Raw genomic sequence first — 57,671 nt, 5'->3', positions numbered from 1 at the left:
TGCAAAGGCAGCGTGAAGGTGACGCAGGCGCCCACCCTGCCCCGTGGATCAGGCTCTGCATCGATCAACTCGACGATTCCGCCATGCTGCTCGATGATGCGGGCGACGATGGCAAGGCCGAGGCCCGTGCCCTTCTCCCGCGTTGTCATATAGGGCTCGAGCAGCCTTTGTCTATTTTCTGCCGGCCACCCCTTGCCGTTGTCGGACACTGAAACACGGGCATGATTGCCCTCCAGATGGGCTTCCACGGTAATGGTGGGCTGCCAATCTCCGGAAAGGGGGATGCCCTCGAAGGCCTCTACGGCATTTTTTATCAGATTGGTCAGAGACTGGCTGACAAGGCGCGTGTCGAACCAAGCCATGATCGTCTCGTCAGGCAGCACCGTATTGATGTTGACCTCGGGCAGGCGCACACTTTCCAGGAACACCGCCTGGCGGATTACATCGCTCAGATCGGCGGTCTCGGGAACCGATTCCGGCATGCGCGCGAAAGCCGAGAATTCATCAACCATCCGGCCGATATCGCCAACCTGGCGCACAATGGTGTTGATGCATTTGTCGAACACATCGCGATCGTCTTCGAGCTTGCTGCCATAGCGTCGGCGCAAACGCTCTGCCGAAAGCTGAATCGGCGTCAGCGGGTTCTTAATCTCATGGGCAATACGGCGCGCGACATCGGCCCAGGCACTGGTCCGCTGCGCCGATTCGAGGTCGGTGATATCGTCAAAGGTCAGCACATAGCCCTTGGATTCGGTGATCGAGCCTTCGCGCGTCAGCTGTACCTGATAGATGCGCCGGTCCGTCTCATTGCCAAGCTGGATCTGGTCCCGCACCTGACCGCGTCGGGCCGACTTCGCCTTGTCCAGCGTTGCCGCGAGTTCGGGCATGATCTTGTCCATTGGTTCGCCCATCAGCTCGATTTCTGTACGGCCGAGCATTTCACAGGCGCGCGCATTGACCAGCGTCACCGCCCCATAGGGATCCAGTCCAATAATGCCGGCGGACACGCCCTCCACCACCGCCTCGGTAAACTGACGGCGTTTCTCATTGACTTCATTGGCCTTGAGCAGGTCCAGCCGTTGCGTCTTGAGCTGCTGCGTCATGCGGTTAAAGCCATTGGACAAATCCCGCAAATCGCCCCTACCCTCCTGTACCGGTACTTGTACATCCAGATCGCCCGAACTCACCCGGCGCGACGCGATCATCAGGTTTCTGATCGGGTCGACGAAGCGATTGGCCAGTGCGATACCGATCCAGAGCGCGGCCAGCAGCAGCACCACAGCCAGCCCCACATACATGATGGTGAAGGTAATCTGGAACACTAACCGGCTGGAGGCGTACTCTCGATATTCCGTGATGTTCTCATCGGTTAAACGCATGTATTCAAGTACTTCTGCATCGACCGGACGCGCCACGAACAGAAAGGTCTCGTCATAGCCACGCAGTTTGACCACTGATCCCACAAACTGGGTCGACCCCGGTGCAATCGGGGTTGGTATTCCCTCGACCACGCCATCAGTTACCCCGGCCGGCAATTTGGGATAGGCCCCGGCGACGTTGATCTGCGCGCGCATCAGCGTCTCGCCGGACCTGTCGATCAGCGCCGTAAACGGCAGCGAACGCGTCACCGCAAGGGCCGTCAGGATCCGTTCGAACCGAACCGGTTCTTCCTCATAAGTCTCGCGCGCCTGCTCCAATTCGGTCGCCACCCAGATAATGTCGTCCCGCAGCACCTGGGCATGTTCGAGCATGTAGGACCGGGCCACTAGTCGCGAACTTTCCACCATCGCCCGCGTCCGCTCGGAGAACCACTGATCCAGCCCCTGGTTGAGTGCAATGGTCGCCACCACGGCGACAAGGGCCGCAGGGACAGCCGCCACAAAGGCGAACATCGCCACCATCCGCACCTGCAGCCCTGCACCGGGCACGCCGCGTAGTCGTGCCTGGAACAGCAGCACGGCTTCGGTCACCACCAGAGCAATCACCAGCAGCACCAGGAGACCGGTGACCACCCAGATGACAGTCCATACCGTTGGCGAGGGTTCGATATTGGTGACGCCGGAGAGAATGAAGAAGGACGCCGACGACATCAGCACCGAGGCAAACACCACGACAAAGCCGAGTACGCGCAGAGAATGGTTCTGCTGAATGCGCAACAGCCCACGCCGCCCGGCCGGCGATTCGCCGGCGGCAGGGGCGCCTTGATGTTCGTTGGCTGAGACCAAGTCGGCCATAGGCTGCGTAGTTTCCTCCGCTTCGACGATAATGGTTGTCACCTACGGGGCTCGTCGAGAGCCTTCATGTAGGAGCAGAACCATGGGGAAAGCGAAGCCTGACCCAATTCCCCCGACCCTTCAAGACAAATGTTGCCAAAATGTGACACTCAGTCCCGGCCCGCTTCGCGGATAAAATCGCTCCGGTGGAGCGATTTTAGGGACTGAGGCCATGAGAGCTACGCTCGAATGGCACGAATACTCGGGACCGTTTTCCGCGATGGGGGCCTTGAGAGCTATTCCCGAAAAGCCGCTCGAATGGCTAGACCGGATACTCCTGTAGAGCGTTTTTAGGGGTCGAGCTCCGGAGGCATCGAGGTGTGCCTGATAGGACGAGCTACGCCATTGGCGCCGCGAAAACGAGAAGACCGCAAAACAGAGCTTGCGCGGCCCCTACCCCCGACGGCTGCTGTGCTTGACGATCTCGATACTGTGCGTACGGATCTTCTTGCGTAGCGTGTTGCGGTTGAGCCCCAGCAGGTCTGCTGCCTTAATCTGATTGCCGCCACAGGCATTGAGCGCCATGGCGATCAGCGGTGCCTCAACCCTGTCGATTACCCGCTGATACATCCCCGCCGGCGGCAAATGCGGTTCGTGCTCGCGTAGCAACTGCCCAACATGGGTTTCGACAGCCATGGAAATATCGACAGGCCCCGAGGCAGAGTTGCCGGTGGGCCGATCGACGATATTGAGCTCGTTCTGCACTATCTCTGTGGAAATCTGCTCGTCTACGTAAAGCGCCGACAGACGTCGCACCAGGTTTTCCAGTTCGCGGATATTGCCCGGCCAGTTGTAGTTCTGCATCAGCCGGATGGCTTCGGGAGAAATGGATTTCGGCGGCTCGCCCTCGCGCTGCGCCAGATGCAGGAAATGCTGCACCAGGTCGGTGATATCGTCGATACGCTCACGCAGCGGCGGCAGCCGGATCGGCACAACATTGAGGCGGTAATAGAGATCTTCGCGGAACAGGCCCTGCCGGATCATCTGGCTCAGATCGCGGTGCGTGGCTGCGACGATGCGCACATTAGTCTTGATGGCGCTGCGGCCACCCACCATCGTGTACTCTCCCTCCTGCAGCACACGCAGCAGGCGCGTCTGGGCATCCATGGGCATGTCGCCGATCTCATCGAGGAACAGCGTGCCGCCCTCGGCCTGTTCAAACCGACCGGAAGAACGCGTATTGGCGCCGGTAAAGGCCCCCTTTTCGTGTCCAAATAGCTCCGCTTCGATCAAATCGCGCGGAATGGCAGCCATGTTGATGGCCACGAACGGCCCGTTCCGCCGCTTGCCGAAATCGTGTAGTGCCCGCGCCACCAATTCCTTGCCGGTGCCGCTCTCGCCGGTGACCATAACCGTCAGGTCGGTCTGCATCAGCCGCGCCAGGGCGCGATAAATGTCCTGCATCGCCGTCGAGCGGCCGACCAGCGGCATGGTCTCGCCCGGCTCCTCGGCCTTGCGTTCGGCATTGGTGGGCTTCTTGGCATCGGCCAGGGCCCGCGCCACCACCGAAAGCACTTCTGTAATATCGAAGGGCTTGGGCAGATATTCGTAAGCACCCACTTCCGAAGCCCGGATGGCCGTCATGAACGTGTTTTGCGCGCTCATCACGATCATGGGCAGCTCCGGCCGAAGCTTCTTGATCTTGGGCATCACCTCAAAGGCATTGCCATCGGGCATGGCCACATCGGTGATCAGGATATCCCCTTCCCCGCGGCTCACCCAGTTCCACATGGTAGAAATGTTGCCCGTCGGCCGTACCTCGTAACCGGCCCGAGTCAGCGCCTGGTTAAGCACCATGCGGATTGCGGCATCATCATCGGCAAGCAGAACGACATGGCTCATGCGGGCGAACCCTCTTCGACTTCGGCGGAATTTTGGAAGGCACCGCTGGCCACCGGCAGCAGGATACGGAAGCGGGTACGGCCGGGACGGCTATCACAATCGATCACCCCCCCATGATCCCCCACAATCTTGGCCACCAACGCCAGGCCCAGGCCGGAACCATTGGTCTTGGTGGTCACGAACGGATCGAACAGGAATGGCAGGATATCCGGCGGCACACCCGGTCCGTTGTCCTCAATGACGATTTCGAGCGGCAGGGAAATGCGCTCGGCCACACCAGCCACGCTGATGCGAATGCCGGGGCGAAAAGCCGTCGAAATCTTGATCTCTGGTTTCTGTGTTCTTTCAATAGCTTCCGAAGCATTCTTGATTAGATTAAGGAAAATCTGGATGAGCTGGTCGCGATTGCCGAATACCGGAGGTAGCGATGGATCATACTCTTCGTAGAAGGTAATTCCGCGCGCCACCCCGTTGCGCGCCAACAGCTTCACACGGTCCAGCACTACGTGAATATTGATCGGCTCGCGCTCCATCGGGCGCTCGTCGCCAAACACTTCCACCCGGTCGATCAGCCCGACAATTCGGTCGGTCTCTTCCCGGATCAGGCGCGCCAGTGGCACCTCGTCGCTCGGCACTGATTGCTCGAGCAATTGCGCCGCGCCGCGAATGCCCGAAAGCGGGTTCTTGATTTCATGCGCCAGCATTGACGCCAGCCCCGTCACCGAGCGCGCCGCCCCGCGCGACACCATCTGCCGGTCGATCTGGTCGGCCATGGTGCGCTCCTGAATCAGCACCGCCACCCGCCCGTCCGTATCCGAGATCGGGCTGGCAAAAACATCGGCGATGCGCTCATCGCCAAAGCGCGACGATCCAACCCGAACCCGGTATTCGGTCATCGGCGCTCGCCGCTGCACCACCGTTTCAACCAATGAGATGATAGGCGACCCAAAGGCGATCAGATCGTCCAGGCTTTGCCGGGTCAGTACGCTCAGCGATGCCCCGAAAAACGCCTCGGCGGCATAATTGACGAACTGGATGCGCCGCGCCTCATCGAGCACCATCACCGGCTGCGGCAACGCCTGCAGCACGGCACGCGCCGGCACGGAATCGAGGTCCATTACAACAGCACTGCTCACGCCGCTGCCCTCCGTTCCCCTGAAAACAGGGTATCAATCAGCGACAGCACAGCTTTGGTGTCCTCATTGTCGAGCAATTGTCTCCGCGTCGGCTTGTCCAGCGCCAGTCCGACCGCATCAGCGTACCAGCCCAAATGCTTGCGCGCGGCGCGCAACCCGACCTCGACGCCATAATCAACCAGCATGTCTTCATAGTGCTGCTGGATCAGAGCCACGAGTTTTGCGCCCTCCGGCGCCGCTGCAGCCTCTTGCCCGCCAAGCGCCGCGCCAATCTGGCCAACGCGCCAGGGTTGCCCCTGCGCCCCGCGCCCCAGCATGACTGCCGCGGCCCCGGATTCGGTCAGCGCCTGCCGCGCGCTCGCGATATCGACAATGTCGCCATTGACCAACACCGGCACATCGACAGCCTCGACCACGCTGCGCACCAGTGCCCAGCGCGCCTGGCCCTTGTAGAACTGCTGCCGCGTGCGCCCGTGCACAGTGATCATCTGCGCCCCGGCACTCACCGCCAACCGCGCAATCTGGGCAGCGTTCAGGCTCTCATCGTCCCAGCCTAACCGCATCTTGACCGTCACCGGCCGTGTCGTGGCGCATGCAACCGCCTCGACAATGCTCAGCGCCTGGTTCGGCACCCGCATCAGCGCCGAGCCGGCATAGCCATTGGTCACCCTTTTCGCAGGGCAGCCGAAATTGATGTCGATAATGTCCGCGCCCGCGCCCTCGGCAATGCGCGCGCCCTCGGCCATCCATTGCGCTTCGCAACCAGCCAGTTGCACCACATGCGGCAGAGTACCGGCCCGCGTCAGCTTGCGCGCCATGCCGCCATGGCCCGTGCTCAACGCAGCGCTGGCCACCATTTCGGAAACCACAAGCCCGGCGCCAAATCGTTCAGCAATCTCGCGAAACGGGCGATCTGTTATGCCCGCCATCGGCGCCAGGAAGGCACGATTACGGATGGCGTGCCCACCAATGCTCAAAGCGCAGGCAGTGTTGTTCAAGGAATTGCCCCAGAATTGTTCAATTTGGCAATGGTGCCCGCACAATAATCAATTTCGGACGCCACGCAACCGCTTCCAGCTGTCGCACCGGGGTAAACCAGCCCTGCTCTTGCCGCATGGCAAAGGGGCAGCTAGACCCTTTGGAACAGACGGTTCCATTGTCCAGTGCCTATATCCCCATGCGTCCAAAATCCATAGCCGTCATCATTGTCGCAGCCGGAAAGGGCGAGCGCGCCGGAACCACCGGCAATCCCGACCCCAAGCAATACCGGCTGCTGGCGGGTGAGCCAGTGCTATCCCGCACCATCAAGGCTTTTCTGACCTCCGACGCCATCACGCAAATCGTCGCCGTCATTCACCCGGACCACGCGTCAAGATATGGTCAGTTATTCCTCGATGACGACCGCCTGCTGCCGCCGGTCTATGGCGCCTCCACCCGGCAGGGTTCCGTTCTTGCCGGCTTGAAGGCCCTGGCGCCGCTGCATCCCGATCTGGTGTTGATCCAGGACGCCGCCCGTCCCTTCGTCACCCCTGCCCTCGTTGAGCGCATCATTGCGGCTCTGGGGCAGAATGATGGGGCCCTGCCCACCCTGCCTGTCACCGACACCATCAAGCGTTCACGCGATGGCACCCTTGTCGCCACAACGGAAGACCGCCGCCAGCTCTTTGCCGCCCAGACCCCGCAAGGCTTTCGCTTCGGACAGATCTTTTCCGCCCACATCCGGGCCGAAACCGTCAGCCGCGACTTCACCGACGATGCAGAAATCGCTGAATGGGCCGGCCTCGGTGTAACCATGGTCGAAGGCGAACGCACCAATATCAAGATCACCCATCCCGAAGATTTCTCTCGCGCGGAGCGTATCATCATGGCCGACCACGGCACCGAAACCCGCATCGGAACCGGCTACGATGTCCATCCCTTTGCGCCCGGCGACGCGGTCTGGCTGTGCGGTGTGAAAATACCCCACAAGGCCAAACTCCAAGGCCATTCAGATGCCGATGTGGCGCTCCATGCCCTGACCGACGCCATACTCGGCGCTATTGGCGAAGGCGATATCGGCACACACTTCCCACCCAGCGACGAGCAATGGAAAGGCGCCGCATCCACCCTGTTCCTTGCGCATGCCGGCGAACTGGTGGCCCGCCGCAAGGGCCGCATCGTCAATCTGGACGTGACAATTGTCGCGGAAGCGCCGAGGATTGCCGCTCACGTCCCCGCCATGTGCGCCGTGATCGCCGAAACACTCGGCATTTCGGCGGATCGCGTGGCAGTCAAGGCGACGACCAATGAAAAGCTCGGCTTTATCGGGCGGGAGGAGGGTATCGTGTCCATGGCCAGTGCCAGTATTGAATTGCCCAGGGTGGATTGAATGGCAGCCAAGTCAAAACCCTCTGCGGCCCAGCAGATCATCGACCTCCTTGCCGAGCGCAACCAGACCCTGGTCACCGCCGAGAGCTGTACCGGCGGTCTGATCGCCTCCGCACTCACCGACGTCCCCGGCGCCTCTGCGGCCATCTATGGCGGCTACATCACCTATGCCAATTCGGCCAAGTCCCGCATGATCCAGGTGCAACCGCGCCTCATCGGCGACTATGGCGCCGTCAGCAACCAGGTTGCCCGCGCCATGGCCGATGGCGCCCGCAACACTGCCCGCGTTGACTTCGCCGTCGCCACCACCGGCATTGCCGGCCCAGACGGCGGAACGGATAAGAAGCCGGTTGGTCTGGTTTATGTCGCGGTGTCCTCCGAGCTCGCCACCGTTGTCATCGAACACCGCTTTGGCGACCTCAGCCGTGATGCTATCAGAAAAGCCACAGTCGATGCGGCGCTGGATCTCGTACTACAAGTTCTCACCAGCGACCCTCCCGGCCCCTGAGTACGGCATTGTAGGTTTCGCTTGCGCTCAGGACGGACTAGCTGGCGTACCGAGGGTCGGAAGTGCTAGTGTCGTTTGCAAGCGTGTGGGGAACACGTCGAAAACCCCAATTGGGTTCTGTTGAGGTAGCCTGCGGAATATGTCGATCATCCATCGCAATAATGTAACCGTGAATGGCACGGGCGGCAAAGCTATGGTGTTCGCCCATGGGTTTGGCTGCGACCGCAATATGTGGCGATTTATCGAGCCCAATTTCCGCAATGACTTTCGAACGGTGCTTTTTGATCACGTCGGCGCTGGCCGGTCCGACCTGTCGGCGTACGATCCGGAGAAATATTCCAGCCTTGACGGATACGCGGCTGATATTGTGGAGATCGGCGAAGAACTCGGAATTGAGAAAGCCGTATTTGTCGGCCATTCAGTCAGCGCCATGATTGGCGCACTCGCCTCAATTCGAGCGCCCGGCATGTTCGACAAATTGGTCATGATCGGTCCCTCGCCGCGCTACATTGATGATGGCGAATACTCTGGCGGGTTTAGCGCCGCGCAAATCGAAGAGTTGTTGGCATCGCTTGATGACAATCACATGGGCTGGTCCGCTGCCATGGCCCCTGCGATCATGGGCAATCCCGATCGGCCTGAACTTGGCGAGGAGCTTACCAATAGTTTTTGTCGGACCGATCCCGAGATTGCCAAACAGTTTGCGCGGGTCACCTTCATGTCGGACAACCGGGCCGACCTGTCCAAAGTCGAAGCGCAGACGCTCATATTGCAATGCAGCAACGACATAATTGCAGCCGAACACGTGGGAGAATACGTCCACAACGCCATACCAGGTAGTCAGATGAGGTATCTTGAGGCCAGTGGCCATTGCCCGAATCTGAGTGCGCCTGAAGAAGTCACATTGGCGATGCGCGATTTTGTCTGACGGAGAACATGTCGAGGATTTGGAAGATCTTTTTGAGAACGCGCCATGCGGCTATCTCTCGATGTGGCCAGATGGACGGATTGCCAAGGTCAACGCCACGCTCTGCACCTGGCTCGACAAGTCGCCGGAGGTAATCGTTGGCAAGCGCCTCCGCGAACTTCTCAACGTCGCGGGCAGCATTTTTTATGAAACCCATTTCGCGCCCATGCTGCGTATGCAGGGCTTTTTCCACGAGGTAGCACTGGACATGGTCAGGGCCGATGGCGCCTTGGTGCCAGTTTTGGCCAATGCCGCCGAACGCCGAGACCCCTCCGGCAACCTTCTCTTCACCAGACTCACGGTCTTCAAGGCGACAGAGCGCCGCCAGTATGAGCGCGATCTGGTCGAAGCGCGGGCGGCTGAGCGGGAGGCCCGCCGTCAGCTCGAGAATATGGTGTCATCTCTCCAGGCTGGAATGGCTGAGCAGGTCGCCATGGTCATGGAGGAAAAGCGCAACTCCGAACTGAAGGAACAGTTCGTAGCAGTGCTTGGACACGATCTGCGCAACCCGTTGGCAGCAATCGATGCCGGCGCCAGCAAGATACTCCGTGATCAGGCATGGACTGACAGCACACCCGTCATTCTGCGCCTGATGAAGAACAGCGTCTCGCGCATGAGCGCATTGATTGACAACGTGTTGGATCTGGCGCGCAGCCGGCTTGGCGGAGGGATAGTTCTCAACCTTGACGATGCACGCCCGCTACAACCGACGCTCGAACTGGTGATAGCTGAGATACAAGCGGCCCACCCCGGAAAGACGATCTCGACCAGTTTCGAAATCGCACGAACCATACGGCTCGATCACGACCGCATCGCGCAGATGTTCTCAAATCTCCTCGGCAACGCTGTGACCCACGGAGCGCAGGACAAGGAAATCCGCGTTGATTGCGCTGTCGATGACGCGGGCAATCTCGCGCTCAGTGTCGTCAATGCAGGCGACCCGATTCCGCAAGAGATGGTCCCACTGCTGTTCCAGCCTTTCCATCGCGGCCAGGTACGCAGCAACGCCCATGGCCTCGGTCTCGGCCTCTACATCGCATCAGAGATTGCCCAGGCACACGGTGGCAGGATCGACGTTGAATCCGAACAAAATGAAATCAGGTTCATTTTCCGCTTGCCGGCCCAACAGAGCTGAGTGGACCGTCCTGCCGCGCGTGCGATGTTGAGACGGATGTCAGCAGTAAGCCCAATCGAGGGAAGTTCGCCTAAGCGCCAAACCGCCTGTCGGCCTCTTCACAGAACGCACGCATGATTTCCTCCTGCTTGGCGGCAAAAGCCGGCTCGGCCACAGCCGCAATCAGAGGATTTGAGATCTTGAAGTCGATCTCGAACCGCACCCGCGTCCCCTGCCCTTCGGGCTCAAAGCTCCACACGCTATCGAGATAGGCAAAGGGACCGTCCACAGCCTTGGCACGGATGGTCCGGGCCTTCGCATCCAGTGTAACCCGGCTGGTATAGGCTTGCGTGATCGGCCCAAAAGAGATGGTCATGCGGGCCAGCCGCACATCCTTGTCCCCGGCGGCAGGATCGGGCCGAACCTGCATCGCCTGGCAATTGGGCACGAAGCGCGGATAGTCACTCAGATCAGAAACGATCTGATACATCCGCTCGGGCAGATGCGCCACATGCCGTTCAAAGAAACGCTTCATATCAGTGACCGAGCTTGGCCAGACGGTTCGCCTTAAGGCGCGCAAAATCCTCGCCGGCATGGTGCGACGAGCGCGTCAGCGGACTCGACGAAACCAGCAGGAACCCCTTGGAAGTCGCGACCGTGGCAAAGGATTTGAACTCTTCCGGCGTTACGAAGCGCTGCAACGGATAGTGCTTCTTGGTCGGCTGCAAATATTGCCCGATGGTCAGGAAATCCACGTCGGCCGAGCGCAGATCATCCATGAGCTGCAGAACCTCGTTCCGCTCCTCGCCCAACCCGACCATGATACCGGATTTGGTGAAAATAGTGGGATCGAGTTCCTTGACCTGCTGCAGCAGCCGGATCGAGTGAAAATAGCGTGCGCCGGGCCGCACCTTGAGATATTTCGACGGCACGGTTTCCAGATTGTGGTTGAACACATCCGGCTTGGCCGCCACGACGATCTCGAGAGCCCCGTCCTTCCGCAGGAAGTCCGGTGTCAGGATTTCGATGGTGGTCCTGGGATTGCGGGCGCGGATCGCCAGGATCACATCGGCAAAATGTTGCGCCCCGCCATCGGCGAGATCGTCGCGGTCGACCGAAGTGATGACCACATGCTCGAGCCCGAGCTTTTCGACGGCGATCGCCACATTGTCCGGCTCGTTCGGGTCGAGCGCCGTCGGCAGGCCGGTGCGTACATTGCAAAAAGCGCAGGCCCGCGTGCAGATTTCGCCCATGATCATCATGGTCGCGTGCTTCTTGCTCCAGCACTCCCCTATATTGGGGCAGCCGGCTTCCTCGCAAACCGTGACGAGATTGTTCTCGCGTACGATCTGCTGGGTTTCCTTATAGACCTGCGAGCCCGGCGCCTTGACGCGGATCCAGTCAGGTTTGCGCAGCACCACGCTATCCGGCCGATTGGCCTTTTCCGGGTGGCGCGGCTTTACAGCCGAATTATCGATGAGCGTGACCATGTCAGTCCTGACTGGCTAGAGTGTTTCCAGGCGAAGTGGGCACCGGTTCGCCGTTCGGAAACACGACCACTAGAGTGTTGCCCCTATATCGCTCCCTTGGCGGGCCGGTTCAACCCGGCCCCATGGGTGATTGGCAGCCATGCGTGGGCCCCTAGCCCATGACTTCCTTGATGTCGACCCAATCCCCCCCGCGCGAGGCCGAAAGAATGGTCCCCTGCACTAGCGCCAGCGACCCCAGATTGTCTGCACCCGAGCTGAACCCGCGTGGAATCTCGCCGGTATCGAGCACATTGGCCATCGCATTGAGCGTGCCCATCCGATCGGCGAACTTGACCGGGCTCAGCTTGACCTTCTCCGACTTGCCATCGAGCGGCAACAGGGAGAGTAAGTCCGGGCCCGCCTTGTCGCGGAAATGGTCGCGCGAAGACCAGGCAATCTGCCCTTCTGCACCATCCATCACCCATTCGCCCGCCCAGGGCGTTACCGGCCCCGAATTCATCCAGCTGGCACGGTAGGAAACCACTGTGCCCTTTGAGAATTCGATAGTTGCCACCCCGCTTGGATCAAAGCGGAACGGGCTGCCCGGCGGGTTCCAGGTCCGGCACGAAAGTCGCACCGGTTCGTCGCCGAGCACGAAACGCATCAGGTCAAAATGGTGGATCGACATGTCCGCCAGAAGCGGATCGGGCATATCCCAATAGCGATAGCCCTGGCTGGGGCCATGACGCCGGAAATCGATCGACACCATATTGAGCGCACCGAACTTGCCCTCAGCGATGAGGTCTGCTGCCGCGATTGGAGCTGGCTGGTGGCGATAATTCTGGCTCACCATCAGCACCTTGTCCTGCGCCTTGGCCAGGGCAACCAGTTCCTTGCCCTGAGCAATCGTGGTGGTGAAAGGCTTCTCCACCAGCACGTTATAGCCCAGTTCCAGGCACCGCTTGACAACCGGGTAGTGCGCTTCGGTCCGCAGCGTGCAGAGGGCTAGCGTCGCATCGGTGTGATGCGCGGCGTCTTCCAGGCTGTGGAAGCACAGCTTGGGGTCGATGCCCAATTCGTCCTGCACCCGCTCAGTGGCCTCGGGATTGGTATCCACATAGCCCACCATCTCTACAGTGGGAACATTGGGGATAACGTCTTTCGACCAACTGAAACCCCAATGTCCCAGCCCGATCTGGATGGCCTTGACCATGTGGATAACTCCTCTGGTTTTCCTCTTCGCATCGGCCGCTGGGCCGCGCGCAGCGATCAGATATTCAGCGCGCGATCATAGGCATCGAGCACACTTTCCTTCATCGTCTCGCTCAGAGTCGGATGCGGGAAAATGGTGTGGATCAGCTCTTCCTCAGTGGTTTCGAGGTTCATCGCGACCACAAACCCCTGGATCAACTCGGTGACCTCGGCCCCAACCATGTGGGCGCCCAGAAGTTCTCCGGTCTTGGCGTCGAAAATCGTCTTCACCAGCCCGTCGGGTTCCCCCAGGGCAATCGCCTTGCCGTTGCCCACAAAGGGAAAGCGACCAACCTTGACCTCACGCCCGGCTTCTTTCGCCTTGGCCTCAGTGAGACCGACGCTCGCTACCTGCGGCTCGCAATAGGTGCAGCCCGGCACTTTGGTCTTGTCCAGACCATGCACCTTCATACCGGCGATCTTCTCGACGGTGATAACAGCTTCATGCTCGGCCTTGTGCGCCAGCATCGGCGGTCCGGCGACGTCACCGATAGCCCAGATGCCGTCCACATTGGTCTTGCCATAGCCATCAATGACAATGGCTCCGCGCTCGGTCTTGACGCCAACCGTTTCGAGACCAATTCCCTCGATATTGCACTGTACGCCAACCGCCGAAATCAGTTTATCGCCAGCGACCTGCTGGCTCTTGCCGTCCTTGGTCTCGACATGAGCAACAATGCCGTCCTTGGTCTTTTCAACCTTGGCGACCTTGGCTTCAGTGAGAAACTTGATACCGCGCTTTTCCAGCCGCTTACGGGCAAGGCCGGAAATCTCCGCATCTTCCACCGGCAGGATCTGCGGCAGGAGCTCGATCACGGTCACTTCGGCGCCCAGCGAGCGATAGAAGGATGCAAACTCGATGCCGATGGCCCCCGACCCCATAACCACAAGTGACTTGGGCATTTCGGCGGGCTTGAGCGCCTCGAAATAGGTCCAAATCTTGTCGCCGTCGGGCTCGATGCCTGGCAATACGCGCGGCCGGGCACCAGTAGCGATGATGATGTTCTTTGCCTTGTAGGTCCCCTCACCCAAGGCGTTCTTAGGCACCGGACCTTGCGGCTCAACGACCGGCTTCTTGGATGCCGCGACCTTGATTTCACCGGGCTTGGTAATGGTTGCTTCGCCCCAGATGATGTCGATCTTGTGCTTCTTCATCAGGAACTGCACGCCATTGTTCATCTGCGCCGCAATGGCGCGAGACCGCTTGACGATGCCGTCGAGATCGAAGCCAAACTTCTCGGCGGTAAGGCCATAATCCTTGGCATGACCCATATGGCCGTAGATTTCGGCTGAGCGCAGCAGAGCCTTGGTCGGGATGCAGCCCCAGTTGGAGCAGATGCCAGCCATATGCTCGCGCTCGACGATGGCTACCTTCATGCCCAGCTGCGCGCCGCGAATGGCAGCAACATAACCGCCGGGACCGGCGCCGATGACGAGAAGATCGTATTGGTCAGCCATAAGGGCCTCCAGGATAGTTGGGTCAGAGACCCAGAACGGATTTGACGAGCGGCACAAGGCCCTCGCCGATAGCACGTGTATTTGCCGGATCGAGGTGCACGCCGTCACGCGGATCCGCCTTGGCGACCGCGGCAGCGTCGAAGAAATGCACGCCGGTTTCCTCGGCATGACGACGGTAGTGCCGCGCGAAATCCTGCGATTCACGGATCAGGTGATCCAGACCGCCGAAATTGCTCAGCATGTTCTCATTGGTCGTCTCCACCACATGCGGCGGCGACACCATAATGATCTGCGGCACCGGCTCGCCAACACTGGCGAAATGGCCGCGCGTCACCTCGATCAACCGCCGCGCGCCACGGGCGGCATAGGCCGCCGTACCCGCAACGAACGGCTTTAAGTCGTTGGTGCCAAGAAAGATGATGACCAGATCAAGCGGGGCATGACTGGCGAGCAGTGTCGGCAGTATGCGCGCGCCATTCCGATCTGCCGCCGCCGTCCAGTCGTCATAGGCCGTAGCGCGGCCACCAAGTCCTTCGGCAATCACCCGCGCCTTGCCGCCCAGCCCCTGTTCTAGCGTGGTGGGCCAGCGGTCCTCATAGGCATGACGAGGACCGCCACCGGGATCGGCGCCATATGTCAGGCTGTCGCCGTAGGCGAGGATGGTTTTCATCGCCTTGGTTCCCTAAGCCAGCATCATCACCGGATTTTCGATCAGGCCCTTGAACACGCCAAGCACCTCGGCGCCCAACGCTCCATCAACCGAACGGTGGTCGCAGGAAAGCGTGCAGGTCATGAACTGGCCGATCTTGATCTCGCCCTTGTCGGGATAGACGCGTTCTTCACCCACGCCCACCGCCAGGATCGTGCCATGCGGCGGGTTTATGACGGCGGCAAAATCCTTGATGCCGAACATGCCCAGATTGGACACTGACGAGGCGCCCCCCTGATATTCATGCGGCATCAGCTTCTTGTTGCGCGCCCGGCTTGCAAGGTCCTTCACCGCCTCGGAGATTTCCCGCAAGCTCTTGGTGTCGCAGCTCTTGACCACCGGGGTGAACAAGCCGCCCGGGATGGCCACCGCCACAGCGACATCACTGCGCTTGTGGTAGAGGATCGAATCCCCAGCCCAGGTGGCATTAGCCGACGGCACGCGCTGCAGCGCTATGGCCCAGGCCTTCATCACGAAGTCATTGACGGAAAGCTTGTATTCCGGCTTGCCGTCCTTGTTTTTGGGCGCACTAGCGTTGATCTGCTCGCGCGCGGCCATCAGGGCATCGATACGACAATCAATCGTCAGATAGAAATGCGGTACGGTCTGCTTGGATTCGGTCAGGCGTGCCGCGATGGTCTTGCGCATGCCATCGGCTGGTACCAGCTCATAGGTACCTTCTTCATACATCGCCAGCACCTGGGCCTTGCTGAGCCCGCCAGCCATTGCAGCCCCGCCAGACTGCGCCGCAGCAGAAGCCGCCGCCTTGAGCGGAGTCTTGCCGGATTTGGCCGCTTCCACGTCCGCTTTGATCACACGGCCCTTGGGGCCTGTGCCGGAAATAGCGGCAATTTCAATGCCCGCTTCCTTGGCAAGACGTTTTGCCAATGGCGACGCAAACACGCGCTCGCCCTCTGTCTTAGCGGGTGCCGGCGACGCCTTGGGCTCCTCGGCTTTGGCAGCTGGTGCCGGCGCGGCCGCAGCTTCGGCCTTGGGTGCTTCCGCCTTTGGTGCCTCAGCCTTCGGCGCTTCGGTCTTCGGCGCTTCGGCCTTGGGTGCCGGTGCAGCGTCCCCTATGGTACTGGCGTCTTCGCCTTCCTGCAGCAGCACGGCGATGACGGCATTGACCTTCACATTGTCGGTGCCTTCATCGACAAGAATTTTGCCGATCTTGCCTTCGTCAACGGCCTCGACTTCCATCGTGGCCTTGTCGGTCTCGATCTCGGCGATCACGTCACCAGAGGAAACGCTGTCGCCCTCCTTGACGTGCCACTTGGCAAGCTTGCCCTCTTCCATCGTCGGAGAGAGCGCCGGCATGGTGATATCTATTGGCATCCCGGTTCTCCTTACGAACGATAGGTCACGGCATTCACCGCCGCGATCACTTCATCAACATTGGGCAGCGCCAGCTTTTCGAGGTTTGCGGCATAGGGCATCGGCACGTCCTTGCCGGTGACACGGGTCACAGGCGCATCGAGATAGTCGAACGCTTCTTCCATCACGCGCGCGGCGAGCTCTGCGCCAATGCCGCCCTGCGGCCAGCCTTCTTCCACGGTCACCAGACGCCCGGTCTTCTTGACCGACTCGATGACGGTGTCGCTGTCCAGTGGACGCAAGGTGCGCAGGTCGATCAGTTCGACGTCAACGCCGGCGGCCACCAGCTTTTCGGTGGCCTGGGTTGCGTAGCGCATGCCCATCGAGAACGAGACAACGGTAACGTCGGCGCCCTTGCGGGCAATGCGCGCCTTGCCGATCGGCAGCACGAAATCATCGACCTGCGGAACAAGGCCGGTCGAGCCGTAGAGGACTTCATTCTCAAGGAAGACCACCGGATTGGGCGAACGGATCGCTGCCTTGAGCAGCCCCTTGGCATCGGCAGCGCTATAGGGGGCGATGACGGTAAGACCCGGAACATGACTGTACCACGCCGAATAGTCCTGGCTGTGCTGCGCACCTACCCGAGCGGCTGCGCCATTGGGCCCACGGAACACCATTGGTGCCTTTACCTGCCCCCCGGACATATAGAGCTGCTTGGCGGCCGAGTTGATGATCTGATCGATCGCCTGCATGGCGAAGTTCCAGGTCATGAATTCAACGACCGGCTTCAACCCCGCGAAGGCGGCGCCAACAGCCAGACCGGCAAAACCGTGCTCGGTGATCGGGGTGTCGATCACCCGCTCCTTGCCGAATTCCTGCAACAGCCCCTGGGTGATTTTGTAGGCACCCTGATATTCGGCGACTTCTTCACCCATGATGAAGACGTCCTTGTCGCGGCGCAGCTCTTCGGCCATGGCCTCATTGAGCGCCTGACGAACGGTCATCTCGACCATTTCAACGCCCTCGGGCAGATCGGGATCGGCCTGCGGCTCGAACTTGGGGGCAGCCGGCACGGCAGCGGCAGGCGCTGTGTCCGCTGCTTTCTCAGCAGCAGCTACAGGCGCTTCCGCCGGTTCAGGCGCTGTTTCCGCTACGGGTGCAGCCGCTTCGCTGGCGCTTTCGCCCTCGGCCAACACCACGGCAATCGGGGCGTTGACCTTGACGCCCTCGGTGCCTTCTTCGACGAGTATCTCGGTTACCGTGCCTTCATCGACCGACTCGACTTCCATAGTCGCCTTGTCAGTCTCGATTTCGGCCAGCACATCGCCGGACTTGACCTGATCGCCGACCTTCACGACCCATTTGGCAAGCTTGCCTTCTTCCATGGTCGGCGACAGGGCGGGCATGAGAATTTGGGGCATATCAGCTCTCCACGAGGATCGCGCCGGGCATGGAGGCCAACGGGCGGATAGAGGAATGGGGGTTTACGGTCGCGGTATCGATCCGCCAACCGTTCAATTTCTTTGATGCGGTGTCCGCCGCGCCCGCCGGGCGCTGGTTGACGACCCAACCGCTAAGGATGAGCCCGAGCAGCACAAAGCCAATCGTCGCGATCACGGCGCGCTTGTAAATTCCGGCCTGCGCCTCACCAGCCAGACCCGCGCGACGCTCAACCTCGGCGAAGCGCCACCAGCCAAAAAGCCAGCCACGCCACGCATCGGCCGGCGCCAGCTTGCTGATTGCCAATGCCTGCACGGCGGCCATCGCCGCCGACAGCACCGCAAAGAGCAGAATGACACCAAGCAGTATGGTCATCGTGCCTCAGGCCTTGATGGTGATGTCGGTCCAAAGTTCGGACGCGTCCGGCTCTGGATCATTGGTCGCAAAGTCGGCAGCTTCGGTGACCACAGCGCGAATATCGGTTTCGATCTTCTTGAGTTCTTCCTCGGTGATCGAACCACCTTCGATAAGGCGCGTGCGCACCTGTTCGATAGGATCGCGTTCCTGGCGGTACTTGGTCACCTCATCCTTGGACCGGTACTTGGCCGGGTCGGACATGGAATGACCGCGATAACGATAGGTCAGCATTTCAAGGATGTACGGACCCTTGCCGGACCGGGCATGCTCGATGGCCCGCTGGGCGGCATCGTAAACCATGCGCACATCCATGCCATCGACCTGCTCGCCCGGAATGTTGAACGAGGCACCACGCATGGAAAAGTCAGTCGTCGCCGAGGACCGCTCGGTTGAGGTGCCCATGGCGTATTTATTGTTCTCGATGATGTAGACCACCGGCAGGTTCCAGAGCTTGGCCATATTGAAGCTCTCATAGACCTGGCCTTGATTGGCCGCACCGTCACCGAAATAGGTGATCGAGACCGAACCATCGCCCGTGTACTTGCTGGCAAAGGCCAAGCCTGTGCCCAGAGAAGCCTGCGCACCCACAATGCCATTGCCGCCATAGAAGCGGTGTTCATTGGAGAACATGTGCATCGAGCCGCCCTTGCCTTTCGACAACCCGCCCTGGCGCCCGGTCAACTCAGCCATCACACCCTTGGGGTCCAGCCCCATGACCAGCATGTGACCGTGGTCACGATAGCCGGTGATCTGAGCATCCTTGCCCTTTTCCGAGGCCATGGTAATGCCGGTGACCACCGCTTCCTGACCAATATAGAGGTGACAGAAACCGCCGATCAGGCCCATGCCGTACATCTGGCCGGCCTTTTCCTCGAACCGCCGGATCAGCAGCATCTCGCGGAACGCTTCGAGCTCCTGCTCCTGGGTGAACTGGGGGACATTGGGCTGCGTCTTGGCCTTGGTGGCCGTCGCCTTGCGCGCCATTCTACACTCCGCTTGGGTCGGGGAATTTGCCGCTTTGGCCAATCAGGCCATCTCGCGCATCATACTGCAAGCGCCCAAGCAATAACATTGCCCTCAACGCGTCTCTAAAATTAGCTCAAAGCGTTGAATCTGCTTGAATAATCGAGATTAACTCGTCATCGATTAATTCTACAAATTGACCGGAAATTGGTTTACCAGTCTCCGGATTGACCATCACCAAGATGTCATCTGCGTGGGCCATGTTTAACAGGGCCCGTGCCCGCTCGGTGACAAGATCGGGATCCAGATGGCGCGGATTCATCAGCGAAACCCGGTGCCGATAAGCGTCGATCTCGGCCTGTAGCGCAGCGCTGCGATCCTGCAGAACCTCGATATCGGCCAGAATGTCGTCCCGATTCTCGATACCGAACTGACCCGATATCGCAGAATAGCCCAGATAGCCCTGAAACCCCAGCAGGGTCACGGTCAGAGCCAATGGGCGCCAGAATGCGGGACGTTTGAGACGGGTGGGCATGGATCGACCAATTGAACTTGCCCAACCATGCCAGAAAAGAGATTAATTCCCGGTTTCCTATTCGGCAGCGACACGCTGCGCATGCCCACCCTCGCCGAACAGCGCACTGACCGATTGCCCGTTGTTGATCCGGCGCATTGCCTCGGCCAATGCCGGCGCAACCGACAAAACCGTCAGTTTCTCGTGTGGCTGCAGAAGGGCATTGGGCAGTGTGTTGGTGCACACGATTTCCGCGACAACGGACTCGGCAGCAAGCCGCGCCACCGCGCCGTCAGCAAAGATGCCGTGCGTACAAGCGATGCGAACAGTGCGGGCACCATTGCTGCGCAAATGCTTGAGAAGTTCCAGAATGGAGCCGCCACTGGCAACTTCATCGTCGAGAACAATGACGTCGCGGCCCTGCACATCGCCGATTATCGCTGAAATCCGCACTTGCGTGTCCGAAATGCGTTCCTTCGCCCCGGCGGCCACCGGCCGACCCAGCGACCGGGCGAAGGCCGCAGCGGTCTTGGCATTGCCCAGATCGGGCGACACGACCACGGTATTCGACAGGTCATAGCGTCGAAAGTGGCGTGCCATCTCGTGCAACGCGTGCAAGTGATCAACCGGCACGCTGAAAAGCCATTCACCTGCGGCGAATGCAGTGTCATCGTCAGGACCCGGTCAGCGCCAGCGGTCTTGAGCAGATCGGCAACCAGGCGGCCACCAATCGAGATGCGCGGGGCATCCTTCTTGTCTGAGCGGGCATAGGCATAATGCGGAATAACGGCCGTAATTCTGGCCGCCGATGCGCCGCGCGCGGCATCCAGCATCAGCAGAAGCTCAGTCAAATGGTCCTGGACCGGCGCGCTCAGCATCTGGACCAGAAACACATCCTGCTCGCGGCAATTAGCCTGCAATTGCACTTCTAGGCAATCATTGGAGAAGCGCTTGATCTGTGTGGGATTGAGCGGCACGCCAAGTTCGGCGCAAATCTCATTCGCAAGTTCGGGGTGGGCGCTACCACTGAACACAGCTATCTGGTTCCTGGATTGTCCTCGGCTGCCGACTGCGGATGACCGCACTTAACATTGTCCCAGCTCAGAGTGCAATGTAATCGAGCTCCTGGAAGCGTTCGACCTCCGGTACCCAGCGGTCGCGCACGAATGCCACGTGATCGGGATGCGCGTTATAGGCGTCATAGGCGGCCTGATCCGCAAACTCCATCGAGAAGCCGAAAGTGAAGTCGCTCTTGGCGCTGACCTGCCGGAGACGCTCGAACCGCCCCACGCCCGGAATTGCAGCTAACACCATGGCCGCCTCCAGGAAAGCACGCTCCGCATCGGATCCTGCCGGGTGCTTGAGGGCGAAGCTGACGGTGTGCCGGATCATACTGTTTCTCCAAGGGCTTCATTAGCAGCGATAGCTGCCATGTTGACGATGCCACGGCTTGTAACTGATGGTGCCAGAATATGGGCCGGCGACTGCATGCCCATCAGGATCGGGCCAACCGCCAGGCCATTGTTCATTTCCTTGAGCAGCGTCATTGAGAGATTGGCCGCATCAAGGTCCGGGAACACCAGCAGATTGGCTTCGCCCCTGAGAATAGTGTCGGGGATATAGCGCTCGCGCAGCCCTTCATTCAGCGCCAGATCGCCCTGCATCTCGCCCTCGACGATCAGGTCCGGAGCGATGGCCTTGAGCTTGGCATAGGCCTCGCGCATCTTGTAGGCGCTGTCGCCGTCGCGCGACCCGAAGTTGGAATAGCTCAGCAATGCCGCCTTCGCCTCAATATTGAAGCGCTTGAGATGGTCGCGGGCCTGCAACGTGATAGAGACAATCTCGTCGGCGCTGGGGTTCTGGTTGACATAGGTGTCGGTCAGGAAGAACGCCCCGCGCGGCATGATTAGCATGGAGAGCGCCGAAGCCTCGGTTACCCCTGCCTGCATCCCCAGGACCGACTTGATGTCCCGCACATGCTTGATGAATCGACCCTGCAAGCCGCATAGCATGGCGTCTGCCTCACCACGCTTGAGCGCCAGGGCCCCGATGACGGTGGTATTGGTGCGCACAATGGTGCGGGCCGTATCCGGCGTCACGCCGGTGCGTCCCACCAGCGAATGGAACAGGCTCACATAGTCGCGGTAGCGTGGATCGTCTTCAGGGTTGATGACCTCGAAATCCCTCCCCGGCCGGATGCTGAGACCAAACCGCTCGATACGCGCCTCCAGCACCGCCGGACGCCCAATTAGGATCGGGCGGGCGATACCTTCCTCAAGCAGCACCTGAGCCGCGCGCAACACGCGTTCGTCTTCGCCATCGGCAAAAGCAATGCGCTTGCCCTGCCCCTGCGCTCGGTCGAAGATCGGTTTCATCACCAGGCCAGAGCGGAACACGAACCGATTGAGCCCGTCGTAATAGGCGTCCCAATCCTCGATCGGCTTCTTGGCGACACCCGACTCCATCGCGGCCCGCGCCACCGCCGGAGCTATGCGCAGGATCAGCCGCTGGTCGAAGGGGTTGGGGATGATGTGTTCGGGACCATAAACCGCCGGCGCACCCGAAGGGGAAACTTCCAGTCCCGGCTCGCGGGCCAGCTTGGCAATCGCGCGAACAGCCGCCAGCTTCATCTCTTCGTTGATTGTCGTGGCATGCACATCAAGCGCGCCGCGGAAAATGAAAGGGAAGCACAGGACATTGTTGACCTGGTTAGGGTAGTCAGAGCGCCCCGTACAGACCATGGCGTCGGGCCGGGTTTGCTTGGCCAGTTCGGGCATGATTTCCGGATTGGGATTGGCCAGGGCCAGGATCAGCGGCTTGGGGCCCATCTGGGCAAGCATTTCCGGCTTGAGGGCCCCTGCTGCCGACAGTCCCAGGAACACATCGGCCCCTTCGATCACCTCGGCCAGCGTCGTCGCATCACTGGTGCGCCGAAACTGCCCGCGCCATTTGTCATTGATGTCGTTGCGCTTGTGGGTAACCAGGCCGTCCTTGTCGGCGACCCAGATGTTCTCGTGCTTGGCGCCGAGTGCCACCAATACGTTCAGGCAGGCGATGGCTGCCGCCCCTGCCCCAGACGTGCAGATCTTGACGTCTTCGATCTTCTTTCCAGCGAGTTCCAGACCATTCAGGACCGCGGCGCCGACAATGATTGCGGTACCATGCTGGTCATCATGGAAAACCGGAATCGGCATCCGCTCGCGCAGCGCCTCTTCGATCTCGAAGCAATCCGGTGCGCGGATATCTTCAAGATTGATACCGCCAAAGGTAGGCCAGAGCGGCGCGACGGCATCGGTGAACCTTTTCGGATCCAGTTCGTCGATTTCGAGATCGAACACATCGATCCCTGCGAACTTCTTGAACAGAACCGCCTTGCCTTCCATCACCGGCTTGGAGGCCAGTGCGCCGATATTACCCAACCCCAGCACTGCTGTGCCATTGGAGATGACAGCCACCAGATTCTGCCGCGAAGTGTAGCGCGCAACGGCCTCGGGCGTCTGGGCGATCTCCTCGCAAGGGGCGGCAACGCCGGGCGAATATGCCAGTGCCAGGTCGCGCTGGTTACCGAGCGGCTTGAGCGGCTGAATTTCCAGTTTGCCGGGCTTGGGGAATTCATGGAAATGCAGCGCCGCGTCACGAAGTGCCTTACGTTGCTCATTGATGTCTGTGGTCACGAAACCCTCCCGGCAAGCCCATTGGCCGCGTTGGTGCCATCAATCACGAGGATTGAAAAGGCCGGAAAAGCCCAAGGCGTCGAGTCGGCGGCAAAAATACGGCGAACACAGAAACTGCAACGTTACGCTGACAGAAATGGGACAGTTTGGCGATGTATTGATCCGGGAGAAACGCAGCCCGACGATCAGGCCGCCGCAGACGCCACCACTTCTAGCCTCGGCTGCGGATTGGAGGCCGAATTGAGTGCCAGAGCCAATTCCTTGAACGCGCCAACCTTCAATGCCGGCGCAAAAATATAGCCCTGCGCATGCAGAACCCCGCGTGAACGCAGATAGAGCGCCTGTTCCTCGGTCTCCACGCCCTCGGCCACAATCTCGCAATCAAGATCCTTGGCCATGGCGATTAGACCATCCAGAACCGGCACCTGGGTGGTCCCCGGTTTGATCATGTCCACAAAGATGCGGTCGATCTTGATGACGTCAACGCCCAATGTCGCCAGATAGGCCAGATTGGAGTGCCCGGTGCCCGCATCATCCATTGCCAGCCGCGCGCCGAGGGCATGCAATCCCGAAATCACGCTGGTCGTGGTCATGGAGTTGGTCAATGGGCGCCGCTCGGTGATTTCGAACACCAATTGCCGGAAATTGATCGGTGACTGTCCAAAGATCGCCTGTACATCCTCGACAATGCCGACATCGCGGAAATGGCCCTCGAACAGGTTGATCGAGATCTTCATGTTCGGCAGCGTCCGGGAGAGATCGCCCAGATCGTTCCGCACCTGCTGCATCAGCGAGACGGTCATCGGGATGGCAAGACCCGTCACCTCGGCATAGTCGATGAAGGCGCCGGGCGGTATCACCTGCCCGTTGCGCTTCTCCCAACGGCACAACACCTCGCAACCCACCAATTCGCCGGTGCGCAGATTAATGACTGGTTGATAATAGGGCTTGATCTCGCTGCGCTCGATGGCGCGCTCCAGATCGAATGCCGGCACGCGGGAACGGCGTACATAGCTCAGATTGAGAATCAGGAACACGGCGCTGGCGAGGCAGGCGATGAATGTGAATGCCACATCAAGATCGGCATAGCCCGATCGCGCCATGGCGAAGGGCAGCGCATATTCCACCTTGATCGGGAACTGGCCCGCATAGCCCTGGGCGCTGATATAGTCTGCGCCGGACTGCCGCCGATCAAATCCCGTCGGGTCGCCCAGCGTCACAACGGAAAGACCGTTCGTCAGCGTCACACGCATCATCGCCGCGTCCGGCAGCGTCTTGTTCAATGCGCTTTCCGATTGTCCAAGCAGCGGCACGAAAGTCGAGACGCGCCGGGTTTCGCCAAAAGTCTGAGTGATCTTGAGGGCCGGCATGTCCATGTCACCCAGCTTGACCATCGTCATGGTCTCGGTGAGCCCGGGCACCGGCAAGGGCTGGGACAATGGGGAATAGCTCACCACGCGGCCATAGGCGTCGCAGTACTGGACACCATCGAGGTTCTCGACGAGGAACTGCTTGAGATTTAGGCCACCTTCAATGGCCTCCTGCGCATTGGTCACGAAGGTCGGCGTACATAGCGAAGGACTGGCCGCGATGACCTGGCGGAGTGCCGCCACGCCATCCATGGCGCTTGAATTTATGTGTGAACTGACCGCCTCAACAAACTGTTGAGCCCCCGCCTTTTCCCGATACTGGACATAGGCATCCAGCAGATAGTCCACGGCAATAATGGGCACGAACGCCAGGATGGCGCCCAAAAGCATCAGGACATGGGAAAACTTCGACTTCACACTGCGAATCCGAACCCGGAAAATCTTGCCTACTTAGCTAGCAAGCTAGGATTTAACGGATCATTAATGCTGGTTAATTCGCGCTAACCCTGTTGCAGACAACAAAGGGGCGGCCATCGGCCACCCCTTTCAATCCGTCCGCAGAAACTGCAGGCAATCAGCTCTGCACGTTGAGACGGATGCTCAGCTCGCGTAGTTGCCTGGGCTCAGCGGCACTCGGTGCGCCCATCAGTAGGTCTTCGGCCTGCTGGTTCATCGGGAATGCCGTGATCTCGCGCAGGTTCTGTACGCCGCACAGCAGCATGACAATGCGGTCGATACCGAAGGCCGCCCCGCCATGCGGCGGCGCCCCATACTGGAAGGCGCGGTATAGGCCGCCGAACTGTTCTTCGACCTCGTCACGGGACTTTCCGGTCAACTCGAACGCTTTGACCATTGTCTCCGGCTCCTGGTTACGGATCGACCCGGAGGCAATCTCGAAGCCGTTGCAGACCGCGTCATACTGATAGGCCGTAAGCGACAGCGGGTCTTCGCCATTGAGAGCATCGAGCCCGCCCTGCGGCATCGAGAACGGATTATGCGCGAAGTCTACGCGCTTTTCTTCCTCGTCCCACTCGTAGAACGGGAAATCGACGATCCAGCACAGCGCAAAGCGGTCCTTATCAACAACGTCCAGATCCGTTGCCACTTTAGTGCGCGCCTCACCGGCAAATTTGTAGAACTTCTCCGGGCGACCCGCGACGAAGAACACGGCGTCGCCGTCGTCAAGTTCGAGTTGCGCCTTGAGCGTCGCAGTGCGCTCCTCGCCGATATTCTTGGCGATCGGGCCCGAGCCCTGCCCTTCCTTGAAGAAGATATAGCCAAGGCCCGGCTGGCCCTCGCCCTGCGCCCAGGCGTTCATGCGGTCGCAGAAGGCCCGGCCGATCGGTTCGGCGCCAGCCTTGTTCTTGGCCGGAATCGCCCAGACCTCGACCTTTGGATCTGCTTCGATCTGGTTGGCGAAGACCTTGAACCCGGACCCGGCGAAATGCTCGGTAACCGCTTGGATCTCAATCGGATTGCGCAGGTCCGGCTTGTCCGAGCCATATTTTCGGATGGCCTCGGCATAGGGAATGCGCGGCCAACCCTTGGTCACCGGCTTGCCGTCGGCAAACTTCTCGAACACCTCGGTCATCACTGGCTCGACCGTGTTCCAGATATCTTCCTGGGTCACAAAGCTCATTTCTAGGTCGAGCTGGTAGAACTCGCCCGGCAGGCGATCGGCACGCGGATCTTCGTCACGGAAGCACGGCGCCACCTGGAAATAACGGTCAAAACCGGCCACCATCAGAAGCTGCTTGTACTGTTGCGGCGCCTGCGGCAGGGCGAAGAACTTGCCTGGATGAATGCGGCTGGGCACGAGAAAGTCGCGCGCGCCTTCAGGAGAAGAGGCGGTCAGGATTGGCGTCGAAAACTCGGTGAAGCCCGCCTCGCCCATGCCGGAGCGCATGGCGGAAATGATCTTCGTGCGTTTGACGATATTGGCATGCAAAGTCTCGCGGCGCAGATCAAGGAAACGATACCGCAGGCGGATGTCTTCGGGGTATTCGGCCTCCCCGAAGACCGGCAGCGGCAATTCCTTGGCCGAAGAAAGCACTTCGATCTCACGGATGAACACTTCGATCGAGCCGGTGGGGATGTTGGAGTTGACCGCTGCCGCATCGCGCAGCTTCACCTCGCCGTCAATCCGCAGCACCCATTCGGAACGCACCGTCTCCGCCGTGGCGAATGCAGCCGAATCTGGATCGATCACGCATTGCGTAATGCCATAGTGGTCGCGCAGATCGATAAACAGCAGCCCGCCATGGTCGCGGACGCGATGCACCCAGCCCGAGAGGCGCACATTATTACCCGCATCGCCCGCCGAAAGGGCACCACAGGTGTGGGAACGGTAGCGATGAAGGGTCATGTCTGGTCTCGGAATTGCTGAAATAAGGCCGGATTCTCGGGCGGGAAAAGCGCATGGCAGGCCCCGCTTGTCAAGGCGGCAGGGCATCTCGCGCTACGCCTCTTTACCGCAAGAAAAATCCAAGGTGGAGCTAACCAAGCGCACCTGCTAGGAAGAATAGTGACGAATTTGAGACGGTAGTACGTATGGACCTCATAGTTTCCACAGAGGCGCTGGCTGAATTTTGCGAGCGCGCTTCCAAGTTTGAGTTCGTGACGGTTGATACGGAATTCCTGCGCGAAACGACCTATTGGCCCCGCCTGTGCCTGATCCAGGTTGCCACTGACGATGAAGCCGTGCTGATCGATCCCCTGGCGCCGGATATCAAGCTGGCGCCTTTCTTTGCGCTCCTGGCCAGTCCCAACGTCACCAAGGTGTTCCACGCGGCCCGCCAGGACGTGGAGATTTTCGTCAAGCTGACGGGCGCCGTGCCGCACAACATCTTCGACACCCAGGTTGCCGCCAGCGTGTGCGGCTTCGGCGATAGCGCCTCCTATGACAGTCTGGTTCGGTCCATATGCAAGGTGGAGTTGGATAAGTCTTCCCGTTTTACCGACTGGTCCGCCCGCCCGCTTTCGGAAAAGCAGCGCACCTACGCCATTGCCGATGTGACCTGGCTGCGCGACATCTATCGCGAACTGCGCAAACAGGTGGAATCCACAAGGCGCTGGGATTGGGTCGAGGACGAGATGACCACCCTGCGCAGCATCGACACCTATGTTGTCCAGCCCGAAAAGGCCTGGAATCGCCTCAAGATGAAGTTCAATCGCCCGCGTGACCTGGCAGCCATCAAGGTGCTGGCGCAGTGGCGTGAGCAAAGGGCGCAGGATACAGACCAGCCCCGCAGCCGCATCCTAAAGGATGACGTGCTGGGCGAACTGGCCACCCAACGCCCTCTGACCCCTGATGCCTTCGAAAAGCTGCGCGCCGTGCCGCGCGGCTTTGGTCGCAGCGCGGCAGCAGGCGAGATCATGGCCCTGCTCAAGCAGGTCGATGCCATACCCAAATCGGCCCTGCCCCGCCTGCCCGAGCGTTACCGCGGCCCGTCGCCCAAGGGCGCTATCGGCGATCTGGTGCGGGTGCTTCTCAAGGCCGTGGCCGAACAGCATGGCGTCGCCGCACGCATCATCGCCACGTCTGACGAAATCGACGCCCTGGTGCTCGATGACGAAGCCGACGTTCCCGCACTTAAGGGCTGGCGCCGCAAGCTGTTTGGCGAAAAGGCGCTGGCCATCAAGCATGGCCGCATAGGCCTCGTGGCGACCCGGAAAGGCATCATCGAATTCGCAGTCAATCAGACTGAGGCGGCTGAATAGCGCTCCTGGCCCTACCCCACAGCCACCCGCCATTTGGCGTGCCCGGCCCCTTCGGCAAACAGGCGCAGCCGGTTTCGGAGGTGATCGCCATTGAGAAAGGCGAAGTCCGCCGGCAGGTGGAGGACCAACGTCTCATCATCCAGGCTGAATCGCGTGCGCGGCAGGACGCCGGGCATCGCCGCCGTCATCGGATAGGCCACCCGCATCATCGACCCGATCAGCCGGGCCCGCGCCGTCAGCGCCTCCGAACCAAGTGGTACCAGCACCTGAGCCGCCTTGGATTTCAGCCCGTCATAGCGGACCGCCAGGGTCTGGGCCAGAAATGAGCGACCGGGATGATCCACCCCGGTCAACGACCCATAGGCCACCGAATCCACGCTTTGCGGCCCGCGATAGTCGGGATGCGACCGCCAACCGATATCGGCCAGAAGGCACGCCACGACTCGGAGCCGCGCCTCCTCCGGCGTCTCGTCGGAGCCGATGGCAGCAAAATACTGGGCGGTAAATTCAACCAGGTCATTGGCATGGGCCGGTGACCGCGACCGCAACACCGAGAGCTCCTCTGCCCCCTGAATCAGCGGGTCGATTTGCTGTTCGCGCTGATCGAGCATCCCGTAGAGGTAGCCCTCGCGCACACCAAGCGCTGAGAACACGACGCTATCGAACTTTCCGGCCCTGACAATTTCGGCCAGAACTGCCGCACCAAATGGCACCAGTTCACGCCGTGAATTGCTGACGCCACCTGACCCCGGATAACCTTTGAGCGCATCGGCGGCCACGATCTCGTCGCAGAAGCGCAGCATCTCGTCCGCGGCAACGACATAGTCCTGCACCATATGCAGCGGATAATCGCATACGGCTTGGTGCAGTTTGGCGAGCGAACGCCAGGTGCCGCCAATCGCTGCAAATTGCGAACCTGCCTCATTATCCCTGAGAATCGAGCCTTCAAGTTTGGCTCGCACCAGGGCCGCCGCTTTCTTTGGCGAGCCATCGGCATCATCCTGCAGGCGAATGACACCCAGCTCGAAACTCTCGCCATTGGTGTCATGCCCATTGGCAATCTCGGAAAGCTCCAGACTGCCGCCGCCAAGATCGCCCACCACTCCGGCAAAGCCGGGAATGCCCGCAACGACACCCAGGGCCGCATAATGGGCCTCTTCCTGGCCGCTGAGCACGCGTACCGGCGCTTCCATTATGGCTTCTACCGCCGAAACGAACTCGTCCCGGTTTGCAGCGTCGCGCACAGCGGACGTTGCCAGAATATAGACCTTGCCTACCCGCATCATGCGCGCCACCAGCGCAAAGCGCTTCATGGCTTCCAGGGCCTTTTCCATATTGGCATCGGCCAGGCGCTTGCTCTGCGCAATCCCGCGCCCAAGGGCGCAGGCGGACTTTTCGTTGTAAAGCGGCGTCAGCGCACGCGCATGGCGCTCATAGACCACCAGGCGAACCGAGTTGGAGCCGATGTCGAGAACTGCGACCGGTCGGGCACCCTTGATACGCCCTTGTGCAGTCGGATCGGCATCGACGCCCCAGAACTGAGTCAATTTAATCCTCGTCGCTCTCCGCCTCGCCCGCACTGCCACGGCCGGACAGGGAAGGATTGGTCATGAAGTAGTCGTGGGCATTGAAGGGTTCTTCGCCCTCCCCCACCCTTATACGATCTGAGCTTCCATCAGGAAGCACTTCCCAGCTCTGCTGATTGTCCTTGAGATAGGCAACCAGAATGCGGTCCAAAATCTGCTTGTGCACTGTTTCATTGAGGATCGGCACCAGTGTCTCCACCCGGCCGTCGAGATTGCGCCCCATGATATCGGCTGAAGAAATATAGACCTTGGCACGCGGGGAGGGCATGGTCTCGCCATTGCCGAAGCAATAGATGCGGCTGTGTTCAAGGAACCGCCCGACGACCGATTTGACCCGGATATTATCCGAGAACCCGGGAATTCCAGGCCTCAGGCAGCAGATGCCGCGCACGATCAGATCCACCTTCACGCCCGCTTGGCTGGCGTCGTAAAGCGCGTCGATTACCTGCGGATCAACCAGCGAGTTCATCTTGAGCAGGATCGAGGCGGGCTGGCCGCTGCGCGCCAACTCGATTTCATGGGCGACGTTGTCGATCAGCGTTTGACGCAGATTGACCGGCGAAACGGCGATGGTTTCGAGCTCGGTCGGTCGCGCATAGCCCGTAATGAAGTTGAACACCCGTGCCACATCGCGTGTAATCGCCGGATCGATGGTGAAATAGCTCAGATCCGTATAAATCTTGGCAGTAATCGGGTGATAATTGCCCGTCCCGATGTGACAATAGCTAACCAGCTTGCCCTTTTCACGGCGCACCACCTGACTGAGTTTCGCGTGCGTCTTGAGTTCGACAAAGCCGAACACCACCTGCGCGCCGGCCCGCTCGAGGTCACGGGCCCAGCGAATATTGGCCTCTTCGTCAAACCGCGCCTTGAGTTCGACCAGACATGTCACCGACTTGCCCGCCTCTGCCGCCAGAACCAGGGCCTTGACGATCGGGCTGTCCGACGAGGTGCGGTAAAGCGTCTGCTTGATGGCCACCACATCCGGGTCGCGCGCCGCCTGCATCAGGAACTGCGCCACCACATCGAAGCTCTCGAAGGGATGATGCACCAAAATGTCCTTGGCGCGAATGGCGGCAAAATTATCGCCACTATAGTCGCGAATCCGCTCTGGAAAGCGTGCCAGATAGGGCGTGAACTTGAGATCCGGGCGGTCCACGTCACAGATCTTGCGGGCATCGGCCAGTCCCAGGAAACCATGCACCTCGAACAGATCGGCTTCCGTGACCCCGAGTTGCTCACCAATCTGTCGCTTGAGGGCGCGCGGCATCGAACGCTCTATTTCCAGTCGAATGACCTGACCGCGGCGACGCTGGCGCAGCGCGCTCTCGAACTCAACCACCAGATCGGCCGCTTCGTCGTCGATCTCGATTTCGCTGTCGCGAATAACCCGAAAGGCCCCGGAACCGACCACTTCGTGACCGGGAAACATCTTGTGGAAGAAGAGTTTGACCAACGTGTCGATGGTCACCACCTCCGAACGTCCTTCGGAAACCAGTCCGCTGGGCAGGTTGATGAACCGGTCCAGATTGCTGGGAATTCGTATCAGCGCAGTTAGCGGCTGATCGCTATTGGGCCGTTTCAATTCGAAAGCCAGGGCAAGCCCCAGATTGGGAATGAACGGGAAGGGGTGCGCCGGGTCGACCGCGATCGGGGTCAGGACCGGGAATATCTCTTCGCGAAACAGTTTCTGCAGATAGGCGATCTGGTCATTGGTCAGATCGTCGGCCTCGTGGATCACCACATTTTGCGCAAAAAGTTCTTCGCGCAGCTCCTTCCAGTGATCCTGCTGTTCGAGCTGCAGGTGCTGGGTGAGCGTGGCGATCTCGTCGAGCTGCTCTGCAGGAGACAGGCCATCGGCGCTTTGCTTGGTCATACCGGCGCGGATTTGTCCTTTCAGGCCCGCCACGCGCACCATGTAGAACTCGTCCAGATTGTTGGCCGAGATCGAGACAAAACGCAGCCGTTCGAGCAGCGGATGAGCCTCATTGCCGGCTTCTTCCAGCACCCGCATGTTGAACTGCAGCCAACTGACCTCGCGATTGACGAAACGCGCTGGGCTGGTACGCAACGCCTCGACATCCGGCACCGAACCCTCGGCCTCGGGAAATTCGCTTATTTCATTCATCAGTCTCAGCGTCCCAATCCTGTTGCCGGTCCAGCCCATGCGCCTGCTGGCGCAGCGCCAGGGCCTCCGACGCTATAGTGCGGGTAATAGCCGACCCCTTTGCAAGGGCCAGCCTGTCCATAAGCTCGACAAGGCTTGCGGCTTCTTCGGAGCTGCGCTCCATGCGCGTGACCACATAGCCGATCACCTTGGGGTCGACTTTGATTTGCCGATCCCCGAACAATTTCACGAACATCTGTGACAACTCAATGTCGTCGCTGACCTCGAGCCGGAAAACAGGGGCCCGACGAACCCGTGAGCGCACATCATCGGTCCGCAGTGGCCAATGCGCAACCTCCTGCCGCGCGGTCAGCAGAAGGGTGCGGGACCCACGCATGGCCTGGTTGAGCAGGTGGAACAGATGATGCTCGTCATAGCCCAGCCGATCGACATCTTCGATCAGCAGCGCCTCCTGGCCCGCCGCCGAGGCAATCGGGGAAATCGTGGCCGGTGTCACCACCAAGGCCTTGCTGCGCTCGCAAAAGATCCGGCCAAGATGCGATTTGCCCGATGCCGCCGGGCCGATCAGCAGTGTCATGCCATCAGGCCAATGCGGCCAGGCCAGGATGCGGGCGTGCGCCATCGCATTGCCGGCCCCCACCAGAAAATCGTCCTCGGCATGGGATGGCTCATGTCCCAGATCGAGCGGTAATTGCCGTGGGCCGTGGTCAGGATGCAGCATCGTCACCGGGCGCACGCCGCCTCACCCCGAGATAGAGCGAGCTTTCCTTGTACTTGCGCACCCCATAGCGGACCAACACCGACGCGATCGCCGCCATTGGCACGGCAAGCAACAGTCCCACAAACCCGAAAATGGCACCCAGGCCCAGCAGCGCGAACATCATCCAGACCGGATTGATATTGATCGAAGAGCCCACCAGCTTGGGATAGAGCACATTGCCCTCGATGAACTGCCAGAAGAAATAAACACCGGCGACCAGCACGATCATCCACCAATTCGGCGCGTATTGCACCAACGCGATACCGACGGAAAGCCCAAGCCCGAGAGCGAAACCGACAAACGGAACGAAACTGAACAGCCCTGCAATCAAGCCAACGGCCAGGCCGTAATTAAGACCAATCAAGCTCATCGCCGTGGCATAGAACGCCGCATCAAGCAGCAGGACACTGCCCTGCCCGCGGATCACTCCGGCCATGGACTTGTCAATCTCGCGCAGAACGCCCTTCACCTCGCCCTTGTGCTGTTTGGGCAGCAGGTCATCAATGCCCCGAACCATGCCTTCCCAGTCGAGCAGCAGATAGAATGCCACAACAGGCGCCAGCACGGTAAACCCGACCACAGCCGCCCCGGTCAGCCCTATATTGACCAATTCCGCAGGCAAGGTCGCAATGAAACCGAGGGCCTGCCGCGTCAGATCGTTCAGGCTTGTCTGCAACTGGGCTGCCCGCTCAGGCCCAAGCCAGGCATTGATCTCCGGCGACCAGGCGGCGGCAAGCGCCTGCAGATCACCAACATAGCCCGGCAGGCGCTGGATCAGCCCGACGATCTGCTGGCCGATCAGCGGTACGAACATAAAGAACAGGCTGATAACGACGGTCAGCACGCTGAACAGCACCACCACAGTTGCCCACGCGCGATTGAATCGCCATTTCTGCAACTGATTGACGAGGGGGTTCAGTAGATAGGCCAGCGCTGCCCCGACCACGAACGGCAACAGGATGCCGCGGAACACCCAAAGCGACAGGACCAGAGCAAGTAGCAGCCCGATCCAGATGAACACTTGATTTCTGAGTGCCATAGTGCCGGCTGGCCCTTGCGTCTGGGTAATCGAAAAGCTATCAGGCCGTCTAACGGCCAGCACCGAAAAGATCAACCAATCCGGTTCGCGCGCACGCAATTGCGCCCGCAATCCCCAGCATGGCAAGAAGGCTCATGTCCGACCCCCAAAACCTGCCATCAAACGGCCTGTCGTACAAGCAGGCCGGCGTCGACATCGACGCAGGAAACGCATTGGTTGAAGCCATCAAGCCGGCAGTTCGCTCCACCCGGCGTCCCGGGGCCGACGGCGAGATCGGCGGCTTTGGCGGTTTGTTCGATCTCAAGGCCGCCGGCTTTGTCGATCCTGTACTGGTGGCGGCCAATGACGGGGTTGGCACCAAGCTCAAGATCGCCATCGACACCGGCAAACATGACACCATCGGGCAGGATCTGGTCGCCATGTGCGTCAACGACCTGGTCGTGCAGGGCGCCGAGCCGCTGTTCTTCCTCGACTATCTGGCCACCGGCAAGCTCGACGTCGATCAGGGCAAGGCCATCGTCGAAGGTATTGCTCATGGCTGTCGCCTCGCCGGTTGCGCATTGATCGGCGGCGAGACTGCTGAAATGCCCGGCATGTATCATGGCAATGACTACGATCTGGCCGGTTTCGCTGTCGGCGCCGCCGAACGTGACGGCCTGCTGCCGCGCAAGGACATAGCTGCCGGCGATCTGCTGGTCGCCATGGCGTCTTCGGGCGTGCACTCAAACGGCTATTCGTTGGTTCGCAAGATCGTCGAATTGTCCGGCCTTGCCTGGGACGCCCCCGCGCCCTTCATTGCGGACAAGTCACTCGCCGAAGCCTTGCTCGAACCCACCCGAATTTACGTTAAGCCGCTCCTGTCTGCGCTGCGCGACGGCATTGGGATCAAGGCCCTGGCTCATATCACCGGCGGCGGCTTCATCGACAATATCCCCCGCGTCCTCCCCGATGCGCTGGCCGCCGATATCGACCTCGGCGCTATCACCCTGCCGCCGGTCTTCGGCTGGCTGAGCCAGGTCGGAGGCATGAGCGAGCGCGAAATGCTACGCACCTTCAATTGCGGCGTCGGCATGCTGGTGGCCGTTGCCGCCGATGACGCAAACCGACTTGTAGAGAGCCTGACCGCATCGGGCGAAATCGCGGCCATCGTCGGCCAGCTCACCGAGCGCAGCGGCGAGCCGGTCACTTTCCGGGGCAAGCTCGCGCTGTGACCCGCAAGCGCGTCGCTATTCTGATTTCCGGCCGCGGTTCCAATATGGCCGCACTGATCGAGGCCGCCAGAGCGCCCGACTATCCGGCCGAAATTGTTGGAGTTCTGTCCAACCGCGCCGCTGCGCCAGGTCTGGCAACCGCCGCCGCCAATGGCATCGCCACGGCATCGCTTGCGCAGAGCAAGTTTCTCAGCCGGGACATGTTCGAAGACACCATGACCCAGATTCTCGAGAGTTGGGAGGTCGACTACGTCTGTCTTGCAGGTTTCATGCGCATTCTGGGCGAAGACTTCGTCAATCACTGGCTGGGACGGATGATCAACATCCATCCCTCACTGCTGCCCGCCTATAAGGGCCTGCACACACACGAACGTGCCCTTGCCGATGGAGTGACCGAACACGGCTGCACCGTTCATTTCGTCACCCCCGGCCTGGATGAAGGTCCGACCATCCTCCAGGCGCGCATCCCAGTTGCCGCCGGGGACACACCCGAGACCTTGGCCGAGCGGCTTTTGGTTGAAGAGCACCGCATCTACCCCGAAGCGCTGCGCCTGCTGGCCAGCCACCAGGTAAAGCTATGATCCTGCCCATCACAGTAATTGATGAGGCGCATCGTCAAAATCGGTTCGACCTTTGTTCTGGTGAGGCGTAGCGTATCGTTCTTGTTCACGGGGCAGGCACGATGAATTTGCGCGATTGGTTCTGGATCATATTCCTCGGTGCCATCTGGGGATGCTCCTTCATTTTCAATGCTGTGTTAATCCGCGAACTCGGACCGGTCTGGGTCACCTCTTTCCGCGTCGGTATCGGTGCGCTCGGGTGCTGGGCCGTCCTGTTCGCGCTGCGCAAACCGGTTCCGCGCGATCCCCGCCTCTGGCTGCAACTGGGTGGCCTAGGCGTTATTGCCTATGCCATTCCCTTCGCGCTCTTCCCCTTGGCCCAGGCGGAGATGGCCAGCGGCGTGGCCGCAATCATCAACGCCATGACACCCATGGTGACCGCTATTATTTCGCACTTCTGGATTGGAGGTGAAAAAGGCACGCCGCTCAAGTTTGCTGGCGTCGCTATAGGCTTTGCCGGCGCCGCACTCCTGGTCTCCCCGGCATTGTTAGAAGGTGGAACATCCCAGCTCTGGGCCGTGGCCGCCTGTCTGGGCGCAACCCTGTGCTACGGTCTCTCCCTCAACATCACCCGCAGCTACAAGCATATTGAGCCAACGGCCTTTGCCTCTATTGCCCTCACCGGAGCTACCCTTGTGGCCGTGCCAATCGCTTTCCTGACGGAGGGCTTGCCAGTCATCACGCGTGGTGAAACCTGGGGGGCGGCCCTCGCCATTGGACTGCTATCGACCACCTTCACCTTCCAAATGATGTACCGAATCCTGCCGCGTGTCGGTGCGACCAATTTTGCTACCACGACCTTCATCGCGCCGATATCGGCCTTGATAATCGGTGTAACCGTCTTGGGTGAAACCATCCTGCCTATTCAACTGGTAGGCATGCTGGTCATTTTCTTCGGACTTCTGTTCATAGACGGGCGCATTCGCGCCATCTGGCGCCGCGTTCCTGCGTAGATCATATTGCTTCCAGTTGAGCGGAAAACGCCATGCAGGGAGAAGTTCAGATGTATCTCAGAACCATCGAGCCGGCCAACGCCACAGGTGAAGTGGCGGATCTCTACAACGCGGAAATTGCCTCAATGGGGAGAGTGATGGCGGCCACGCAATGCTGGTCGACCCGTCCCGATATGATCATGCCCACCGAGCACTTGCTCCACCAGATGCGGGACGACTTTTCCCTGGGTCTGCTCAATTTTAGGCTGATCACTTTTGTCGCTGCCAAATTTGTCCCGTCCAGCTACTGCTCCCATGTTTATTTTAAGCTGATCTCAAACGCCTTGGGCAGGGAGCGGGCCTTGGCGATCCACCGGGATTATCGGACTGCCGGGCTCACCGAGCAGCAGGTGGCGATGCTGGCCTATGCCGAACAGATTACGAAGGACGCTTCGCGCATATCCCAGACGGACATTGACCACCTGCGGTCCGTCGGTCTGAGCGACCTCAATATTGCTGACATCGCCTTGGCAGCCTCCTACCGAAACTTCATGAGCAGATATTTTGATGCAGTGGGGGCCAGCGCGGAGCCTGATTTCCTCGACTCGGACCTTGAGGTGAGGGCAGAAATGGCGGTCGGCAAGCCTGCTTAGCGCCTGCACAGGTCGGGAACTCTCTTGCCAGCCGCTCGTTGGTCGGCAGGAGAAGAAGTATGCCTGATAAGCCCGATATCGACCCACGGACGAGCCCCGAGATCGTACCGCAACCCGAGCCACCTCAGCCCCAGCCTGCCGATCCGGTGCCGCCCAGGCCGAACGAGGTCCCAACGCCGGATCAGCCAGTGGAAGAGCCCGGCCGCTCGCCCTCGCCCGAGATTCCCCCGGATCCGCAACACGATCCACGTCCGCGAGAAGTCTAACTGGGCACGGCATCGCCGACCAACAAAAGGCGGCCAAGCTTGGCCATTTTGACGGCTTAAATCCGACAGTTCTCGGCAGGCGATGCCTAGGCTTACTCGACGCCGAGTTTCTGTTTCATTAGCTCGTTAAGCGCCTGCGGATTGGCCTTGCCACCCGAAGCCTTCATCGCTTGGCCTACGAACCAGCCGATCATTGTCGGCTTGGCCTTGACCTTTTCGACCTGCTCTGGATTGGCGGCGATGATTTCATCCACGATCTTCTCGATCGCCCCCAGATCGGTCACCTGCTTGAGCCCGCGGCGCTCGACGATTTCGGCCGGCACCCCTTCGGGCTCCTCGGCAATCATGATTTGCAGCACATCCTTGCCGCCCTTGGACGAGATCGTGCCACCCGCGATAAGGTCGACCAGCCCCGCGATTTGCGACGGCTGAAGATGCGTTTCCCATACGGCGAGACCTTGGCTGTTGGCAAACGCAGCCACATCGCCATTGAGAATGTTCGCCACAGCCTTGCCGTCGCGCTTGGCGCCTCCATGCGACACGCAGAGTTCGTAGAAATCGGCTGTTTCGCGGTCGAGCGTCAGCACCATCGCGTCATAGGCCGTCACACCATAGTCGGTGATGAAACGGGCCTGCTTCTCATCAGGCAGCTCCGGCAGGTGCTGGGCTAGTTCTGACACGAAGGCATCGTCGAATTCGAGCGGCAGCAAGTCGGGATCAGGGAAGTAACGATAGTCCTGCGCATCCTCCTTGGAGCGCATGGAGCGGGTTTCGCCCAGCTTTGGGTCAAACAGCCGGGTTTCCTGCTCGACTTCACCACCGTCTTCGAGAATGTCGATCTGACGGCGAGCTTCGTACTCGATGGCTTGACCGGCAAAGCGGATGGAGTTGACGTTCTTGATTTCGCAGCGCGTGCCGAACTCCCCACCGGGACGGCGCACTGAGACGTTGACGTCAGCGCGCATGGAGCCCTGCTCCATATTGCCATCACAGGTGCCAAGGTAGCGCAGAATGGTGCGCAGCTTGCCCAGATAAGCCTTGGCCTCTTCCGAGGACCTCAGGTCGGGCTTGGAGACAATCTCCATCAGCGCAACACCGGCCCGGTTGAGGTCGACGAAGCTCATATTGGGATGCTGGTCATGCAGTAGCTTGCCCGCATCGGTTTCAAGATGCAGTCGCTCGATGCCGATCTCGACCCGTTCGCCGTCGACATCGAGCAACACTTTGCCCTCGCCAACGATCGGATCCTTGTACTGAGAGATCTGGTAGCCTGGGGGCTGATCCGGATAGAAGTAGTTCTTCCGGTCAAAGACCGAGCGATTGTTGATCTGAGCTCTAAGTCCAAGCCCGGTGCGCACCGCCTGTCGCACGCATTCCTCGTTGATCACCGGCAGCATGCCAGGCATCCCGGCATCCACGAAGCTGACATTGGCATTGGGCGGATTACCAAAGGCGGTCGAGGAGCCTGAGAACAGCTTGCTCTCACTGGTCACCTGCGCATGCACTTCCATGCCGATGATCACCTCCCAGTCGCCGGTCGAACCGGAAATCAGGCGCTTCTTGTCAGGGGTGCGGGTATCAACGAGGGTCATGTTTCGGGCAGTCCTATACCGCTTCCTGCAAGCACTTGCGAAAGCGGACCTTGTCCAGTTCATAATTCAGGCTGGCGGAAAACTTCATGCCGCGCCAGATGGGTTCACATCCCCGGCGTTCATAAAAGCGCACCGCCCCGGCATTGCCGGCATAGGTTTCGAGCTCTGAAAACTCAAAGCCCTGCTTGGCGATAGCCTCTTCCAGCGCCTCAAGCAAGGCCGCACCAACCCCTTGTCCCTGCGCAATGGGCGCAACACAGAGATCGGAGACGACATTGTCCATGTCCTCGCGCGCGCCCCACCCGAGGATTTCCCGGTCAGCAGCAGCGACGAGCATGGTTTGCGGTTTGTCGCGACAGAACGAGACAAACTCAATAAGCAATTCTCGCCTGTTGGCGCGGCCGGCATCGTCCTGTCCGAAGGAACTTTCCTCCCAAGCCGTAAAGCCTATCGTCCCCAGAGATACGGCGAGTTTTGGAGAGGCCGGCCCGATAACAAGGTCGGTCCGTCTCAATCCTCTTCGATCTCCCCGTCATAGGGCCGCAACCGCTTCTCCATATGGACGCTCATGAAAGGGGAGTGCCCATCGCGTCCGTCAGGCCGCAGCGCCAGGATGCGATAGCCCTGCCGCTCGTAAAAGCGCACAGCCCGAACGTGGTCCGCTGGCGTTTCCAGGTGCACCCGCTCGGCCCCGTACAGTTCAAGCATCCTTTCCATGCGATTGAGCAGCATGGACCCGATACCATGCCCCTGCATTTCGGGCATGACGAAAAGGTAGGGAATGTAGCTGCGCCCCGGCACGCGCGAACACCAGCCGACCGCGACAGTGTCGATCTCGGCCACGATGCTATGCCGCCAGCCCTGAGCGACCGCATGAGAAAGTCGGCGCCGTTCGGCATCCTTAAGTCCAGGCCTGTCGGTCAAAATGGGGTAAATGCCGTCTTCCCAGGCACGAAAGGCGATATCTGCCAGGCGTGGGGCATCCGTCATCTCCGCCTTGCGCAACAGAATGCCCGCCATTTCCGCCTCCTATTTGGCGCGCTTGCGCGCCGCAATGATGCCCTTCTCGTAATTGATGTTCCAATTGATCAGGGTTCGCCAGATAAGTTCGGCCTGATCCTCGTCAAGATCAAGGTCCAAACTGAGCTGGCGAACCTTGCCTATAACGGCCTCGATCCGCGCCGGGTCGAAGGCCTCATGCGGGTCCGTCTTGATTTCGGCCATGCGCGTCACATAACCATGCCGTTCCGCGAAAAGATTGAGCAATGCCTGATCGATGCGATCGATCTCAGCGCGCACATCGTCCTTGGTGTCGCATTCGGCAGGCAATTTAGCAGCGGTCACGGCTGGCTCCGGTGTTCGTGTGAGTGTTGCTGGTTTGCACCGCTCTCCCACGGATTTCAACCCGGGCGCTACAGGCAATCTGGCGCGACCAGCAGCCCTGCCCTAATATTGGTTCATGTCTAGCCAGTCTGAGATTGCCTGAGACCCGTCCTTTCGCGACGGGGCATGAATGAACCGGACGTCGTCGGCCCCCGGGTCAGCGCGGCCATGTTTGTTCGCGAGCCAAACCAGCTCGCCAGTCCAGGCTTCAGACTTTCCAATGGATATTTCACGAAACGAACAGCGCGTGCTGCATGCACTTGCGCAAGGCGGCCGCATCGCCGCCATCAGGAACGAGCGCGGCAAGATCGTCGATTTCGAGTTCTTCAACCGCGATGGGTGGCTGATGAGCGGGCTGACACCGCTCATTTTCAACAAGCTCAAGGCTAAGAAAGCCATCCGATCGCAAGCTGGCCAGCCCTACCGGATCACCCGGCGCGGATTGGAACTGGTACGCAGCCAGGTGGATAATCGATAGCCGTTTACCTCCCCCCGCAACGGGGGAGGTAATCAATCAGTGCCTCGTCACGTCGCTCAACGCCGCCGCGATGTGTTCCCACTCCTGGGAGACGCTGGCGGTGGCGCGGCGCTTGCCGGCGCGGCGATACCAGTAATCGGCATTGCCCATATCGGCTTCGATCCAGTGCATCAGTGCATGTACCCAGTCGAACGCCTGAACGCCTTCCATGGACTGGACGATATTATGCGCGCGCTCCCATTCCGGACCTACGCGCAGTTCACCCTTCTTGAGCCACCACAGAGCCTGCAATGGCTTGCTCATATCCTTGGGCGGCTCGGACCAATCGAGCGAAGTAAAAATATCTGTGGCCATTGGCTGGTTTCCTGTTGGCCCTGACGCAGTGATTGGGTGCGTCTCCACCAGTTTTAATTTGTGCATGGGCGGCAAATAATGCGGAACGGCGGCGCAATCAAGCACCGCCGCTTGTGTAAAAGGTAACCCGCTACCACCACTGCTTGGGCGCGAAGTCGCCGCCCGCGCTTTTTTCGATGACCCGGGCCGCCGCAAACAGCGTCTCCTCGTCGAATGGCTTGCCGATCAGTTGCAGGCCCAGCGGCAGCCCCTGCCCGTCCTTGCCAGCCGGCACCGCAATGCCCGGAAGGCCGGCCATGTTCACCGTGACCGTAAAGATGTCGTTGAGGTACATTGCGACCGGATCGCTTGCCAGCGCCTCGTCCCCAATCCCGAAGGCGGCAGACGGGGTCGCTGGGGTCAGGATCGCATCTACGCCGGCATTGAAGGCGTCTTCAAAGTCTTTCTTGATCAGCGTCCGTACCTTCTGCGCCTTGACGTAATAGGCGTCAAAGTAACCGGCAGACAGCACGTATGTGCCGATCATGACGCGGCGCTTCACTTCACGGCCGAACCCTTCGGCGCGGGTCAGCTCGTACATGTCCGTGATATCTTTCCCAGATACACGCAGCCCGTATTTAACGCCGTCATAGCGCGCCAGGTTCGATGACGCCTCGGCCGGTGCCACGATATAGTAGGCCGGTAGCGCATACTTGGTGTGCGGCAGCGAGATGTCCTTGACCGTCGCGCCTTCCGCCTTAAGCCATTCAAGCCCCTCCGACCAGAGCTTCTCGATCTCCGCCGGCATGCCCTCCATACGATATTCCTTGGGCACGCCGATGGTGAGGCCCTTCACCCCGCGTTCAACCGCAGCGGCGAAATCGGGCACCGCAATATCGACACTGGTCGAATCCTTGGCGTCGAAGCCCGACATCGAAGTCATCAGGATTGCCGCATCCTCGACAGTGCGTGCGATCGGGCCTGCCTGATCGAGAGAGGAGGCAAAAGCCACCGTGCCCCACCGCGAGCACCTGCCATAGGTCGGCTTGATCCCTACGGTGCCGGTGAAGGCCGCTGGCTGGCGGATCGACCCGCCCGTATCCGTTGCTGTCGCCCCGGCACACAGCCAGGCCGCAACTGCCGCAGCGGATCCGCCGGACGAGCCACCCGGCACCAGATTGGCATTGCTGCCCTCGGCGCGGAACGGGCTCACCACCGGGCCGTAATACGAAGTCTCGTTGGACGAACCCATGGCGAACTCGTCCATGTTGAGCTTGCCCAACATGACCGCTCCATCGCGCCAGAGATTGGCCGTCACCGTGGATTCATATTCCGGCTTGAAACCATCCAGAATATGGCTGGCAGCCTGGGTATGGACACCCCTGGTGGCAAACAGGTCCTTGATGCCGAGCGGAATGCCTTCGAGCGTCCCGCCCTGCCCCTGGCCCAGCCTTGTATCGCTTGCCTTGGCCATATCGCGCGCCTGCTCGGGCGTGGTGGCAATATAGGCGTTCAGGCTCGGATTGGCCGATTCAATGGCACCGATATAGGCGTCGGTCAGCTCAAGCGCGGTAAAGCTCTTGTCCTTGAGGCCCTTGCGGGCGTCAGCGAGGCTCAGTCGGGTGAGGTCAGTCAAAGCAAATCTCTTTCTTTCGTCACGGCGGGGGCCATCAGGCCACGCGCACCGCGGCCGCCAGGTTCAGTTCAAAAAAGGCCGACCATTCGCTGTCGGGGTAGTCCAAAAACGGACCGCGCGGGGTAAACCCGTAACGGGTGTAAAGCCGGTGCGCCTCGGCCATGCCATCGCCCGTGCCAGTTTCCAGCATCACGACGGGCAGTTTGCGCTCGCGCGCCAAGTCCACGATCCGCTCCAGCAACTGCCGGCCCACGCGCTGCCCGCGCACCTCGGGCAGAGTGAACATGCGCTTGACCTCGCCCAGTTCCGGACCGTGCATCTTGAGCGCGCCCATACCGACGGCCTTGCCAGCCGCGTCGCGGGCAACAAACAGCGTGGTGGTGCTGTCGGCCATCTGTTCGACCGACATCTTGAACTGAAACTCAAGCGGAGAAAGCGGCAGGAGATGGTCGTTGAGCTGCGCCACGAGTGCGCGCACATCGTCCTGCAGCGGCGACTCTATGGCGATCGTGACCGCCATTTATTCCACCACCTTGGGGACCATAAAGAAATTGTCCTCGGTCAGCGGAGAATTGCTGACGATCTTCTCGGGATAATTGCCATCGGAAATCACATCGTCCCGACGGCGCAACGTCATCGGGGTTACCGAGGTCATGGCCTCGACACCTTCGACGTCAACCTCGCCCAGCTGCTCCACGAATCCGAGAATCGCATTGAGTTCGGACTGGTAGGCCGCGACCTCCTCTTCTTCGATGCGAATACGCGCGAGGCGCCCGATGCGCTTGACGGTGGCGGCGTCGACAGACATGCAAAAACTCCGGCAGGAAAGGCGTGTTGCCGCGTTATTAGCAACGCGCTGCAGCAAATGACAATGAAAATGCCTTATGCACCGGATCAGGCTTCCACAGCCAAGCCCGGCTCAAGTGCGATGAGTCCCGTTCCGGAGAGCCGATTTCCCAAATAATCGAAGGCAGCATCGATCTCGCCAACTCCGCCAGCCAGCGCAACCAGCTTCGGGCGCGTCTCCTCAGCCAGCCTTTCCGCCCTCTCCCGAAGTTGCGGCCCCACCAGAACGATAACGGCCTGCTCTGTCCATCGGCCAAACGGCGGCGCATCACCATCGCGTAGGAGTATCAGTGGCGCCTCATCGGGCGCATCGAAGACAATGCAACCTTGGCTGGCCCTGTGGACCTCGACTCGGCGTTCCTGTCCGTCCAGCGTATCGACAAGCCTTGGCGGCTTGCGAGGCGTCCAGCCAGACGGCTCTATTTCCAAAAGGCCGCGACCGAAATCGGGGATCAGCAAATCTGCGCCACTCGTCAACTCACTGCTCTCGACGCCATCGGGCGCACCATCCACATCGATGATGGCGATCTGTCCGCCGATATAGATGCGAAACGTACTATTTCCGAACCAGGTAAGCTTCATCAGGCCTTTTCCGTCGCCAAGAAGTGTCTGTGAGCCTATAGGACAATCCAGTACTGTCCAGCGAGCCTCACGTGACCGAAGACAATCCCCTCTCCGAAATTCCCGAACGCGGCAAGATCATGGGCCTTGATCTTGGTACCAAGACCATTGGTGTCGCCATTTCGGACGGCATGCGCTATTCGGCCACCCCGCTCGAGACCATCAAGCGCACCAAGTTCACCCAGGACGCCGAGCGCATTATTGAGCTTATCGGGCAGAACCAGGTGGTCGCGGTCATTCTGGGCCTGCCGCTCAACATGGATGGATCCGAAGGCCCGCGCGTGCAATCCACGCGCGCTTTCGCCCGCAATCTGGCGCCCAAAATCAGCCTGCCGATCGCTTTTTGGGACGAACGCTTGTCGACCTCGGCGGTCACAAGAATGATGATCGAAGCCGACCTTCGCCGCGACCGCCGCGCGGAGGTCGTCGACAAGCTCGCCGCCAGCTACATTCTGCAGGGCGCCCTGGATCGGCTGCGCCCCCGCTAGCCTGTCGGCGCACGGCCTCGAGTAGGGCACTGCATGTGCTTGCCTGTTGGCGGCTCGAACCCTCAGTCGCAGGATAATTGCGCGAAACGGCATGGGTGGGGTTGCCCCACCCTGCCCCCTCGGCTAGACCGCAGCAAATCGCAAGGGATGCGACATGCCGCAGCACAGCCCCGCCGCCAGCCGGTCTTCTGGCGACTTCCCCCCGTTCCAGCAGCGCCATCTGATTTCCATTGCTGATCTCAAACAGCACGAAATCGTCGATTTGCTCGACCGCTCCGAACGGATGATCGACATTTCCCGCCAGGAGCGAAAATCGCTCCCGGCGCTTTCGGGAAAAACCCAGATCAATCTTTTCTTCGAACCCTCGACCCGAACCCAGTCTTCCTTCGAGATTGCCGGCAAGCGACTTGGCGCGCTGGTGGTCAACATGTCGGTCAAGACCTCGTCCGTTTCCAAGGGCGAGACGCTCATAGATACGGCCGCCACGCTCAATGCCATGCGCCCCGACGTGCTGGTGGTACGCCACTCGGCGGCCGGTGCCGTCGAACTCCTCAGCCAGAAGGTCGGTTGTTCGGTCGTCAATGCAGGTGACGGCGCACACGAGCATCCCACACAGGCGCTGCTCGACGCCCTGACCATCCGTAACCACAAGGGAACGCTTGCAGGCCTGACCGTCGCCATCTGCGGCGACATAGCCAATTCCCGCGTTGCCCGCTCGAACCTGCTCCTACTCGGCGCGCTGAATGTCCGCACCCGTGTCATCGCCCCGCGCACCCTGCTCCCTGCGGGCATCGAACATCTGGCGACAGAGGTCTTCACCAACATGGAAGAGGGGCTCAGAGGCGTCGACGTGGTCATGATGCTGCGGCTGCAGCACGAACGGGCCAATGGCAAGATGATCCCCTCGGTGCGCGAATATTACCGCTTCTATGGCCTCGACGAAGCCAAGCTGGCATGCGCCAGGCCCGACGCCATCGTCATGCATCCCGGCCCGATGAACCGCGGCGTCGAGATCGACCCGGCCATTGCCGATAGCGCCCGCGCGGTGATCACAGATCAGGTCGAAATGGGCGTGGCGGTCCGTATGGCCGTGCTTGATGCCCTGCTGCCGGCAAGGAACCAACCATGACGCGCCCCTTCATTATCGAAAATGCCAGGATCATTGACCCGGCCTCCGGGACTGACCAGCTCGGAGCAGTGCTGGTCGAAGATGGCCGCATTGGCGATCTCGCCATCGGCGGACCCGTTGGCGTCCCCGATGGAGCTGAGCTGCTGGACGCGCGCGGGCTGGTTCTGGCACCCGGCCTGATCGACATGCGTGTCTTTGTCGGGGAACCCGGCAAGGAATATCGCGAAACCCTCGCCTCTGCCGGCGCAGCAGCGGTCGCCGGAGGCGTCACCAGCTTCGTAATGATGCCGGACACCACACCCACAGTCGATGATGGTGCCCTGGTCGACTTTCTCATCCGCCGCGCCCAGGCCCAATCGCCCGCACGCGTCCTGCCCGCTGCCGCCATTACCAAAGGGCTTCAGGGCAAGGAAATCACCGAGTATGGCCTACTCAAGGACGCCGGGGCGGTCTGTCTGACGGATGGCGCCCAGTCCATCCAGTCGACGTCACTGCTCCGCAGCGCCATGGGCTACGCCGCCAATTTCGACCTGCCCTTTGTCCACCACCTCGCCGACGCCGAACTCGTGGGTGATGGCGTGATGAATGAAGGCCTGTTCGCCACCGTTCTTGGCCTGAGGGGCATCCCGCGCGAGGCCGAAACCATCCCACTTTCTCGCGACCTCCAATTAGCTGCGCTGACCGGGGTGCGGTATCACGCCGGCCAGATTTCGACCGCCGGATCGGCCGAGCTGCTCAAAGCTGCCAAGACGCGCAACGACAAGGTTACCGCTGGTATCTCGATCAACCATCTGTGCCTGAACGAAAACGACATCGGCCGTTACCGCACCTATTTCAAGCTCACCCCGCCCCTGCGCAGCGAAGACGACCGGCAAGCCATGATCGAGGCGCTGCGCAGCGGCACCATCGACACCATCCACTCAGACCACGACCCCCAGGATACCGAGGTGAAGCGCCAGCCCTTCGCGGAAGCCTCCAACGGCGCAATCGGTCTGGAGACCTTGCTGTCCGCTGCGCTGCGACTGGTCCATTCCGGTGATGTCGAGTTGATGACCATATTGCGCGCCATGACCTGCCGGCCTGCTGAGATCCTCGGCCTCGAATCCGGGCGCATCGCCCGGGGCGCTCCGGCAGATCTGATCCTTATCGATCTCGACTATCCCTGGCAGGTCACCGAGAAGAGCTTCCGCTCCCGCTCGCGCAATACCAGTTTCGAGGACGCCCGCATGCAGGGTAAGATCATGCGCACCCTGGTCGGGGGCGAGAGCGTATTCGTGCATGAGGACGCGGCGTGACCATTCCATTTTTTGACGGTCACAACGACACTTTGCTGCGCCTGCTCGATCATGTCCGCGAAGACAAGCTGGACATGTTCATCAAAGGGGGCCAGGAGGGTCACATCGACCTGCCCCGTGCCCAATCTGCGGGCATGGCAGGCGGCTTCTTCGCCATGTTCCCACCACCGCTCAAGGCCCACATCGCCCAGATTGCCGCCGCGCCGGACCACGCCAAGGGCGAATTGCCTCCGCAACTCGACCTCGCCGACGCCCAGCAATCGACCTTCGGCATGGCCGCTCTGCTCTTCCAACTCGAGCGCGCCGGCGCGCTGAAAGTCTGCCGCACAGTCGCTGACCTGCGTGCAGCAATTGCGCAAGAGAAGCTGGCAGCCATCTTTCACATCGAGGGCGCCGAGGCCATCGACACAAATTTCCGCGCCTTTGAGGTCCTTCATGGCGCCGGCCTGAGGTCAATCGGCATCACCTGGAGCCGCGCCAATGCCTTTGGCACCGGCGTTCCGTTTCGCCACAATGCCGATCCCGATATTGGACCGGGGTTGAGCGATGCGGGCAAGGAACTGGTGCGCCTTTGCGATCAGCGCGGCGTCCTCATCGACCTCAGCCACCTCAACGCCGCCGGTTTTCGCGATGTCGCGGCCATCTCCAGCAAGCCGCTCGTCGCTACCCATTCCAATGTCCACGCCATCAGTCCCTGCACACGCAATTTGACCGATTGGCAGTTGGCGGCAATCCGAGAGAGCGGCGGCGTTGTTGGCCTCAACTTCGCCACCGGCTTCCTCCGCCCCGACGGTCGCTTTCTTGCCGACACGCCCATTGATCTTATGGTCCGCCATATCGATGCGCTTGTGGAGGCATTGGGGGAAGACGGGGTGGCCCTGGGCAGCGATTTTGATGGCGCCATGATGCCGGCGGAAATTGGCGACATCACCGGCGTCCCCAAGCTGCTTCAGGCCTTGCTCGACAAGGGCTATGGCGAGCAACTGGTCCGCAAGATCGCGCTCGAGAATTGGCTCGATGTGCTCAAGCGCACGATAGGCTGACCACCAACAGGGTCACCCCCGCGGGAGCAACACTGCCGGGCCACCGTGACCTTAGAACGGTACGTCTTCCGACTTCGCGATCTTCTTTGCAGCCGGCTTTTTCGCTGCGGCTTTCTTTGCCGGAGCCTTCTTTGCTGGCGCCTTCTTTGCTGGCGCCTTCTTGGCCGCTGGTTTCTTGGCAGCCGCCTTCTTGGCAGGGGCGCGCTTCTTGCCGCCAGTCGCCTCGGCACGCGCGGCAATCAGTGCGATTGCCTGCTCCACCGTGACGTCTTCAGGCTTGAGGTCCTTAGGCAGGGTCGCGTTGATCTTGCCCTGATTGACATACGGACCATAGCGACCCGCCCGCACAGTGATTGGCCCCCCGTCGTGTTCAAAGGTCTGGATCGCCGGCACAGCCGCACCCCGCCCGCCCCGACCACCACTGGCCGCCTTCTGGGCGATCAGATCAACGGCGCGATTGAGCCCCACGGTGAAAACCTCTTCCACGTCCGGCAGATTGGCATATTTGCCGTCATGTAGCAGGAAGGGGCCATAGCGGCCCAGCCCGGCCGAGATGGGCAGACCCGTCTCCGGGTGCAGGCCAACCTCGCGCGGCAGGGCAAGCAGTTGCAGGGCTTTTTCCAGCGTCATGCTGGCAGCGTCCCACCCCTTGGGCAGTGAAGAACGCTTGGGCTCCTTGCCATCACCTAATTGTACATATGGCCCGAAACGCCCGGACTTGAGGAACACTTCCTCGCCACTGGCCGGATCGGTCCCGAGAACACCGTCACCCACAGCCGCTTCGGAAGACTGGCCGGTGGCTGCGTCGGACAGCTGCATGGTGTGCTTGCAATCCGGATAATTCGAACAGCCGATAAAGGCTCCAAATTTGCCAAGCTTCAGTGACAGCATGCCGGTCCCGCAAGTAGGGCACTTGCGTGGGTCCGAACCATCTTCCTTGGCCGGGAAAATGTGGTCTGCCAACATGTCATTGAGTGCGTCCAGCACTTCGGATACGCGAAGATCCTTGATCTCTTCGGTCGCAGCGGTGAAGCCCGTCCAGAAATCCCGCAACAACACCTTGTAGTCCAACTCACCGGCCGAGACCTGATCGAGTTGCTCCTCCAGTTGAGCCGTGAAATCGTACTCGACGTAGCGAGAGAAGAAGCTCTCCAGGAACGAAGTCACAATGCGCCCGCGATCCTCGGGATGCAGCGCCTTGCCTTCGAGCTTGACGTAGTCGCGGTCCTTGAGCGTCGTCAGGGTCGCCGCATAGGTCGACGGACGGCCAATGCCCAGCTCTTCCATCTTCTTGATCAGGCTGGCTTCAGTGAAACGCGCCGGCGGCTGGGTGAAGTGCTGCTCGATCTCCACCTTCTTCAGCTCAGGCTTGTCGCCGACAGCCAGAGGCGGCAATTCGCGGCCTTCCTCATCGCCATCGCCGTCATTGTCGGTTTTGGCCTCCACCCCGTATAGGGTCAGAAAGCCCGGGAACTTCACTACCGATCCGGTCGCGCGCAAAGTTACCGCCCGACCAGGCACGTTGACAGCGATATCCACCGAAGTGCGGTCAATCTCGGCCGATGTCATCTGGCTGGCAAGCGTCCGCTTCCAGATCAGGCCGTAAAGCTTGGCTTGGTCCGCGTCGAGATTGAGGCTCTCGGGGCGCTTGAACATGTCGGTGGGGCGAATGGCCTCGTGCGCTTCCTGCGCATTCTTGGCCTTGGACTGATAAATGCGGGCCTTTTCAGGCAGATACTCCGCGCCGAAATATTTCCCGATCACAGAGCGCGCCATCGCAATGCCCTCTGGCGCCATCTGCACCGCGTCGGTACGCATATAGGTAATCAACCCGTCCTCGTAGAGACGCTGGGCAATCTGCATCGTCCGGTTCGGCGACAGGCCCAGCCGCGAAGACGCATCCTGCTGCATGCTCGATGTGGTGAACGGTGCATAGGGATTGCGCTTGGTCGGCTTCTTCTCGACATTGGCTACATTGAACTGACCGGCTTCGATCAGCTTCTTGAGCGTCGCAGCATCGTCGCCGGACTTGATGTCGAGCTTGTCGGACTTCTTGCCATCGACGGCGAATAGCCGCGCCAGGAAGTTCTTGCCACCCTGTGCCAGCTGAGCCTCAACAGACCAATATTCATCGGCCTTGAACTTCTCGATTTCACGCTCGCGGTCGGAAACCAGACGCAGCGCTACCGACTGCACACGCCCGGCCGAGCGCGAGCCCGGCAGCTTGCGCCAGAGGATCGGCGACAGTGTGAAGCCTACGAGATAATCAAGGGCCCGGCGTGCCAGATAGGCATCGACCAAGGGCATATCGATCTCCCGCGGCGCAGCCATGGCAGCGGTAACCGCATCCTTGGTAATCGCGTTGAACACCACGCGCTGTACCGGCGTATCCTTCTTGAGCGCCTTTTTGGCGCGCAGGACATCCAGAATATGCCAGGAAATTGCCTCGCCTTCGCGATCCGGGTCAGTCGCCAGGATCAACCCGTCAGCGCCCTTGAGCGCCGAAGCAATGTCAGAGATGCGCTTTTTTGCCGCCGTGTCGACCACCCAGGACATGGCGAAATCTTCGTCCGGTCGAACCGATCCATCCTTGGCCGGCAGGTCACGGATATGGCCGAAGCTGGCCAGGACCTCGTAGTCCTTGCCCAAATATTTGTTGATTGTCTTGGCTTTAGCCGGACTTTCAACGACGACGACCTTCATGGATTAGCTTTCCGCAACTGCTAGCTCAAAGAGCGCGCAACATGGTGAAGGCGGATGCCGGTGTCAACGGGCAGCGCTGCAGCAGTCACTTTCACTTCATCGTACTAATGCGATAAAAGGCTTGCATCTCATCTTCCATACATGCACGGTTGGAGAGGCGCGTTCTGCGCCTTCGACAACACCAATATTGCTGTGTGAGACGCGCCCCGGCCCCCACCGGAGAAGGTACGCTGCCTGCAATTCTACAGGAGGAGAGATGACTATGGACTATCGCAAGCTTGGAAACAGTGGGGCCGTCGTCTCTCATCTCTGCCTGGGTACCATGACCTTCGGCGCTGAATCCGACGAAGCCACCGCCCACACCCTGATGGACAGATATGTCGAGGCCGGTGGCAATTTCCTCGATACCGCTGACGTATATTCTGCAGGTACCTCCGAAGAAATCGTCGGGCGCTGGCTCAAGACGAAAAAGCTGCGGGACCTGGTCATCGCCACCAAGGGCCGCTTTCCGATGGGTGACGGCCCCAACCATATTGGGCTGTCGCGCAAGCACCTGTCCGAAGCCCTCGAAGCGTCGCTGCGCCGGCTCGGGGTCGAGCAGATCGACCTCTACCAGATGCATGCATGGGACGCCCTGACGCCCATCGAGGAGACTCTGCGCTTTCTCGATGACGCTATCGGTGCGGGCAAGATCGCCTATTACGGTTTCTCCAATTTCCTTGGCTGGCAGCTCACCAAGGCTGTCTGGATCGCCAAACTTCACCGCTTTGCGCCTCCTGTAACCCTGCAGCCCCAATATAATTTGCTCGTTCGCGACATCGAGCACGAGATCGTCCCGGCCTGCCAGGACGCCAATATGGGTCTGCTACCCTGGTCTCCACTCGGTGGCGGCTGGCTCTCGGGAAAATACAAGCGCGACCAGATGCCCACCGGCATCAGTCGCCTCGGTGAAAACCCCAAGCGTGGCATGGAGGCCTATGAGGCCCGCAATGCTCAGTCGCGCACCTGGGACATCATCGGGGCCGTCGAAGACATCGCCAAGGCGCGCGGCGTCAGCATGGCGCAGGTTGCGCTCGCCTGGACAGCCGCACAGCCAGCAGTGACCTCGGTGATCTTGGGCGTCCGCACCGAACAGCAGCTCAACGACAATCTTGGCGCCGCGGACCTGACCCTGACCGCTGAGGAACTGGATCGCCTGAGCGCGGTCAGCAAGCCGGATATGGCAGACTATCCCTATGGGACCGGCGGCACTAACCAGCGCCACCGCAAGATCGAAGGCGGACGCTGAAGCTCGTCTACGGCCCCGCGCATCCATGCCGGGGCCGTATTCTCTCTTGCTTGAGGGACCGCAAAAGTGATGTCTATGCGGCCAATGACCGACATCGCTGCTGCCCTGATTCCCGATTTTGACCTGACCGCCCACAACACCCTGGCGCTGCGGGCCCGCTCGCGCTTCGGCTTGATGATTGACGAGCCCGAACTACTGCCGGCGCTTTTCGACTATGCCGCGACGCAGAACTTGCCGGTGCGGGTGCTTGGCGGGGGCAGCAATGTCGTGCTGGCGCCCGATTTCGACGGCATCACCGCCCTTCTCGCGCTGCGTGGCCGATCGATCATCGAGCAGAGCAGCGAAGCCATTATGGTCGAGGCCGCAGCAGGTGAAACCTGGCATGATTTCGTCCGCTGGACCGTACAGCAGGGGCTAGGTGGCCTTGAGAACCTCGCGCTCATTCCAGGCACGGTAGGCGCTGCACCGGTACAAAATATCGGCGCCTATGGAGCTGAACTGGCCGACATCTTCTGCTCCCTGACCGCCTATGACCGCGCATCTGGCACCACTGTGACCTTCGAAAAAGACGACTGTGCATTCGGCTATCGCGACAGTGCGTTTAAGCGGCAGCCAAACCGGTATGTCGTGCTTGCTGTCCGCTTCACCCTGCCCACATCCTGGGCACCCAATCTGGCGTTCGCCGGCCTCTCTGATCTCGCCGACACGAAAGAGATCAACCCGCAGGCAGTCATGCACCGTGTCATTGCGTTGCGCACCAGCAAGCTTCCGGACTGGCGGGTGACGCCCAATGCCGGCTCTTTCTTTCAGAACCCGGTCGTGACCACCGCCGAAGCCGCTCCTGTACTGGAAGAGTTCTCCTCAGCCCCCTGCTATCCACAGGCCAACAACCGGGTAAAACTCTCGGCGGGCTGGCTGATCGAGCATTCCGGCCTCAAGGGCCACCGCATGGGTCCGGTGGGCATATCCGAGCGTCACGCGCTGGTTCTGGTCAATCACGGCGGCGCGCAACAGGCCGACATTGCGGCCCTTGCCAACCATATCAAGCAGACAGTCCACGCCAGGTTCGGCATCGAACTGCACGAAGAACCGATCTTTCTCTAGCTATAGCGCAGCGCCACCAACTGCCCACTCGACCACTCGATCTGCCCACCAATATCGAGTTCGAGCAGCAGGATCTGCATCGCCTGCGGCGCGATGCCGGTTTGACCGATCAACTCATCGACATCCACCGGCGTCGTGCTCAGCGCCTGCAGCAATTTGCCCCGGTCATCCGGCGCCGGTTCACTCTGCTCGGCGGCCTCGTCCGGTCGCCATTCCGGTTCGAACAAGGCGTGGCGAGCCGGGTCGGCGCTGCTGACCACCTCGATGATATCCGCTGCACTGGTGACCAGTCGAGCGCCTTGCTGGATCAGCAGATTGCCCCCCTCAGCCCTTGGGTCGAGTGGCGAGCCGGGCACCGCAAAGACATCGCGATTCTGTTCCAGGGCCAGCCGGGCGGTGATCAGCGAGCCGGAGCGCTTCGCAGCCTCGACCACCACCACGCCCAGTGACAGACCCGAAACCAGCCGGTTACGCCTGGGAAAATCACGGGAACGAGGCTCCCAGCCGAGCGGCATCTCGGTTAGTAGCGCCCCGCCATTGTCGAGAATGTCGTGCGCTAGGGGAATATTCTCCTCGGGATAGATGCGATCGAAGCCCCCCGCGAGGACGGCGATCGTGCCTGACTCCAGACTGGCCCGATGTGCTGCCGTATCAACACCCCGCGCAAGTCCCGATACGACGCTGTAGCCGGCTATCCCGAGATCACCTGCCAGCATGCGGGTCATTCTCACCCCGGCGCTAGACGCATTCCGGGCGCCAACAATACCGACCGTGCGACGCCAATCGAGCCGCTCGCCACCGGCGAGGGTCAACAATGGCGGGGCACCTGAAATCTGCAACAGATGGTCGGGATAGCCCGGCTCGCCCTGCCCCACCAGCCGGGCGCCATAGCGATCGAGGCCTGCAATCTCGTCCTCGGCCCGCCCCTGGCTGATCGCCTGCATCGGGCGCCCGGCCTTGGCGCTGATCTCTGGGAGCGCCTCCAGTGCCGCCTCCGCCGATCCGAACCGGTTGAGCAACTGCCGGAAAGTCACCGGTCCGATATTTTCGGTGCGGATCAACCGCAACCAGGCGATGCGTTGAGCGGGCGTCAGTTCTCTGGTCACCCGCCCGGCCTGCATCAGCCCGCCTTCTTGTCGCCGCCAATGGTCGGCTCGGTCCCCTTGAGCAGCCTGGCGATATTTTCCCGGTGCTGGAAGAACAGCAACAGTGCCAACCCGGTAACCACTAGTGCCAACCGCTCACCATTGAATACATAGGCAAAGATTGGCGCCGTCGCTGCGGCCGTCAGTGCAGCCAGCGACGAGACTTTGCGGGTAAAGGCGATCAACAGCCATACCGCGCAGAAGATCAGCCCGGCGGGCCAGCTCAGCGCCAGCAGGGAGCCGATCATCACGGCCACACCTTTGCCGCCCTTGAAACCGATCCAGACAGGAAAGCAGTGGCCGAGGAAGGCGCCGAGCGCCGCAAACCGCGCAGCGTCTTCGCCCCAGTAATAGCGGGCGATAAGGATGGGAGCGACAGCCTTGAGCGCATCGAGCACCAGCGTCGCTGCCGCAATGGGGCGGTTACCGGTCCGCAGCACATTGGTCGCGCCGATATTGCCCGAACCGATGGAACGGATGTCGCCCATACCTGCCGCCCGGGTCAGGATCAGGCCAAACGGAATCGAGCCTGAGAGATAGCCCAGCACGAGTGCAAAGATCAGCGGCAATATTTCGGCGGGCATGAAACGACCCCTCCTCACGGCGTTGCGCCAAGGTCTAGCCTCTCAATGCCCGATGTCACAAGAGGGTGAACCGATTTGCGCACCACCGCGTGGCACGCCTGGTTTGGCAAAGCGGCGCCGATCCCCTACATAAGGGCCAGTTTTCAGAAACACTTCAGTCATGGCCAAATCCATAAAACCCAAGAACACCTCCGGTCCCAAACGCCCGCGGCTGCCCGTGGCCGAGCGGCTCCCCACGCGCGAGCAATTGCTCGAGGCCCTGGCTCAGGAAGACAATATCAAGGGCAAGCGCGATCTGGCCAAGGTCTTCGGCATTCGCGGCGACCTGCGACGACCCTTCAAGGCCATGCTGGCCGAGCTTGAAGGTGAAGGCGTTATCACGCGCACCCGCAAGGCGCTCCGCCGCACGGCCGCCCTGCCCCACGTTACCGTGCTCGATATTCCCGGCGACGCCGACCCCGATGACCTGCACGCCTTCCCGGCGCAGTGGAACCCGGACGAAGGCGAAATGCCGCGTGTCCGCGTGCTGGTTGGCCCGCATGCCCGCGTCGTTCCTGCCCCCGGTGACCGCATCCTGGCCCGGATCGATGCCGGAGAAGACGCTGTTCCTGACTACACCGCCAAGCCGATGAAGGTGCTCGACAAGCCGCGGCGCGCCCATATTGGCATCGTCCGCAAGGATGACGACGGCGCCCGGTTGATTCCGGTGGACCGCAAGCAGAAAGAGATGCGCATTGCCATGGGCGATCTTGGCGATGCTGCAGATGGGGATCTGGTGGAAGTGGAGGTGAAATTCTCCGGCCGCCTGATGATCCCGCGTGCCCGTGTCACCTCGGTTATCGGCAATCCGCATTCCGAAGGCGCAATCTCGCTGATCGCCATCCACAACCTCGAAATTCCCCATGTCTTTCCGCAAAGCGTGATCCGCGAGGCGGAAGAGGCCAAGGAAGCCACCCTCAAAGGTCGCGAAGATTGGCGCGAACTGCCGCTCATCACCATCGATCCGGCAGACGCAAAGGACCACGACGACGCGGTCCACGCCGCCCCGGACGATGACGAGAAAAACCAGGGTGGCTATATCGTTACAGTCGCCATCGCCGACGTAGCGGCCTATGTTCGCCCAGGCACCGCGCTGGATCGCGAAGCCTATCTGCGTGGCAATTCGGTCTATTTCCCGGACCGCGTGGTCCCCATGCTACCCGAGCGCATTTCCAACGAACTATGTTCGCTCAAGGAAGGCGTCCCCCGCGCGGCCCTCGCCGTACGCATGGTGCTCGGCGCTGACGGCCGCAAGAAGAGCCACAGCTTCCACCGCATTCTCATGCGCTCGGCCGCTAAGCTGTCCTACCAACAGGCCCAGGCGGCAATCGACGGCAATCCAGACGACCAGACAGGCCCATTGCTTGATCCCATCCTCAGGCCTCTGTGGGATGCCTATACGGCTATGGCCTCGGCCCGTGATCAGCGCGGCCCACTCGACCTCGACCTGCCGGAACGCAAGATCCTGCTCGATGAGAGGGGGCTGGTGCGAGACATTCACGTGCCCGAGCGCCTGGATGCGCACCGGCTTATCGAAGAGATGATGATTGCCGCCAATGTGGCGGCCGCCGAAACACTGGAGCAGAAACGCAGCGAACTCCTCTATCGCGTGCACGACGAGCCTTCCTCCGAAAAACTCCAGGCTCTGCGCGAATTTCTGGGTAGCCTCGATATTGCCGTCAAGAAATCGGACAGCGTGCGCGCATCCGACTTCAACGGTATTCTCCATCAGGCGCGCAAGGCTGGGAATATCGAGCAAGTCAGTGAGATGGTGCTGCGCAGCCAGGCGCAGGCCGAGTACTCAGCCGAGAATTACGGGCATTTTGGTCTCAATCTCGACCGCTACGCCCATTTCACTTCGCCTATCCGCCGCTATGCCGACTTGATCGTTCACCGCGCCCTGGTAAGCGCCTTGGGTCTGGGTGATGACGGCCTGACCGACCAGGAAGCGAGCAAGCTCACTGGCATCGGCCAGCACATTTCGGCCACTGAGCGCCGCGCCATGCTGGCCGAGCGTGAAACCTCCGACCGCCTCCTCGCCCAGTTTCTCGCGGAACGCATCGGCGCCCGTTTCATGGGCCGGGTCTCAGGCATCACGCGCTCGGGCCTCTTTATTCGCCTGCTTGAAACCGGCGCAGACGGCTTCATCCCGGCTTCGACTCTCGGCCAGGACTACTACCGCTTTGTCCAGGAGCGCCAGGCCATGATTGGCGAGCGCACAGGCGAAACCTTTACCCTGGGGGACCGGGTGGAAGTGCGT

The 57,671-nt window shown here is 60.6% G+C and carries 52 protein-coding genes and 1 pseudogene (2 of these 53 only partly in view); 18 read left to right on the top strand and 35 right to left on the bottom strand.

Annotated features, from left to right (window positions below):
* The 4 genes from GGR20_RS00845 to dusB form a co-directional block, all read right to left on the bottom strand.
* On the bottom strand, nt 1-2,276 hold the 5' portion of the coding sequence (locus GGR20_RS00845; protein ID WP_183309352.1) for an ATP-binding protein. Its footprint begins 100 nt before the window's first position; the window shows 2,276 of its 2,376 coding nt (coding positions 1-2,276); the start codon lies at nt 2,274-2,276; its stop codon lies beyond the left edge, outside the window.
* Nucleotides 2,277-2,666: 390 nt separating this feature from the next.
* On the bottom strand, nt 2,667-4,115 hold the full coding sequence (gene ntrC / locus GGR20_RS00840) for a nitrogen regulation protein NR(I) (protein ID WP_183309351.1): 1,449 nt from the start codon (nt 4,113-4,115) through the stop codon (nt 2,667-2,669).
* Nucleotides 4,112-5,233 (bottom strand): two-component system sensor histidine kinase NtrB, encoded by a 1,122-nt coding sequence (locus GGR20_RS00835; protein WP_183310021.1) that lies wholly within the window; start codon nt 5,231-5,233, stop codon nt 4,112-4,114. The genes ntrC and GGR20_RS00835 overlap by 4 nt, the downstream gene beginning before the upstream one ends.
* A gap of 14 nt (nt 5,234-5,247) precedes the next feature.
* On the bottom strand, nt 5,248-6,249 hold the full coding sequence (gene dusB / locus GGR20_RS00830; RefSeq protein WP_246349352.1) for a tRNA dihydrouridine synthase DusB: 1,002 nt from the start codon (nt 6,247-6,249) through the stop codon (nt 5,248-5,250).
* A 179-nt stretch (nt 6,250-6,428) separates the two neighbouring features.
* On the opposite strand from dusB, the gene GGR20_RS00825 reads away from it, so the two are divergent.
* From GGR20_RS00825 to GGR20_RS00810, 4 genes are all read left to right on the top strand, one after another.
* Complete coding sequence (locus GGR20_RS00825; RefSeq protein ID WP_183310019.1) at nt 6,429-7,619, top strand: bifunctional 2-C-methyl-D-erythritol 4-phosphate cytidylyltransferase/2-C-methyl-D-erythritol 2,4-cyclodiphosphate synthase; 1,191 nt, start codon at nt 6,429-6,431, stop codon at nt 7,617-7,619.
* Nucleotides 7,620-8,126, top strand: a complete 507-nt coding sequence (locus GGR20_RS00820; RefSeq protein WP_183309350.1) for a CinA family protein — start codon at nt 7,620-7,622, stop codon at nt 8,124-8,126.
* A gap of 139 nt (nt 8,127-8,265) precedes the next feature.
* Nucleotides 8,266-9,054 carry an alpha/beta fold hydrolase gene (locus GGR20_RS00815; protein ID WP_183309349.1) on the top strand — a complete coding sequence of 263 codons (789 nt, stop codon included), beginning with the start codon at nt 8,266-8,268 and terminating at the stop codon, nt 9,052-9,054.
* Nucleotides 9,047-10,228 (top strand): PAS domain-containing sensor histidine kinase, encoded by a 1,182-nt coding sequence (locus GGR20_RS00810; RefSeq protein WP_276511857.1) that lies wholly within the window; start codon nt 9,047-9,049, stop codon nt 10,226-10,228. The genes GGR20_RS00815 and GGR20_RS00810 overlap by 8 nt, the downstream gene beginning before the upstream one ends.
* A gap of 70 nt (nt 10,229-10,298) precedes the next feature.
* Here the strand turns inward: GGR20_RS00810 and GGR20_RS00805 are convergent, their stop codons facing one another.
* The 15 genes and pseudogenes from GGR20_RS00805 to aspS form a co-directional block, all read right to left on the bottom strand.
* Nucleotides 10,299-10,742, bottom strand: a complete 444-nt coding sequence (locus GGR20_RS00805; protein ID WP_183309348.1) for a type II toxin-antitoxin system RatA family toxin — start codon at nt 10,740-10,742, stop codon at nt 10,299-10,301.
* Nucleotide 10,743: 1 nt separating this feature from the next.
* Nucleotides 10,744-11,697: a lipoyl synthase gene (lipA, locus tag GGR20_RS00800; protein ID WP_183309347.1), complete on the bottom strand. Its 954-nt coding sequence runs from the start codon at nt 11,695-11,697 to the stop codon at nt 10,744-10,746.
* 151 nt (nt 11,698-11,848) lie between these two features.
* Entirely contained in the window at nt 11,849-12,889 is a 1,041-nt protein-coding gene (locus tag GGR20_RS00795; RefSeq protein ID WP_183309346.1) for a Gfo/Idh/MocA family protein, read from the bottom strand.
* A gap of 56 nt (nt 12,890-12,945) precedes the next feature.
* A complete protein-coding gene (gene lpdA / locus GGR20_RS00790; RefSeq protein WP_183309345.1) occupies nt 12,946-14,385 on the bottom strand; it encodes a dihydrolipoyl dehydrogenase in 1,440 nt (479 codons plus the stop codon).
* A 22-nt stretch (nt 14,386-14,407) separates the two neighbouring features.
* Nucleotides 14,408-15,055 carry an SGNH/GDSL hydrolase family protein gene (locus tag GGR20_RS00785; RefSeq protein ID WP_183309344.1) on the bottom strand — a complete coding sequence of 216 codons (648 nt, stop codon included), beginning with the start codon at nt 15,053-15,055 and terminating at the stop codon, nt 14,408-14,410.
* A 12-nt stretch (nt 15,056-15,067) separates the two neighbouring features.
* A complete protein-coding gene (locus GGR20_RS00780) occupies nt 15,068-16,429 on the bottom strand; it encodes a pyruvate dehydrogenase complex dihydrolipoamide acetyltransferase (protein WP_183309343.1) in 1,362 nt (453 codons plus the stop codon).
* Between the two features lie 11 nt (nt 16,430-16,440).
* Complete coding sequence (locus GGR20_RS00775) at nt 16,441-17,832, bottom strand: pyruvate dehydrogenase complex E1 component subunit beta (protein WP_183309342.1); 1,392 nt, start codon at nt 17,830-17,832, stop codon at nt 16,441-16,443.
* A 1-nt stretch (nt 17,833) separates the two neighbouring features.
* The gene (locus GGR20_RS00770; RefSeq protein WP_183309341.1) at nt 17,834-18,226 is read right to left on the bottom strand and encodes a hypothetical protein; all 393 of its coding nucleotides are present in this window, start codon (nt 18,224-18,226) and stop codon (nt 17,834-17,836) included.
* Between the two features lie 6 nt (nt 18,227-18,232).
* Nucleotides 18,233-19,252: a pyruvate dehydrogenase (acetyl-transferring) E1 component subunit alpha gene (pdhA, locus tag GGR20_RS00765; protein ID WP_183309340.1), complete on the bottom strand. Its 1,020-nt coding sequence runs from the start codon at nt 19,250-19,252 to the stop codon at nt 18,233-18,235.
* Nucleotides 19,253-19,367: 115 nt separating this feature from the next.
* Complete coding sequence (locus GGR20_RS00760; protein ID WP_183309339.1) at nt 19,368-19,766, bottom strand: FtsB family cell division protein; 399 nt, start codon at nt 19,764-19,766, stop codon at nt 19,368-19,370.
* A 108-nt stretch (nt 19,767-19,874) separates the two neighbouring features.
* A pseudogene (locus tag GGR20_RS18535) lies at nt 19,875-20,779 on the bottom strand (ribose-phosphate diphosphokinase); the annotation flags it as partial.
* Nucleotides 20,780-20,846: 67 nt separating this feature from the next.
* Complete coding sequence (locus GGR20_RS00750; protein WP_183309338.1) at nt 20,847-21,137, bottom strand: Dabb family protein; 291 nt, start codon at nt 21,135-21,137, stop codon at nt 20,847-20,849.
* Nucleotides 21,134-23,419 (bottom strand): NADP-dependent malic enzyme, encoded by a 2,286-nt coding sequence (locus tag GGR20_RS00745; protein WP_338084713.1) that lies wholly within the window; start codon nt 23,417-23,419, stop codon nt 21,134-21,136. The genes GGR20_RS00750 and GGR20_RS00745 overlap by 4 nt, the downstream gene beginning before the upstream one ends.
* A 185-nt stretch (nt 23,420-23,604) precedes the next feature.
* Nucleotides 23,605-25,206 carry an EAL domain-containing protein gene (locus GGR20_RS19045; RefSeq protein WP_183309337.1) on the bottom strand — a complete coding sequence of 534 codons (1,602 nt, stop codon included), beginning with the start codon at nt 25,204-25,206 and terminating at the stop codon, nt 23,605-23,607.
* Nucleotides 25,207-25,363: 157 nt separating this feature from the next.
* On the bottom strand, nt 25,364-27,154 hold the full coding sequence (gene aspS, locus GGR20_RS00735) for an aspartate--tRNA ligase (protein WP_246349351.1): 1,791 nt from the start codon (nt 27,152-27,154) through the stop codon (nt 25,364-25,366).
* Nucleotides 27,155-27,339: 185 nt separating this feature from the next.
* Here aspS and rnd point away from each other — a divergent pair, with 185 nt between their 5' ends.
* Nucleotides 27,340-28,509, top strand: coding sequence for a ribonuclease D (gene rnd, locus GGR20_RS00730; RefSeq protein ID WP_183309335.1), 1,170 nt, complete (start codon nt 27,340-27,342; stop codon nt 28,507-28,509).
* A gap of 11 nt (nt 28,510-28,520) precedes the next feature.
* Here the strand turns inward: rnd and GGR20_RS00725 are convergent, their stop codons facing one another.
* Genes GGR20_RS00725 through GGR20_RS00710 form a run of 4 tightly spaced genes read right to left on the bottom strand, consistent with a single transcriptional unit; the run spans nt 28,521 to nt 34,022 of the window.
* Complete coding sequence (locus tag GGR20_RS00725; protein ID WP_183309334.1) at nt 28,521-30,056, bottom strand: Ppx/GppA family phosphatase; 1,536 nt, start codon at nt 30,054-30,056, stop codon at nt 28,521-28,523.
* Nucleotide 30,057: 1 nt separating this feature from the next.
* The gene (locus GGR20_RS00720; RefSeq protein ID WP_183309333.1) at nt 30,058-32,223 is read right to left on the bottom strand and encodes an RNA degradosome polyphosphate kinase; all 2,166 of its coding nucleotides are present in this window, start codon (nt 32,221-32,223) and stop codon (nt 30,058-30,060) included.
* Complete coding sequence (locus GGR20_RS00715) at nt 32,216-32,959, bottom strand: P-loop NTPase family protein (protein ID WP_183309332.1); 744 nt, start codon at nt 32,957-32,959, stop codon at nt 32,216-32,218. The genes GGR20_RS00720 and GGR20_RS00715 overlap by 8 nt, the downstream gene beginning before the upstream one ends.
* Nucleotides 32,931-34,022 carry an AI-2E family transporter gene (locus GGR20_RS00710; RefSeq protein ID WP_183309331.1) on the bottom strand — a complete coding sequence of 364 codons (1,092 nt, stop codon included), beginning with the start codon at nt 34,020-34,022 and terminating at the stop codon, nt 32,931-32,933. Before GGR20_RS00710 ends, GGR20_RS00715 begins: the two co-directional genes overlap by 29 nt.
* A 134-nt stretch (nt 34,023-34,156) precedes the next feature.
* Here GGR20_RS00710 and purM point away from each other — a divergent pair, with 134 nt between their 5' ends.
* The 5 genes from purM to GGR20_RS00685 all read left to right on the top strand — a co-directional run bounded on the left by purM (nt 34,157) and on the right by GGR20_RS00685 (nt 37,704).
* Complete coding sequence (gene purM, locus GGR20_RS00705) at nt 34,157-35,233, top strand: phosphoribosylformylglycinamidine cyclo-ligase (RefSeq protein ID WP_183309330.1); 1,077 nt, start codon at nt 34,157-34,159, stop codon at nt 35,231-35,233.
* Nucleotides 35,230-35,814: a phosphoribosylglycinamide formyltransferase gene (gene purN / locus GGR20_RS00700; protein WP_183309329.1), complete on the top strand. Its 585-nt coding sequence runs from the start codon at nt 35,230-35,232 to the stop codon at nt 35,812-35,814. Before purM ends, purN begins: the two co-directional genes overlap by 4 nt.
* A gap of 101 nt (nt 35,815-35,915) precedes the next feature.
* Nucleotides 35,916-36,806, top strand: coding sequence for a DMT family transporter (locus GGR20_RS00695; RefSeq protein WP_183309328.1), 891 nt, complete (start codon nt 35,916-35,918; stop codon nt 36,804-36,806).
* A gap of 32 nt (nt 36,807-36,838) precedes the next feature.
* The gene (locus tag GGR20_RS00690) at nt 36,839-37,438 is read left to right on the top strand and encodes a carboxymuconolactone decarboxylase family protein (RefSeq protein ID WP_246349350.1); all 600 of its coding nucleotides are present in this window, start codon (nt 36,839-36,841) and stop codon (nt 37,436-37,438) included.
* A 59-nt stretch (nt 37,439-37,497) separates the two neighbouring features.
* The gene (locus GGR20_RS00685) at nt 37,498-37,704 is read left to right on the top strand and encodes a hypothetical protein (protein WP_183309327.1); all 207 of its coding nucleotides are present in this window, start codon (nt 37,498-37,500) and stop codon (nt 37,702-37,704) included.
* 92 nt (nt 37,705-37,796) lie between these two features.
* Here GGR20_RS00685 and gatB read toward each other — a convergent pair whose 3' ends face one another.
* Genes gatB through GGR20_RS00665 form a run of 4 tightly spaced genes read right to left on the bottom strand, consistent with a single transcriptional unit; the run spans nt 37,797 to nt 40,640 of the window.
* The gene (gatB, locus tag GGR20_RS00680) at nt 37,797-39,296 is read right to left on the bottom strand and encodes an Asp-tRNA(Asn)/Glu-tRNA(Gln) amidotransferase subunit GatB (RefSeq protein ID WP_183309326.1); all 1,500 of its coding nucleotides are present in this window, start codon (nt 39,294-39,296) and stop codon (nt 37,797-37,799) included.
* Between the two features lie 13 nt (nt 39,297-39,309).
* Nucleotides 39,310-39,810 (bottom strand): GNAT family N-acetyltransferase, encoded by a 501-nt coding sequence (locus GGR20_RS00675; RefSeq protein ID WP_183309325.1) that lies wholly within the window; start codon nt 39,808-39,810, stop codon nt 39,310-39,312.
* Nucleotides 39,807-40,316: a GNAT family N-acetyltransferase gene (locus GGR20_RS00670; protein WP_183309324.1), complete on the bottom strand. Its 510-nt coding sequence runs from the start codon at nt 40,314-40,316 to the stop codon at nt 39,807-39,809. Before GGR20_RS00670 ends, GGR20_RS00675 begins: the two co-directional genes overlap by 4 nt.
* Before the next feature lie 9 nt (nt 40,317-40,325).
* Nucleotides 40,326-40,640: a chorismate mutase gene (locus GGR20_RS00665; RefSeq protein ID WP_183309323.1), complete on the bottom strand. Its 315-nt coding sequence runs from the start codon at nt 40,638-40,640 to the stop codon at nt 40,326-40,328.
* Between the two features lie 259 nt (nt 40,641-40,899).
* Here GGR20_RS00665 and GGR20_RS00660 point away from each other — a divergent pair, with 259 nt between their 5' ends.
* Nucleotides 40,900-41,157 (top strand): YjhX family toxin, encoded by a 258-nt coding sequence (locus GGR20_RS00660; protein ID WP_183309322.1) that lies wholly within the window; start codon nt 40,900-40,902, stop codon nt 41,155-41,157.
* A 36-nt stretch (nt 41,158-41,193) separates the two neighbouring features.
* On the opposite strand, the gene GGR20_RS00655 is transcribed toward GGR20_RS00660, so the two are convergent.
* From GGR20_RS00655 to GGR20_RS00635, 5 genes are all read right to left on the bottom strand, one after another.
* Nucleotides 41,194-41,511 (bottom strand): hypothetical protein, encoded by a 318-nt coding sequence (locus GGR20_RS00655; protein WP_116590801.1) that lies wholly within the window; start codon nt 41,509-41,511, stop codon nt 41,194-41,196.
* Nucleotides 41,512-41,641: 130 nt separating this feature from the next.
* The gene (gene gatA / locus GGR20_RS00650; protein ID WP_183309321.1) at nt 41,642-43,126 is read right to left on the bottom strand and encodes an Asp-tRNA(Asn)/Glu-tRNA(Gln) amidotransferase subunit GatA; all 1,485 of its coding nucleotides are present in this window, start codon (nt 43,124-43,126) and stop codon (nt 41,642-41,644) included.
* A gap of 34 nt (nt 43,127-43,160) precedes the next feature.
* Nucleotides 43,161-43,646, bottom strand: coding sequence for a GNAT family N-acetyltransferase (locus GGR20_RS00645; RefSeq protein WP_183309320.1), 486 nt, complete (start codon nt 43,644-43,646; stop codon nt 43,161-43,163).
* On the bottom strand, nt 43,647-43,934 hold the full coding sequence (gatC, locus tag GGR20_RS00640) for an Asp-tRNA(Asn)/Glu-tRNA(Gln) amidotransferase subunit GatC (RefSeq protein WP_183309319.1): 288 nt from the start codon (nt 43,932-43,934) through the stop codon (nt 43,647-43,649).
* Between the two features lie 86 nt (nt 43,935-44,020).
* On the bottom strand, nt 44,021-44,554 hold the full coding sequence (locus GGR20_RS00635; protein WP_183309318.1) for a hypothetical protein: 534 nt from the start codon (nt 44,552-44,554) through the stop codon (nt 44,021-44,023).
* A gap of 119 nt (nt 44,555-44,673) precedes the next feature.
* Between GGR20_RS00635 and ruvX the strand changes: the two genes are divergently transcribed.
* From ruvX to GGR20_RS00615, 4 genes are all read left to right on the top strand, one after another.
* A complete protein-coding gene (gene ruvX, locus GGR20_RS00630; protein ID WP_210283051.1) occupies nt 44,674-45,081 on the top strand; it encodes a Holliday junction resolvase RuvX in 408 nt (135 codons plus the stop codon).
* Nucleotides 45,082-45,235: 154 nt separating this feature from the next.
* On the top strand, nt 45,236-46,210 hold the full coding sequence (locus GGR20_RS00625) for an aspartate carbamoyltransferase catalytic subunit (RefSeq protein ID WP_183309317.1): 975 nt from the start codon (nt 45,236-45,238) through the stop codon (nt 46,208-46,210).
* Nucleotides 46,207-47,505: a dihydroorotase gene (pyrC, locus tag GGR20_RS00620; protein WP_183309316.1), complete on the top strand. Its 1,299-nt coding sequence runs from the start codon at nt 46,207-46,209 to the stop codon at nt 47,503-47,505. Before GGR20_RS00625 ends, pyrC begins: the two co-directional genes overlap by 4 nt.
* Entirely contained in the window at nt 47,502-48,548 is a 1,047-nt protein-coding gene (locus tag GGR20_RS00615; protein WP_183309315.1) for a membrane dipeptidase, read from the top strand. The genes pyrC and GGR20_RS00615 overlap by 4 nt, the downstream gene beginning before the upstream one ends.
* Before the next feature lie 51 nt (nt 48,549-48,599).
* On the opposite strand, the gene topA is transcribed toward GGR20_RS00615, so the two are convergent.
* The gene (gene topA / locus GGR20_RS00610) at nt 48,600-51,251 is read right to left on the bottom strand and encodes a type I DNA topoisomerase (protein ID WP_183309314.1); all 2,652 of its coding nucleotides are present in this window, start codon (nt 51,249-51,251) and stop codon (nt 48,600-48,602) included.
* A gap of 262 nt (nt 51,252-51,513) precedes the next feature.
* On the opposite strand from topA, the gene GGR20_RS00605 reads away from it, so the two are divergent.
* Together GGR20_RS00605 and murB are read left to right on the top strand one after the other, a co-directional pair.
* Nucleotides 51,514-52,539, top strand: a complete 1,026-nt coding sequence (locus GGR20_RS00605) for an aldo/keto reductase (protein WP_183309313.1) — start codon at nt 51,514-51,516, stop codon at nt 52,537-52,539.
* A 69-nt stretch (nt 52,540-52,608) separates the two neighbouring features.
* The gene (gene murB / locus GGR20_RS00600; RefSeq protein ID WP_246349349.1) at nt 52,609-53,643 is read left to right on the top strand and encodes a UDP-N-acetylmuramate dehydrogenase; all 1,035 of its coding nucleotides are present in this window, start codon (nt 52,609-52,611) and stop codon (nt 53,641-53,643) included.
* Here murB and dprA read toward each other — a convergent pair.
* Together dprA and plsY are read right to left on the bottom strand one after the other, a co-directional pair.
* Entirely contained in the window at nt 53,640-54,764 is a 1,125-nt protein-coding gene (gene dprA, locus GGR20_RS00595; RefSeq protein ID WP_183309312.1) for a DNA-processing protein DprA, read from the bottom strand. The two genes, murB and dprA, sit on opposite strands and share 4 nt — an antisense overlap.
* Nucleotides 54,764-55,372, bottom strand: coding sequence for a glycerol-3-phosphate 1-O-acyltransferase PlsY (gene plsY / locus GGR20_RS00590; protein WP_183309311.1), 609 nt, complete (start codon nt 55,370-55,372; stop codon nt 54,764-54,766). Before plsY ends, dprA begins: the two co-directional genes overlap by 1 nt.
* A gap of 160 nt (nt 55,373-55,532) precedes the next feature.
* Here plsY and rnr point away from each other — a divergent pair, with 160 nt between their 5' ends.
* On the top strand, nt 55,533-57,671 hold the 5' portion of the coding sequence (gene rnr / locus GGR20_RS00585; RefSeq protein ID WP_183309310.1) for a ribonuclease R. It continues 141 nt past the right edge of the window; the window shows 2,139 of its 2,280 coding nt (coding positions 1-2,139); it begins with the start codon at nt 55,533-55,535; its stop codon lies beyond the right edge, outside the window.

This window comes from Devosia subaequoris, assembly GCF_014197055.1.
Taxonomy (GTDB): Bacteria; Pseudomonadota; Alphaproteobacteria; order Rhizobiales; family Devosiaceae; genus Devosia; species Devosia subaequoris.
This window is presented reverse-complemented; position numbering and strand designations above follow the sequence as displayed.

Coding starts and splice junctions, on each gene's coding strand:
- GGR20_RS00750 (WP_183309338.1), bottom strand. CDS start 21,137: ATGATCCGGCACACCGTCAGCTTCGCCCTCAAGCACCCGGCAGGATCC.
- GGR20_RS00835 (WP_183310021.1), bottom strand. CDS start 5,233: ATGGACCTCGATTCCGTGCCGGCGCGTGCCGTGCTGCAGGCGTTGCCG.
- topA (WP_183309314.1), bottom strand. CDS start 51,251: ATGAAGGTCGTCGTCGTTGAAAGTCCGGCTAAAGCCAAGACAATCAAC.
- GGR20_RS00820 (WP_183309350.1), top strand. CDS start 7,620: ATGGCAGCCAAGTCAAAACCCTCTGCGGCCCAGCAGATCATCGACCTC.
- lipA (WP_183309347.1), bottom strand. CDS start 11,697: ATGGTCACGCTCATCGATAATTCGGCTGTAAAGCCGCGCCACCCGGAA.
- GGR20_RS00780 (WP_183309343.1), bottom strand. CDS start 16,429: ATGCCAATAGATATCACCATGCCGGCGCTCTCTCCGACGATGGAAGAG.
- dprA (WP_183309312.1), bottom strand. CDS start 54,764: ATGCAGGCCGGGCGGGTGACCAGAGAACTGACGCCCGCTCAACGCATC.
- GGR20_RS00660 (WP_183309322.1), top strand. CDS start 40,900: ATGGATATTTCACGAAACGAACAGCGCGTGCTGCATGCACTTGCGCAA.
- pdhA (WP_183309340.1), bottom strand. CDS start 19,252: ATGGCGCGCAAGGCGACGGCCACCAAGGCCAAGACGCAGCCCAATGTC.
- GGR20_RS00785 (WP_183309344.1), bottom strand. CDS start 15,055: ATGAAAACCATCCTCGCCTACGGCGACAGCCTGACATATGGCGCCGAT.
- GGR20_RS00775 (WP_183309342.1), bottom strand. CDS start 17,832: ATGCCCCAAATTCTCATGCCCGCCCTGTCGCCGACCATGGAAGAAGGC.
- GGR20_RS00770 (WP_183309341.1), bottom strand. CDS start 18,226: ATGACCATACTGCTTGGTGTCATTCTGCTCTTTGCGGTGCTGTCGGCG.
- GGR20_RS00690 (WP_246349350.1), top strand. CDS start 36,839: ATGCAGGGAGAAGTTCAGATGTATCTCAGAACCATCGAGCCGGCCAAC.
- lpdA (WP_183309345.1), bottom strand. CDS start 14,385: ATGGCTGACCAATACGATCTTCTCGTCATCGGCGCCGGTCCCGGCGGT.
- GGR20_RS00605 (WP_183309313.1), top strand. CDS start 51,514: ATGGACTATCGCAAGCTTGGAAACAGTGGGGCCGTCGTCTCTCATCTC.
- murB (WP_246349349.1), top strand. CDS start 52,609: ATGTCTATGCGGCCAATGACCGACATCGCTGCTGCCCTGATTCCCGAT.
- GGR20_RS00710 (WP_183309331.1), bottom strand. CDS start 34,022: ATGGCACTCAGAAATCAAGTGTTCATCTGGATCGGGCTGCTACTTGCT.
- GGR20_RS00815 (WP_183309349.1), top strand. CDS start 8,266: ATGTCGATCATCCATCGCAATAATGTAACCGTGAATGGCACGGGCGGC.
- aspS (WP_246349351.1), bottom strand. CDS start 27,154: ATGACCCTTCATCGCTACCGTTCCCACACCTGTGGTGCCCTTTCGGCG.
- gatC (WP_183309319.1), bottom strand. CDS start 43,934: ATGTCTGTCGACGCCGCCACCGTCAAGCGCATCGGGCGCCTCGCGCGT.
- ruvX (WP_210283051.1), top strand. CDS start 44,674: ATGGGCCTTGATCTTGGTACCAAGACCATTGGTGTCGCCATTTCGGAC.
- GGR20_RS00695 (WP_183309328.1), top strand. CDS start 35,916: ATGAATTTGCGCGATTGGTTCTGGATCATATTCCTCGGTGCCATCTGG.
- GGR20_RS00625 (WP_183309317.1), top strand. CDS start 45,236: ATGCCGCAGCACAGCCCCGCCGCCAGCCGGTCTTCTGGCGACTTCCCC.
- GGR20_RS00805 (WP_183309348.1), bottom strand. CDS start 10,742: ATGAAGCGTTTCTTTGAACGGCATGTGGCGCATCTGCCCGAGCGGATG.
- GGR20_RS00760 (WP_183309339.1), bottom strand. CDS start 19,766: ATGCCCACCCGTCTCAAACGTCCCGCATTCTGGCGCCCATTGGCTCTG.
- GGR20_RS00795 (WP_183309346.1), bottom strand. CDS start 12,889: ATGGTCAAGGCCATCCAGATCGGGCTGGGACATTGGGGTTTCAGTTGG.
- GGR20_RS00655 (WP_116590801.1), bottom strand. CDS start 41,511: ATGGCCACAGATATTTTTACTTCGCTCGATTGGTCCGAGCCGCCCAAG.
- ntrC (WP_183309351.1), bottom strand. CDS start 4,115: ATGAGCCATGTCGTTCTGCTTGCCGATGATGATGCCGCAATCCGCATG.
- plsY (WP_183309311.1), bottom strand. CDS start 55,372: ATGCCCGCCGAAATATTGCCGCTGATCTTTGCACTCGTGCTGGGCTAT.
- pyrC (WP_183309316.1), top strand. CDS start 46,207: ATGACGCGCCCCTTCATTATCGAAAATGCCAGGATCATTGACCCGGCC.
- gatB (WP_183309326.1), bottom strand. CDS start 39,296: ATGACCCTCGTTGATACCCGCACCCCTGACAAGAAGCGCCTGATTTCC.
- GGR20_RS00670 (WP_183309324.1), bottom strand. CDS start 40,316: ATGGCGGGCATTCTGTTGCGCAAGGCGGAGATGACGGATGCCCCACGC.
- rnd (WP_183309335.1), top strand. CDS start 27,340: ATGGACCTCATAGTTTCCACAGAGGCGCTGGCTGAATTTTGCGAGCGC.
- purM (WP_183309330.1), top strand. CDS start 34,157: ATGTCCGACCCCCAAAACCTGCCATCAAACGGCCTGTCGTACAAGCAG.
- GGR20_RS00825 (WP_183310019.1), top strand. CDS start 6,429: ATGCGTCCAAAATCCATAGCCGTCATCATTGTCGCAGCCGGAAAGGGC.
- GGR20_RS00645 (WP_183309320.1), bottom strand. CDS start 43,646: ATGGCGGTCACGATCGCCATAGAGTCGCCGCTGCAGGACGATGTGCGC.
- GGR20_RS00720 (WP_183309333.1), bottom strand. CDS start 32,223: ATGAATGAAATAAGCGAATTTCCCGAGGCCGAGGGTTCGGTGCCGGAT.
- GGR20_RS00685 (WP_183309327.1), top strand. CDS start 37,498: ATGCCTGATAAGCCCGATATCGACCCACGGACGAGCCCCGAGATCGTA.
- GGR20_RS00635 (WP_183309318.1), bottom strand. CDS start 44,554: ATGAAGCTTACCTGGTTCGGAAATAGTACGTTTCGCATCTATATCGGC.